The 57671-nt window shown below is 33.7% G+C and carries 61 protein-coding genes, 1 tRNA gene and 1 pseudogene (2 of these 63 running past the window's edge); 23 read left to right on the top strand and 40 right to left on the bottom strand.

From position 1 onward, the window contains the following. From AD998_14205 to AD998_14180, 6 genes are all read left to right on the top strand, one after another. Window positions 1-184 carry the 3' end of a 50S ribosomal protein L11 gene (locus tag AD998_14205; GenBank protein ID KOY87145.1) on the top strand. It extends 263 nt beyond the left edge of the window, so only the last 184 of its 447 coding nucleotides appear in the window; its start codon lies off the left edge, out of view; the stop codon is at window positions 182-184. 15 nt (window positions 185-199) lie between these two features. Then, the gene (locus tag AD998_14200; protein KOY87144.1) at window positions 200-892 is read left to right on the top strand and encodes a 50S ribosomal protein L1; all 693 of its coding nucleotides are present in this window, start codon (window positions 200-202) and stop codon (window positions 890-892) included. Next, window positions 892-1428, top strand: coding sequence for a 50S ribosomal protein L10 (locus AD998_14195; protein ID KOY87143.1), 537 nt, complete (start codon window positions 892-894; stop codon window positions 1426-1428). Before AD998_14200 ends, AD998_14195 begins: the two co-directional genes overlap by 1 nt. 84 nt (window positions 1429-1512) lie before the next feature. Next, entirely contained in the window at window positions 1513-1887 is a 375-nt protein-coding gene (locus tag AD998_14190) for a 50S ribosomal protein L7/L12 (protein ID KOY87142.1), read from the top strand. Between the two features lie 254 nt (window positions 1888-2141). Further along, complete coding sequence (gene rpoB / locus AD998_14185; GenBank protein ID KOY87141.1) at window positions 2142-5996, top strand: DNA-directed RNA polymerase subunit beta; 3855 nt, start codon at window positions 2142-2144, stop codon at window positions 5994-5996. 104 nt (window positions 5997-6100) lie between these two features. Beyond that, window positions 6101-10441 carry a DNA-directed RNA polymerase subunit beta' gene (locus AD998_14180; protein ID KOY87140.1) on the top strand — a complete coding sequence of 1447 codons (4341 nt, stop codon included), beginning with the start codon at window positions 6101-6103 and terminating at the stop codon, window positions 10439-10441. A gap of 64 nt (window positions 10442-10505) precedes the next feature. Here the strand turns inward: AD998_14180 and AD998_14175 are convergent, their stop codons facing one another. Genes AD998_14175 through AD998_14165 form a run of 3 tightly spaced genes read right to left on the bottom strand, consistent with a single transcriptional unit; the run spans window position 10506 to window position 13594 of the window. Next, window positions 10506-11393 (bottom strand): lipoyl synthase, encoded by an 888-nt coding sequence (locus AD998_14175; GenBank protein ID KOY87139.1) that lies wholly within the window; start codon window positions 11391-11393, stop codon window positions 10506-10508. 52 nt (window positions 11394-11445) lie between these two features. Then, the gene (locus AD998_14170; GenBank protein KOY88214.1) at window positions 11446-12372 is read right to left on the bottom strand and encodes a hypothetical protein; all 927 of its coding nucleotides are present in this window, start codon (window positions 12370-12372) and stop codon (window positions 11446-11448) included. Then, window positions 12362-13594, bottom strand: coding sequence for a hypothetical protein (locus tag AD998_14165; protein ID KOY87138.1), 1233 nt, complete (start codon window positions 13592-13594; stop codon window positions 12362-12364). Before AD998_14165 ends, AD998_14170 begins: the two co-directional genes overlap by 11 nt. Before the next feature lie 96 nt (window positions 13595-13690). Between AD998_14165 and AD998_14160 the strand changes: the two genes are divergently transcribed. The 4 genes from AD998_14160 (at window position 13691) to AD998_14145 (ending at window position 16945) form a co-directional block, all read left to right on the top strand. Continuing rightward, a complete protein-coding gene (locus AD998_14160) occupies window positions 13691-14551 on the top strand; it encodes a short-chain dehydrogenase (GenBank protein KOY87137.1) in 861 nt (286 codons plus the stop codon). A gap of 62 nt (window positions 14552-14613) precedes the next feature. Next, window positions 14614-15318: a bacillithiol biosynthesis deacetylase BshB1 gene (locus AD998_14155; protein ID KOY87136.1), complete on the top strand. Its 705-nt coding sequence runs from the start codon at window positions 14614-14616 to the stop codon at window positions 15316-15318. Between the two features lie 110 nt (window positions 15319-15428). After that, a tRNA-Asn gene (locus tag AD998_14150) sits at window positions 15429-15505 on the top strand. A gap of 33 nt (window positions 15506-15538) precedes the next feature. Beyond that, entirely contained in the window at window positions 15539-16945 is a 1407-nt protein-coding gene (locus AD998_14145) for a hypothetical protein (protein ID KOY87135.1), read from the top strand. 39 nt (window positions 16946-16984) lie between these two features. Here the strand turns inward: AD998_14145 and AD998_14140 are convergent, their stop codons facing one another. From AD998_14140 to AD998_14120, 5 genes are all read right to left on the bottom strand, one after another. Continuing rightward, entirely contained in the window at window positions 16985-17323 is a 339-nt protein-coding gene (locus tag AD998_14140; GenBank protein ID KOY87134.1) for a bleomycin resistance protein, read from the bottom strand. Window positions 17324-17416: 93 nt separating this feature from the next. Continuing rightward, entirely contained in the window at window positions 17417-17818 is a 402-nt protein-coding gene (locus AD998_14135; GenBank protein ID KOY87133.1) for a hypothetical protein, read from the bottom strand. Window positions 17819-17848: 30 nt separating this feature from the next. Next, the gene (locus tag AD998_14130; protein KOY87132.1) at window positions 17849-19105 is read right to left on the bottom strand and encodes a hypothetical protein; all 1257 of its coding nucleotides are present in this window, start codon (window positions 19103-19105) and stop codon (window positions 17849-17851) included. A 26-nt stretch (window positions 19106-19131) separates the two neighbouring features. Next, window positions 19132-20820 (bottom strand): hypothetical protein, encoded by a 1689-nt coding sequence (locus AD998_14125; GenBank protein ID KOY87131.1) that lies wholly within the window; start codon window positions 20818-20820, stop codon window positions 19132-19134. A 7-nt stretch (window positions 20821-20827) separates the two neighbouring features. Next, the gene (locus tag AD998_14120) at window positions 20828-21151 is read right to left on the bottom strand and encodes a hypothetical protein (GenBank protein ID KOY87130.1); all 324 of its coding nucleotides are present in this window, start codon (window positions 21149-21151) and stop codon (window positions 20828-20830) included. 97 nt (window positions 21152-21248) lie between these two features. Between AD998_14120 and AD998_14115 the strand changes: the two genes are divergently transcribed. Continuing rightward, window positions 21249-22553 (top strand): hypothetical protein, encoded by a 1305-nt coding sequence (locus AD998_14115; protein KOY87129.1) that lies wholly within the window; start codon window positions 21249-21251, stop codon window positions 22551-22553. Between the two features lie 11 nt (window positions 22554-22564). Here the strand turns inward: AD998_14115 and AD998_14110 are convergent, their stop codons facing one another. Then, entirely contained in the window at window positions 22565-22987 is a 423-nt protein-coding gene (locus AD998_14110) for a hypothetical protein (protein KOY87128.1), read from the bottom strand. Window positions 22988-23052: 65 nt separating this feature from the next. Between AD998_14110 and AD998_14105 the strand changes: the two genes are divergently transcribed. From AD998_14105 to AD998_14095, 3 genes are all read left to right on the top strand, one after another. Then, a complete protein-coding gene (locus tag AD998_14105) occupies window positions 23053-23625 on the top strand; it encodes a cyclic nucleotide-binding protein (GenBank protein KOY87127.1) in 573 nt (190 codons plus the stop codon). A 73-nt stretch (window positions 23626-23698) separates the two neighbouring features. Beyond that, window positions 23699-24136, top strand: coding sequence for a polyketide cyclase (locus tag AD998_14100; GenBank protein KOY87126.1), 438 nt, complete (start codon window positions 23699-23701; stop codon window positions 24134-24136). 46 nt (window positions 24137-24182) lie between these two features. Continuing rightward, window positions 24183-24617 carry a hypothetical protein gene (locus AD998_14095; GenBank protein KOY87125.1) on the top strand — a complete coding sequence of 145 codons (435 nt, stop codon included), beginning with the start codon at window positions 24183-24185 and terminating at the stop codon, window positions 24615-24617. 10 nt (window positions 24618-24627) lie between these two features. On the opposite strand, the gene AD998_14090 is transcribed toward AD998_14095, so the two are convergent. The 14 genes from AD998_14090 to AD998_14025 all read right to left on the bottom strand — a co-directional run bounded on the left by AD998_14090 (window position 24628) and on the right by AD998_14025 (window position 34916). Next, a complete protein-coding gene (locus tag AD998_14090; protein ID KOY87124.1) occupies window positions 24628-25575 on the bottom strand; it encodes a tryptophan 2,3-dioxygenase in 948 nt (315 codons plus the stop codon). 59 nt (window positions 25576-25634) lie between these two features. Next, window positions 25635-26099, bottom strand: coding sequence for a hypothetical protein (locus AD998_14085; protein ID KOY87123.1), 465 nt, complete (start codon window positions 26097-26099; stop codon window positions 25635-25637). Between the two features lie 275 nt (window positions 26100-26374). After that, window positions 26375-27244, bottom strand: coding sequence for a band 7 protein (locus AD998_14080; GenBank protein ID KOY87122.1), 870 nt, complete (start codon window positions 27242-27244; stop codon window positions 26375-26377). Window positions 27245-27383: 139 nt separating this feature from the next. After that, window positions 27384-28217, bottom strand: a complete 834-nt coding sequence (locus AD998_14075) for a hypothetical protein (protein ID KOY87121.1) — start codon at window positions 28215-28217, stop codon at window positions 27384-27386. After that, on the bottom strand, window positions 28183-28767 hold the full coding sequence (locus tag AD998_14070) for a hypothetical protein (GenBank protein KOY87120.1): 585 nt from the start codon (window positions 28765-28767) through the stop codon (window positions 28183-28185). The genes AD998_14075 and AD998_14070 overlap by 35 nt, the downstream gene beginning before the upstream one ends. A gap of 90 nt (window positions 28768-28857) precedes the next feature. Then, a complete protein-coding gene (locus tag AD998_14065; protein KOY87119.1) occupies window positions 28858-29883 on the bottom strand; it encodes a transaldolase in 1026 nt (341 codons plus the stop codon). Between the two features lie 146 nt (window positions 29884-30029). Then, complete coding sequence (locus AD998_14060) at window positions 30030-30461, bottom strand: hypothetical protein (protein ID KOY87118.1); 432 nt, start codon at window positions 30459-30461, stop codon at window positions 30030-30032. 54 nt (window positions 30462-30515) lie between these two features. Further along, a complete protein-coding gene (locus tag AD998_14055; protein ID KOY87117.1) occupies window positions 30516-30995 on the bottom strand; it encodes a hypothetical protein in 480 nt (159 codons plus the stop codon). A 42-nt stretch (window positions 30996-31037) separates the two neighbouring features. Beyond that, complete coding sequence (locus AD998_14050) at window positions 31038-31445, bottom strand: rifampin ADP-ribosyl transferase (GenBank protein KOY87116.1); 408 nt, start codon at window positions 31443-31445, stop codon at window positions 31038-31040. A 40-nt stretch (window positions 31446-31485) separates the two neighbouring features. Further along, window positions 31486-31953 (bottom strand): hypothetical protein, encoded by a 468-nt coding sequence (locus AD998_14045; GenBank protein KOY87115.1) that lies wholly within the window; start codon window positions 31951-31953, stop codon window positions 31486-31488. A gap of 27 nt (window positions 31954-31980) precedes the next feature. Further along, window positions 31981-32520: a dihydrofolate reductase gene (locus tag AD998_14040; GenBank protein ID KOY87114.1), complete on the bottom strand. Its 540-nt coding sequence runs from the start codon at window positions 32518-32520 to the stop codon at window positions 31981-31983. A gap of 5 nt (window positions 32521-32525) precedes the next feature. Continuing rightward, entirely contained in the window at window positions 32526-33500 is a 975-nt protein-coding gene (locus tag AD998_14035) for a hypothetical protein (protein KOY87113.1), read from the bottom strand. Window positions 33501-33520: 20 nt separating this feature from the next. Next, window positions 33521-33928: a hypothetical protein gene (locus AD998_14030; GenBank protein ID KOY87112.1), complete on the bottom strand. Its 408-nt coding sequence runs from the start codon at window positions 33926-33928 to the stop codon at window positions 33521-33523. Between the two features lie 139 nt (window positions 33929-34067). Beyond that, window positions 34068-34916: a hypothetical protein gene (locus AD998_14025; GenBank protein ID KOY87111.1), complete on the bottom strand. Its 849-nt coding sequence runs from the start codon at window positions 34914-34916 to the stop codon at window positions 34068-34070. A gap of 250 nt (window positions 34917-35166) precedes the next feature. Here AD998_14025 and AD998_14020 point away from each other — a divergent pair, with 250 nt between their 5' ends. Then, window positions 35167-35610, top strand: coding sequence for an amino acid aminotransferase (locus AD998_14020; GenBank protein ID KOY87110.1), 444 nt, complete (start codon window positions 35167-35169; stop codon window positions 35608-35610). A 71-nt stretch (window positions 35611-35681) separates the two neighbouring features. Continuing rightward, a complete protein-coding gene (locus tag AD998_14015) occupies window positions 35682-36203 on the top strand; it encodes a hypothetical protein (protein KOY87109.1) in 522 nt (173 codons plus the stop codon). On the opposite strand, the gene AD998_14010 is transcribed toward AD998_14015, so the two are convergent. The 7 genes from AD998_14010 to AD998_13980 form a co-directional block, all read right to left on the bottom strand. Then, window positions 36196-36678, bottom strand: coding sequence for a hypothetical protein (locus AD998_14010; protein ID KOY87108.1), 483 nt, complete (start codon window positions 36676-36678; stop codon window positions 36196-36198). The genes AD998_14015 and AD998_14010 overlap by 8 nt on opposite strands. Before the next feature lie 42 nt (window positions 36679-36720). Then, window positions 36721-37248 (bottom strand): hypothetical protein, encoded by a 528-nt coding sequence (locus tag AD998_14005; protein KOY87107.1) that lies wholly within the window; start codon window positions 37246-37248, stop codon window positions 36721-36723. Window positions 37249-37271: 23 nt separating this feature from the next. After that, a complete protein-coding gene (locus AD998_14000) occupies window positions 37272-37487 on the bottom strand; it encodes a hypothetical protein (GenBank protein ID KOY87106.1) in 216 nt (71 codons plus the stop codon). Window positions 37488-37494: 7 nt separating this feature from the next. Beyond that, complete coding sequence (locus AD998_13995) at window positions 37495-37875, bottom strand: hypothetical protein (GenBank protein ID KOY87105.1); 381 nt, start codon at window positions 37873-37875, stop codon at window positions 37495-37497. Window positions 37876-37929: 54 nt separating this feature from the next. Continuing rightward, window positions 37930-38496: a hypothetical protein gene (locus AD998_13990; protein KOY87104.1), complete on the bottom strand. Its 567-nt coding sequence runs from the start codon at window positions 38494-38496 to the stop codon at window positions 37930-37932. Between the two features lie 15 nt (window positions 38497-38511). Continuing rightward, on the bottom strand, window positions 38512-39360 hold the full coding sequence (locus AD998_13985; protein ID KOY87103.1) for a hypothetical protein: 849 nt from the start codon (window positions 39358-39360) through the stop codon (window positions 38512-38514). A 118-nt stretch (window positions 39361-39478) separates the two neighbouring features. Then, window positions 39479-40315, bottom strand: coding sequence for a phosphoesterase (locus AD998_13980; protein KOY87102.1), 837 nt, complete (start codon window positions 40313-40315; stop codon window positions 39479-39481). A 338-nt stretch (window positions 40316-40653) separates the two neighbouring features. Between AD998_13980 and AD998_13975 the strand changes: the two genes are divergently transcribed. The 3 genes from AD998_13975 to AD998_13965 all read left to right on the top strand — a co-directional run bounded on the left by AD998_13975 (window position 40654) and on the right by AD998_13965 (window position 42990). Beyond that, entirely contained in the window at window positions 40654-41220 is a 567-nt protein-coding gene (locus tag AD998_13975) for an RNA polymerase subunit sigma-70 (protein KOY88213.1), read from the top strand. 50 nt (window positions 41221-41270) lie between these two features. Beyond that, window positions 41271-42374, top strand: a complete 1104-nt coding sequence (locus AD998_13970; GenBank protein KOY87101.1) for a hypothetical protein — start codon at window positions 41271-41273, stop codon at window positions 42372-42374. A 94-nt stretch (window positions 42375-42468) separates the two neighbouring features. Beyond that, window positions 42469-42990, top strand: coding sequence for a hypothetical protein (locus AD998_13965; protein KOY87100.1), 522 nt, complete (start codon window positions 42469-42471; stop codon window positions 42988-42990). Between the two features lies 1 nt (window position 42991). Here the strand turns inward: AD998_13965 and AD998_13960 are convergent, their stop codons facing one another. The 4 genes from AD998_13960 to AD998_13945 form a co-directional block, all read right to left on the bottom strand. Continuing rightward, a complete protein-coding gene (locus tag AD998_13960) occupies window positions 42992-43945 on the bottom strand; it encodes a hypothetical protein (protein ID KOY87099.1) in 954 nt (317 codons plus the stop codon). A gap of 169 nt (window positions 43946-44114) precedes the next feature. Further along, window positions 44115-44945 carry an elongation factor Ts gene (locus AD998_13955; GenBank protein KOY87098.1) on the bottom strand — a complete coding sequence of 277 codons (831 nt, stop codon included), beginning with the start codon at window positions 44943-44945 and terminating at the stop codon, window positions 44115-44117. A gap of 147 nt (window positions 44946-45092) precedes the next feature. Next, window positions 45093-46328 carry a Na+ dependent nucleoside transporter domain-containing protein gene (locus AD998_13950; GenBank protein ID KOY87097.1) on the bottom strand — a complete coding sequence of 412 codons (1236 nt, stop codon included), beginning with the start codon at window positions 46326-46328 and terminating at the stop codon, window positions 45093-45095. A gap of 201 nt (window positions 46329-46529) precedes the next feature. Beyond that, window positions 46530-47243, bottom strand: coding sequence for a hypothetical protein (locus AD998_13945; GenBank protein KOY87096.1), 714 nt, complete (start codon window positions 47241-47243; stop codon window positions 46530-46532). 205 nt (window positions 47244-47448) lie between these two features. On the opposite strand from AD998_13945, the gene AD998_13940 reads away from it, so the two are divergent. The 4 genes and pseudogenes from AD998_13940 (at window position 47449) to AD998_13925 (ending at window position 53750) form a co-directional block, all read left to right on the top strand. Further along, a complete protein-coding gene (locus AD998_13940; protein ID KOY87095.1) occupies window positions 47449-49992 on the top strand; it encodes a hypothetical protein in 2544 nt (847 codons plus the stop codon). Between the two features lie 140 nt (window positions 49993-50132). Beyond that, entirely contained in the window at window positions 50133-50513 is a 381-nt protein-coding gene (locus AD998_13935) for a hypothetical protein (GenBank protein KOY88212.1), read from the top strand. Next, a pseudogene (locus tag AD998_13930) lies at window positions 50510-52309 on the top strand (peptidoglycan glycosyltransferase). Before AD998_13935 ends, AD998_13930 begins: the two are co-directional and overlap by 4 nt. A gap of 133 nt (window positions 52310-52442) precedes the next feature. Further along, window positions 52443-53750 (top strand): hypothetical protein, encoded by a 1308-nt coding sequence (locus AD998_13925; protein KOY87094.1) that lies wholly within the window; start codon window positions 52443-52445, stop codon window positions 53748-53750. On the opposite strand, the gene AD998_13920 is transcribed toward AD998_13925, so the two are convergent. From AD998_13920 to AD998_13895, 6 genes are all read right to left on the bottom strand, one after another. Beyond that, window positions 53747-54277, bottom strand: a complete 531-nt coding sequence (locus AD998_13920; protein ID KOY87093.1) for a dihydrofolate reductase — start codon at window positions 54275-54277, stop codon at window positions 53747-53749. The genes AD998_13925 and AD998_13920 overlap by 4 nt on opposite strands. 2 nt (window positions 54278-54279) lie before the next feature. After that, window positions 54280-54522, bottom strand: a complete 243-nt coding sequence (locus AD998_13915; protein ID KOY87092.1) for a hypothetical protein — start codon at window positions 54520-54522, stop codon at window positions 54280-54282. 124 nt (window positions 54523-54646) lie between these two features. Beyond that, window positions 54647-55483, bottom strand: a complete 837-nt coding sequence (locus tag AD998_13910) for a hypothetical protein (protein ID KOY87091.1) — start codon at window positions 55481-55483, stop codon at window positions 54647-54649. 72 nt (window positions 55484-55555) lie between these two features. Then, complete coding sequence (locus AD998_13905; protein KOY88211.1) at window positions 55556-55993, bottom strand: hypothetical protein; 438 nt, start codon at window positions 55991-55993, stop codon at window positions 55556-55558. A gap of 268 nt (window positions 55994-56261) precedes the next feature. Continuing rightward, window positions 56262-56753: a hypothetical protein gene (locus AD998_13900; protein KOY87090.1), complete on the bottom strand. Its 492-nt coding sequence runs from the start codon at window positions 56751-56753 to the stop codon at window positions 56262-56264. 1 nt (window position 56754) lies between these two features. Next, window positions 56755-57671, bottom strand: the 3' end of a protein-coding gene (locus AD998_13895; GenBank protein ID KOY87089.1) for a cell division protein FtsK. The gene runs 1756 nt beyond the window's last position; 917 of the gene's 2673 nt are visible here — the last part of the coding sequence; the start codon falls outside the window, past its right edge; the stop codon is at window positions 56755-56757.

The following is a 57671-nucleotide window of genomic DNA, read 5'->3' as shown; positions in this document are numbered from 1 at the left end:
TTCTGCTGAGCCTAACCGTAAAAAAGTCGGTGATGTGAACTGGGAGCAAGTAAAACAGATTGCAGAGATAAAGATGCCTGATTTGAACTGTTTCACAATTGAGTCGGCAATGAAAATGATTGCAGGAACTGCCCGCAGTTTAGGTATCACCGTAAGTGGAAAAGCCCCTTGGGATAACAACTAAAATCGCATAAAGCAAATGGGAAAACTCACAAAAAATCAGAAGGCGGCTGTTGCCAAATTCGATAATACCAAAAGCTACTCTTTGTTGGATGCGGCAAAAATCTTGAAAGAGATTACCTTTACTAAATTTGATGCATCTGTAGATATTGACGTTCGTTTGGGCGTTGATCCTCGTAAATCAGACCAAATGGTAAGAGGTGTAGTTGCATTGCCTCATGGAGTAGGTAAAGATGTTCGCGTGCTTGTACTTTGTCCTCCTGATAAGGAAGAAGAGGCAAAAGCAGCAGGAGCTGATTACGTAGGAATGGATGAATTCATCACAAAGATTGAAGGTGGCTGGACAGATATTGATGTAATCATTACAACTCCTACAGCAATGGCAAAAGTAGGACGTTTAGGTAAAGTATTAGGTCCTCGTGGCTTGATGCCAAACCCTAAGTCAGGAACGGTAACCATGGAGGTTGGAAAAGCCGTAACAGAAGTAAAAGCTGGTAAAATTGACTTCAAAGTTGATAAAACTGGTATTATTCATACTTCTATTGGTAAAATTTCTTTCTCTCCAGAAAAAATAATGGAAAATGCAGTAGAACTTATCAACGTAATCAATAAATTGAAGCCTTCTTCAGCTAAAGGAACTTACGTGAAGTCTATCTCACTTTCTACTACAATGAGTCCAGGAGTGTCAATCGATAAAAATACTGTAGCGTAATGACAAGAGAAGAAAAAACAGTCATCATTGAGGAATTAAAGCAAAAATTTGCTGAAACCCCTTATTTTTATATCGTTGATGCAAGTGGATTTTCAGTGGCTCAAGATAACGATTTGCGTAGAACATGTTTCAATGCAGATATCGAATATAGAGTTGTAAAAAATACACTAATCAAGAAAGCTTTGGAAGGCTTGAATGCAGATTATTCTCCATTCGTTTCTGAAAAAGTATTAAAAGGTTATTCTGGTATTATGTTCTCTACAGAAGTAGGTAACAAACCTGCTCGTCTTATCAAAGACTTCAGAAAGAAAAATAATACAGAGAAACCTCTTTTGAAAGGTGCATCAATTGATACAGGTTTATTTATTGGAAATACCCAATTAGATACACTTGCGAATCTTAAATCCAAAATGGAATTACTGGGCGACATCATTGGTGCGTTACAGTCTCCTGCACAGAATGTTATTTCTGGTTTGCAAGGTCAGGGAAGCAAAATCGCTGGTATTCTTCAAACTTTGGAAGAGAAAAAATCATAATTTCAGATACAAAATGTTTTTGTATCAACAAACAAACCCTTTTTATTTTAAATTTAGTTTTTAATTTTCAAAACTTATACAACAATGGCAGATTTAAAAGCATTCGCTGAACAATTAGTGAACTTGACTGTAAAAGAAGTGAGTGAGCTTGCTAAAATTTTGAAAGATGAGTATGGTATCGAGCCTGCAGCAGCAGCTCCTGTGATGATGGCTGCATCAAATGATGGCGGTGCTGCAGTTGCTGAGAAAACATCATTTGATGTAATCTTAAAAGCAGCTGGTCCTAACAAATTGAACGTAGTGAAATTAGTTAAAGATTTAACAGGTCTTCCTCTTACTGAAGCTAAAGCTGTAGTTGATGGTGCTCCTAAGTCTATCAAAGAAGGCGTTAGCAAAGACGAAGCAGAAGCTTTAAGAAAACAACTTACTGAAGCTGGTGCAGAAGTAGAAGTGAAGTAATCTACACTCATTTGCTAGGCAGTGAGACCTGAAATTCGGAGCTAATAGATGCTTTTCGAATTTCAGGTCTATTGCCGTTTGTGGCAATAAATGCCATATAATTAAATTAGACTAAACATTATACATTATATGAAACCTGATAGAAGTCTCCAATTGCTAAAATAAAATTTATTTTAATCAATGACTTTATCAGGTTTTAGTATCATAAAACTTCTGAAATTTTCAGAAAAAAAATAAACCCAAACCTTCCAAAAATGGCTGAGAGAATTAGTTTCGCTTCCGTTAAGAACATTGTGGATTATCCAGATTTTCTTGATATTCAGTTACAATCTTTTCAAGATTTCTTCCAGTTAGAAACCCCTGCTGAAAATCGTGCTAAAGAGGGGCTTTATAAGGTATTTATGGAGAATTTCCCTATTAGCGATTCTCGTGAAAACTTTGTACTGGATTTTATAGATTACACCATAGACCCTCCCAAATATTCTATTGAAGAGTGTATTGATAGGGGGCTTACTTATTCTGTTCCATTGAAGGCAAAATTAAAGCTATCTTGCAATGATGAGGACAACGAAGAATTTCAAACAATTGAGCAAGAAGTCTTTTTAGGAAATATTCCTTACATGACTGAAAAAGGCTCTTTCATTATCAACGGTGCTGAAAGAGTAATCGTTTCTCAGTTACACCGTTCTCCAGGGGTGTTCTTTGCGATGAGCAAACACACTAACGGTACAAAACTTTATTCTGCAAGAATTATCCCTTTCAAAGGTTCTTGGATAGAGTTTGCTACAGACGTAAATAACGTAATGTATGCTTACATTGACCGTAAAAAGAAATTTCCTGTAACTACTTTGCTTAGAGCAATTGGTTTTGGAACAGATAAAGAAATTTTAGACATCTTTGGACTTTCTGAAGAAATAGCAGTAAACCCTAAAAATCTGAAAAAAGCTGTTGGAAGACGTTTAGCTGCTCGTGTGTTACGTACTTGGACAGAAGATTTCGTGGATGAAGATACTGGTGAGGTTGTGTCTATTGACCGTAATGAGGTTCTTTTAGAACGTGATTCATTTATTAGAGAAGAAGATATTGATGTAATCGTAGATGCAAATGTTACTTCTATTATTGTACATAGAGAAGACATCAACATTACAGATTACCAAATCATATACAATACATTACAAAAAGATAACTCAAATTCTGAAAAAGAGGCTGTTGAGCAAATTTATCGTCAGTTGCGTAATACAGAAGCTCCTGATGAGCAAACAGCTCGTGATATTATTCAGAACTTGTTCTTTTCTGACAAACGTTACGATTTAGGAGATGTAGGAAGATACAGAATGAATAAGAAATTGAGTTTAGATATTAGTATGGACACTCGTGTACTTACACGTGAAGACATCATTAGTATTGTAAAATACTTGATAGGATTGATTAACTCGAAAGCTGTAGTGGATGATATTGACCACTTGTCAAATCGTCGTGTTCGTACAGTTGGAGAGCAACTATATGCTCAATTTGGTGTAGGTCTTGCTCGTATGGCTCGTACCATCAAAGAAAGAATGAACGTAAGAGATAACGAAGATTTCAAACCAGTAGATTTGATTAATGCAAGAACATTGTCTTCTGTAATTAACTCATTTTTTGGAACAAATCAGTTGTCTCAGTTCATGGATCAAACCAATCCACTTGCTGAAATCACGCACAAGAGAAGAATGTCAGCACTTGGTCCTGGTGGTCTTTCTCGTGAAAGAGCTGGTTTTGAGGTTCGTGACGTTCATTACACACACTATGGACGTTTGTGTACTATCGAAACGCCTGAAGGTCCAAACATTGGTTTGATTTCATCGCTTTGCGTACACGCAAAAATCAATTCAATGGGTTTCATTGAAACACCTTATTTTAAAGTAAATGAAGGTAAAATAGACATTCAAGACATGGTCTTTTTATCTGCTGAAGAAGAGGATGGTCAGCACATTGCACAAGCAAATGCAAAAATAGATGATAAAGGTCAGCTACTTGTAGATGCTGTAAAAGTACGTTTTGAAGGTGATTTCCCTTTGGTGTCACCAGAAGAAGTGGCTTATATGGATATTGCTCCTAATCAAATTGTATCAGTTGCAGCATCCTTGATTCCTTTCTTAGAACATGATGATGCGAACCGTGCTTTGATGGGTTCAAACATGCAACGTCAAGCAGTACCTTTATTGAAGCCTGAATCGCCTATTGTTGGTACAGGTTTAGAAAAAAGAGTTGCTTTGGACTCAAGAACATTGATTTTAGCAGAAAAAGATGGTATTGTAGATTATGTAGATGCTAATAAAATTGTAATCCGTTATGAATATAATGAAGATGAATTATTAGTATCTTTTGAAGGAAATACCAGAACATATCAATTAACTAAATTCAGAAGAACTAACCAAGATACTTGTATCAACTTAGTACCTCTTGTGAACAAAGGTGAAGTTGTTAAAAAAGGACAGCCACTTTGTGAAGGATATGCAACCAATGATGGAGAGCTTGCTCTTGGAAGAAACTTGATGGTTGCGTTCATGCCTTGGCAAGGATATAACTTTGAAGATGCGATTGTAATTTCTGAAAAAGTTGTTCGTGAAGACTGGTTCACTTCTATTCATATTGAAGAGTACGAATTAGAAGTTCGTGATACAAAACGTGGTGAAGAAGAATTAACTTCTGAAATTCCGAATGTGAGTGAAGAAGCTGTAAGAAATCTTGACGAAAATGGTATTGTTCGTACAGGTACGGAAGTAAAAGAAGGTGATATTTTAATTGGTAAAATTACTCCCAAAGGAGAAACAGACCCTACTCCTGAAGAAAAACTTTTAAGAGCTATCTTTGGAGATAAAGCAGGTGATGTAAAAGATGCGTCTCTACGTGTTCCTCCTTCTATCAAAGGTGTAGTAATTGATACTAAATTGTTCTCAAGACCTAAGAAAGATAAAGATTTACGTAAAAAATCGAAAGATGACGTAAAAACTTTGATGAAAAACTATGGTAAAGAACTTACAGATTTACGTAGTGATGTTATTTCTAAAATGACACAATTACTGGATGGTAAAGCTTCTCAAGGTGTTCGTCATAAATTTGGAGAGGAATTAATCTCTAAAGGGATGAAATTTAATAAGTCTAATATTGATAAAAACTTATTTGCAGATAAAAACCCTTACAGAGATGAAAGTGCTTACAACATCCCTGAAGAAGTGAATTTGATTGCAGATGTAGTATTAGAAAACTGGACAGCTGATGATAAAACCAATGGTTTGATTATCGAACTTGTAAAAAACTATCTTAAAAAGCGTAATGAAATTTCAGGTCGCTTCAAAAGAGAGCGTTTTGCAATGGAAGTAGGAGATGAATTACCAACAGGTATCGTAAAACTTGCTAAAGTTTATATTGCTAAAAAACGTAAACTAAAAGTAGGTGATAAAATGGCTGGTCGTCACGGTAACAAAGGGGTTGTAGCTCGTATTGTTCGTGAAGAAGATATGCCATTCTTAGAAACTGGATTGCCTGTGGATATTGTATTGAATCCTCTAGGTGTACCTTCTCGTATGAACATTGGTCAGATTTATGAAACTATTTTGGGATGGGCAGGTTTGAAATTAGGGAGAAAATATGCAACCCCTATCTTTGATGGTGCAAGTGAAGAAGAAGTTATCAATGAGATTAAGGAGGCAAATATCCCTGCATTTGGTAGAACTGAATTGTATGATGGTTTGACTGGTGAGAAATTCGACCAACCTGTAACAGTAGGGGTTATCTACATGCTGAAATTAGGACACTTGGTAGATGACAAGATGCACGCTCGTTCTATTGGACCTTACTCACTCATTACACAACAACCTTTGGGTGGTAAAGCTCAGTTCGGTGGTCAGCGTTTTGGAGAGATGGAAGTTTGGGCTCTTGAAGCGTTTGGAGCAGCTCATATCTTACAGGAAATCTTGACTGTGAAGTCTGATGATGTAATTGGTAGAGCGAAAACGTATGAAGCAATTGTGAAAGGTGAATTATTACCGAAGCCTAATATCCCTGAATCATTCAATGTACTTGTACATGAGTTGAGAGGTTTGGCTCTAGAAATAACCCTTACTTAAAAATATATCTCATGTTCAGCCTTAGGGCTGAACATGTTGAACTTGCTTAGTCAGCTAAGCCATTTGAATAAAGCATTTTAGGTTAAAAGCTAAAAAATAAATCTATGTCTTTCAAAAAAAGCAAAAAACTTTCCAGTGATTTTAACTCAATCACTATCAGTTTGGCATCGCCAGAGTCTATTTTGGAAAGTTCTTATGGTGAGGTTACACAACCCGAAACCATAAACTACCGTACCTATAAGCCTGAGATGGGTGGTTTGTTCTGTGAAAGAATTTTCGGACCTGTGAAGGATTATGAGTGTCATTGTGGAAAATATAAACGTATTCGTTATAAAGGAATCATCTGCGACCGTTGTGGTGTTGAGGTAACAGAGAAAAAAGTTCGTAGAGAGCGTATGGGGCATATCGAACTTGTTGTTCCTGTGGCTCATATTTGGTATTTCCGTTCTTTACCCAACAAAATTGGTTATTTGTTAGGTTTACCTACCAAAAAATTAGACCAAGTGATTTACTATGAACGTTATGTAGTAATTCAAGCAGGTGTGGTAGCAGAAGAAAATCGTAATGGTAGTGGGTATTTAGACTTCTTAACAGAAGATGAATACTTGGATATTTTGGATAAACTTCCAAGAGAAAACCAATTATTACCTGACGAAGATCCCAATAAGTTTATCGCTAAAATGGGTGCAGAGGCTTTAGAAATGCTCTTGAAACGTCTTTCTGAAAAAGAAAGAGATGCAAACGGCAATGAAATACCTACTAGCCCTACTGGTTTAGATAAATTGGCTTATGATTTACGTCACCAAGCAGCAACAGATAACTCTCAGCAACGTAAAGCAGAAGCTTTGAAGCGTTTGAAAGTAGTTCGTGCATTCCAAGAATCTAAAATTGAGAACAAACCTGCGTGGATGATAATTCGTATGGTGCCTGTAATTCCACCAGAATTACGTCCTCTAGTACCTTTGGATGGTGGTCGTTTTGCTACATCAGACTTGAATGATTTGTATAGAAGAGTAATTATTCGTAACAATCGTTTGAAGAGATTAATTGAAATCAAAGCTCCTGAAGTTATTTTACGTAACGAAAAACGTATGTTACAAGAAGCTGTAGATAGCTTATTTGATAACTCTCGTAAAGTAAATGCTGTTCGTGCAGATGGTAACAGAGCATTGAAGTCACTTTCTGATATGCTGAAAGGTAAACAAGGTCGTTTCCGTCAGAACTTATTGGGTAAACGTGTGGACTATTCTGGTCGTTCGGTTATCGTAGTAGGTCCTGAATTGAAACTACATGAGTGTGGTTTACCTAAAGACATGGCTGCTGAATTATTTAAGCCATTCATTATTAGAAAACTGATTGAAAGAGGTATTGTAAAAACCGTAAAATCAGCGAAGAAAATTGTAGATAGAAAAGACCCTGTGGTTTGGGATATTTTGGAAAACGTATTGAAAGGACATCCAATTCTTTTGAACCGAGCTCCAACATTACACCGTTTGGGTATTCAGGCATTCCAGCCTAAACTAATTGAAGGAAAAGCGATTCAGTTACACCCTCTTGTTTGTACAGCTTTCAACGCTGACTTTGACGGTGACCAGATGGCTGTTCACGTTCCGTTAGGACAGGAAGCTATTTTAGAGGCTTCTATGTTAATGCTTGCATCTCATAACATCTTGAACCCTGCAAATGGTGCTCCTATTACTGTACCTTCTCAGGATATGGTATTGGGCTTGTATTACATTACAAAAGGTAGAAAAGGTGATTTAGGAGAAAATAGAACTTTCTATAGTGCAGAAGAAGTTGTAATTGCACTTGATGAAGGAAGACTCTCTAAACATGCACATATCAAAGTAAAAGCAAAAGTACGTGAAGGAGAAGAGCTTGTTGAAAAAATCATTGATACTGTAGCAGGTAGAGTGATTTTCAATCATAGATGTGTTCCTGATGAAGTAGGATTTATCAATGAGTTATTAACCAAAAAGAAAATTCAGCAAGCAATTGGCTCTGTATTTAAAAATGCAGGTATGGCAAAAGCTGCTAAATTCTTGGATGATATTAAAGACTTAGGATTCCAGTCTGCTTATAAAGGTGGTTTATCTATTGGTTTGAATGATATCTTAATTCCTGATGATAAGGAAAAACTTATTAATGAAGCTAAAGTAGAAATTGAAGATATCCATCAGAACTATATGATGGGACTTATCACTGACAACGAGCGTTATAATCAAGTAATTGATACTTGGACAAAAATTAACAGCAAATTGACAGGTAAGCTTATTTCTGACATGACTAGTGATAAAGAAGGCTTCAACTCTGTATTCATGATGATGGATTCTGGAGCGAGAGGTTCTAAAGAACAAATCCGTCAGTTAGGTGGTATGCGTGGTCTGATGGCAAAACCTCAGAAAAATGTACAAGGTTCTGTTGGTGAAATTATAGAAAACCCAATTCTTTCTAACTTTAAAGAAGGTTTGGACGTATTGGAGTATTTTATCTCTACACACGGTGCTAGAAAAGGTCTTGCAGATACAGCTTTAAAAACTGCGGATGCTGGTTACTTAACTCGTCGTTTGGTAGATGTTGCTCAAGATGTGATTGTTACGGAAGATGATTGTGGTACATTGCGTGGCATAACAGTTTCTGCCCTCAAAGACAACGAAGATATTGTTGAACCTCTTGCAGAACGTATTTTAGGTAGAGTTTCATTACATGATGTTTATGATCCTCTTACAGAAGAATTAATAGTATCTTCAGGTGAGGAAATTACAGAAGCAATTGCAGAGCGTATTGATCAAACAAGTATTGAAGATGTTGAAATTCGTTCAGTGCTTACTTGTGAAACACGTAGAGGTATTTGTAAGAAATGTTATGGTAGAAACTTATCTACAGGTAGAATTGTAGATACAGGAGAGGCATTAGGCGTAATAGCTGCTCAATCCATTGGTGAACCAGGTACACAGCTTACACTTCGTACATTCCACGTGGGTGGTGCAGCATCCAACATTGCTGTTGATCCTTCTGTAAAAGCTAAATTTGCTGGTCAGGTAGATTTTGAAAACTTGAGAACTGTAAAATCAACAGATAATGATGGTAACCCTATCGAAATTGTGATTACTCGTTCTTCTGAAGTAAAAATTGTAGAAGCTAAGACTGGTAAAGTGTTGATTTCTAATCACATGCCTTATGGAGCTTTCTTGAAAGTAAAAACAGGTGAAAGTGTAGAAAAAGGACATGTTCTTTGCGAATGGGACCCTTATAATGCCGTTATGTTATCTGAAATTGATGGTGTTATTGAGTATGATGCAATTGAGGAAGGAATTACTTATAAGGAGGAATCTGACCAACAAACAGGTTTCCGTGAAAAAGTAATTATTGATACCAAAGATAAAACGAAAAACCCTGCAATTGTTGTAAGAATGAACAATGGTGAGGATAAAGTTTATAATATTCCTGTAGGAGCTCGTTTAGCAGTAGAAGCTGGTAAAACGATCAAAGCTGGTCAGGTACTTGCTAAACTACCAAGAGCTATCGGAAAAACAAGAGATATTACAGGTGGTTTGCCTCGTGTAACAGAATTGTTTGAAGCTCGTAATCCATCAAATCCTGCAATTGTAAGTGCTATTGATGGTATAGTATCATATGGAACTGTAAAACGTGGTAATAGAGAGATTATTATCGAATCGAAAGATGGTGTAATAAAGAAATACATGGTACCTCTTTCTAAGCATATCTTGGTACAAGATGGAGACTTTGTAAGAGCTGGTATGCCTCTTTCTGATGGAGCGATTACTCCTAATGATATTTTATCTATCAAAGGACCAACAGCCGTACAAGAATATCTTGTAAATGAAATTCAAGAAGTTTACCGTCTGCAAGGTGTAAAAATCAATGACAAACACATTGAGGTAATTGTACGCCAAATGATGCAGAAAGTAGAAGTAATTGATGCTGGTGACACAGACTTCTTACCTGGACAGGTAGTAGACAAATGGACGTTCCGTAAGGAAAACGACCGTGTCATGGAACTTAAAATTGTAGAAGAAATAGGTGATTCTACTCGCTTCAAATTAGGACAACCTGTTACTGCTCGTGAGCTAAGAGATGAAAACTCATCTTTGCGTAGACAAGACAAAAAACTTGTAAAAGTACGTGATGCTCAGCCTGCAGTTTCTCAACCTACACTACAAGGTATTACACAAGCTTCATTGGATACTGATAGCTTTATCTCTGCTGCATCGTTCCAAGAAACGACTAAAGTATTGAGTGAAGCAGCTATTCGTGGAAAAATGGATGACTTGTTAGGTTTGAAAGAGAACGTAATTGTAGGACACTTGGTACCTGCTGGTACAGGCTTTAGACACTATCAGAAATTGATGACTCAGTCTAAAGAAGAACAAGATGATATGATCCCTGCAAAACGTAGAACGAAGAAAGAAAAAGTAAAATAAAAATTAAAGCCCCTAGAAATAGGGGCTTTTTTTATTTTAAATTACAAAATATTTGATTTTAGTATTAAATAGGCACATTTACGTGTTTTTCTGCGTGATATGATGATCTTACAAGAGGACCTGATTCTACGTATTTTAAGCCTCTTTTTAAGCCTTCTTCTTTGTAATGCTCAAATAAATCGGGGTGGATATATTCAGCGACTTCTAGGTGCATTTTGGTAGGTTGTAGATACTGCCCAAGAGTTAGAATGTCCAGACCATTTTGTACCAAATCATCCATAGACTCATAAACTTCTTCTTTGGTTTCACCAACCCCTAACATAATGCCAGATTTGGTACGTTTACCATATTCTTTGGTGAGTTTGATTTGTTCCAAACTTCTCTCATAACGAGCTTGTGGACGTACACGTTTGTAAAGGCTTTTGACTGTTTCCATGTTGTGAGAAACTACTTCTTGCCCTGCTGAAATCATGGTATAAAGAGCTTCCCAATTTCCTTTTACATCTGGAATGAGCGTTTCGATGGTAGTTTCAGGGCTTAACTCTTTGGTCAGTCTTACAGTTTCATGCCAAATAAAGGCACCTCTGTCTTTGAGTTCGTCTCTATTTACAGAAGTAATGACAGCATGCTTTACCTGCATGAGCTTAATGGCTTCAGCTACTCTGCGAGGTTCATCAGTATCATATTCGTTGGGTTTTCCTGTGGCTACTGCACAAAAAGTACAGCTACGAGTACAAACATTACCTAAAATCATGAAGGTAGCTGTACCAGCTCCCCAACATTCTCCCATATTGGGGCAATTTCCACTTTCGCAAATGGTATGAAGTTTATAAGTATCTACTAATTTACGAACTTTGGCATATTCAGCACCTACGGGCAATTTTACACGTAGCCAATTGGGTTTTTTTACTTTATGTTCTTTCTCGGATGTAACAACGGGGAGTTCTATCATATATCTAAGTGTTGTACGTATATATTTAACTTAAAAAATAGTTTTTTGGTTTTTAATTTGCGATAATTCGGCTATAAAGACTTGTTCTGGCAGGGTCTAAACGTCCTAAAAGTGCATAGGCTTCTTGCTTTTCAGTTTGAGAGCCATCTTTAAAAATATTAATAAATTCTTGAAATTTAGCATCAAAAAACACATTTAAAAGCAGTGCATTTGGTTTGATACGAGCTATTTTGTCAATTTCTTTGAGTAAATCTAAGGTAACTATTCTTGCTTCTGGGCGTTTGTCTTGGTAAATATCTAAACCTTTTCTGTAATATTTATACATAGCTTCACGAACAGCAAGCATTTGTTGACTCTGAAGGTTTTCAACAAGCCAAAACCTATCTCTAATATCACCTTGAGACCAGCCATCAGCACCAGCACTTTGGGCAGTGTTCGCTACAATAAAGGCTTTTTCAATCATAGGAGTACCACCAGCCTTAGCAAAAGAATCATAATCAAGGGCTAAAATAATATAGGCATAATAGCCCAATAAAGAACTCAAATTACTGAAATAGACATTTTCATTGAAATTAAGGTCTAGGGGTTGAGTTGGTAAAAAGTTAAAATTAAACCTTCTATCTACATAACTGAATAAAACAGACTCATATTTGGTATTATAAGTAGGTCTTAAAGCTTGAATTTGAGCATTGGTTTCATACACACCTGAGGCAAAATCAGCTCTTACAAGTGTAATTTGAATGCGACAAGTGATTTTCTCACTGCTTTCATAATTATCATTTGTCCATTTTCTATTATTTAAAAAATCTGAAATATTTTTTTGAAGAGCAGCCACAGCTTCTTTGTTGCTCGTTCCCACTTGTGCTGAGGCTACCTGCTTATCATTAATAGTTACTTCAAACAGCAATTCCTGACTAAAAACAGGTTGAATACAATAAAAAAAACTGATAATGAGATATATAAAAAGGTTATTCTTCATACAATAAATATTTTTTTCGGAGTTTTTTGTAGGCATCTAAATCAGTTTGCCATGTTTTCTTGATTTCTTCTTCGCTTATGCCTTTCTTAATTTGCTCTTTGAGTAGCGAATTTCCTGCCAATTTATCAAAAAACTGGCTGAAATACTTATCTTTTTCAGGATATTTCTTATAAAAATCTATTAGATATGAAAGTGTAAAGGTTGGAGCTTTAATTTCTCTTAAATCTATACCATAACACACTTGGTTTTCAAACAATGGATTTTTAGCCATTCCTATTTTGCTTACAGGCGTAAAAGTGAATTCTCCCATATTTTTTGAAGGATAACCAATTACCTGAAACGGAAAATCTGTACCCCTGCCTACGCTTAATGGCGTTCCTTCAAAAAAACATAATGAAGGGTATAATCGTATAGATTGTGGATTTGGAAGGTTGGGAGAAGGTTTTACAGGTAAAATATAAGGTGTTTGGTGGGTATAATTTCTCAGAGGTATGACTTTTAAATTACACTGAACACCATTTTTGAGCCAACGTTCGCCATTGATCATTTGAGCCAGTTCGCCTACTGTAAGCCCATGTACTACAGGAATTGGATGCATGCCTATAAAACTTTCAAAACCTTTTTGGAGAACAGTACCAGCCACATAATCGCCATTGGGATTGGGTCTATCAAGTATAATACACATTTTATTGTTCTCAGCACAAGCTTCCATCACATAATGCATGGTTGAAATATACGTGAAAAATCGAACACCTACATCTTGAATATCAAATATAACTACATCTATATCAGCGATTTGTTCAGCAGTAGGTTTCTTATTTTTTCCATACAAAGACACTACAGGCAAGCCAGTTTTTGTATCTACTTCATTTTTTACAGTTTCACCAGCATCTGCATCACCTCTGAAACCATGTTCAGGGGCAAAAACTCTTTTTATCTGAACTTTATGGCTCAAAAGGGTATCAACCAGATGGGTTTTTATATTTTTTTGAACAATAATAGACGAATGATTAACCACCAAAGCCACTTTTTTATCTTTTAGCAAAGACTGATACTCTCCAATCTGTTCTATCCCAAGTGTAAGAGTCTTTGTTTTCTCTATTTTGGGATTTTCTTTGGTGATTTTTTCTGGAATGTTGGAAATATCGGGTGTAGTTTTGGGTTGCTTTTTACAGGCAAAAAATGCAAATAAAAGCAGTATGCGTGCATAATAAAGTTTCATACAAAATATATTTTAATGCAAATAAAACAAAAAAACGAGTAGCTTGTACTACTTCTAAAAAATTGTTAAATTAGCAGAAAAAACTTAGGTAAAGCTATGACAAAAATACGCGATAAAAAGGTTCTCATCACTGGTGGTGCTAATGGTATTGGCAAGCTACTTGGTGAAAAATGTTTGAAAGAAGGTGCTTCGGAGCTTGTGATATGGGATATTAATGAGAAAAATCTACAAGCAACCACTGAAGAGTTTGTAAAACAAGGTTTTATAGTGCATCCGTATAGTGTAGATGTATCTGACTTAGAAGATATTAAGAGAGCTGCCACGCTTACACTTTCGGAAGTGGGTAGAATAGATATTTTGTTTAATAATGCAGGTATTGTTGTTGGTAAACTTTTCCATGAGCATTCTCATGAAGAAATTGAAAAAACCATTCGTATCAATGTGTTGGGGGTAATGCATGTGGCTCGTTGTTTTGCAGGCGAAATGATTAAGCAAAAAAGTGGACATATCGTCAATATCGCTTCAGCTTCGGGCTTGCTGGCAAATCCTAAAATGAGCGTGTATGCAAGTAGCAAATGGGCTGTTTTGGGTTGGTCGGAGTCTTTACGTCTTGAATTTGAGGAGATGGAAGGTGATTTGCATGTAACAACAGTTTGCCCAAGCTATATCAACACAGGAATGTTTGAAGGTGTAGAAGCTCCTATTTTAGCTCCTTTGCTTGACCCTGATGATATTACAGACCAAATTATGAAGGCAGTAAAGAGTAATGATATTGAGGTGAAAGCTCCTTGGTCAGTACATCTGATACCTATTTTAAGAGGAATTATGCCTACCAGAATGTTTGATTTGTTAGTAGGAAAAGGGCTGAATATCTACAATTCTATGGCGAATTTTGTAGGAAGACCTTCTAAAGAAGCAGTTCCCGAAAAAGAAAAGAAAGAAGAAACCGAAAAATAAAACTAAATTTACAAACAAAAGCCCTCAAGGCTTTTGTTTTTGTTTGAATAACATCATAAATTATGAAATTAGATATTTTGGTATTTGCTGCACACCCTGATGATGCAGAACTTTCATGTTCGGGTACAATTGCTTCTCATTTGGCTCAAGGTAAAAAAGTAGGTGTAATAGACCTCACACAAGGCGAATTGGGTACTCGTGGTACACCTGAAACCCGTAAAAAAGAAGCAGAACTTGCTTCACAAATTATGGGATTGACTATTAGAGAAAATTTGGGTTTTGCAGATGGGTTTTTTAAAAATGATAAAGAGCATCAAATAGAAATTATCAAGAAAATAAGAGAATATCAACCTAAAATTGTAATAGCCAATGCCATTACAGATAGACACCCTGATCATGGAAAAGGGGCGGAGCTTGTAAGAGATGCATTTTTTTTGGCAGGATTGCGTAAAATAGAAACAGACCAAGAAGCTTATCGCCCACAGTTTTTGTATCATTTTATTCAAGACCGTTATATTGTTCCTGATGTGGTGGTAGATATTTCGGATTATTGGGAAATCAAGAAACAAGCTATTTTGGCTTATGGAACACAGTTTAATGCCAACCCCAACGACTCAGAGCCACAAACCTATATTTCTACACCCGAATTTTTTGATGCTATTGAAGCTAGATCTAAAGAACTTGGACACCAAATTGGGGTTCGTTATGGAGAGGGTTTTACCAAAACAAGGATGTTGGGTGTGAAAAATTTATTCGATTTAGTATAAATATAAATATCTGAAAATTAATTTTTTGTAAAATTTTTAAGAAAAAAATAAAAAATATTTGCAGAAATATTTGCACAGTATCTAAAAACCCACTATCATTGCACCACGATTCCCGAATAGCTCAGTCGGTTAGAGCATCTGACTGTTAATCAGAGGGTCGCTGGTTCGAGCCCAGCTTCGGGAGCAAAACACCTACAAGACTTGTAGGTGTTTTTTTGTTTTGATACTTACAAGAATGAAAAAAGCCTATAAAATTTTATTTTTAGTGTGTTTTAGCTTGATATTTATCTACCAAGCCAAGGCTCAAAGTGATAGTTTGATAGCAGTACCACAATATCATGTTGTCAAACAAAATGAAACTTTATTGACTATCAGCACCAAATATCAAATTTCTCTTCAACAACTGATAGATTGGAATAAACTCAAAACAGACCAACCTATACCCAGCCAGCTTATTATTGGTTATGTGTATTATAAAAATAAACAATTTATTAATACTCAACCCAATTTTTTAGATAGTGCGAGTATTAAGCAAAAAATTAATAAAATGCTTGATATTAGCTTTGAAGAACGTTTTTTATTATTCAATGCAGGGCTCAAAAAAGATAGTACCAATCGCTCTTTGATTATTGGTGGATATGTGGATGCTTATTATGGGTTTTATACAGATTCAGTTGGTAATAATAATTTTCAGAAATTTCCTACAATTGCTCCTAGGAGTGGAACTTTTGGGATAAATATTGTCCAGTTATCAGCTCGATATAGTTCTGAAAAAGTAAGAGGGATCTTTACACTTCATTATGGAGATATACCTGCCAGTGCATGGTCACCCACATACAATTTTCTACAAGAAGCAAACGTAGGTATTCGAATTGTAAAAGATTTATGGATAGATGCAGGCTTTTTTAGAACACATTTGGGTTGCGAATCTATACAACCTCGTGAAAATATCAATGCTGGTGTGGCTCTTACTACTTATTACGACCCTTATTTTTTGAGTGGAGTGAAACTGAGCTATAAACCTACTGAAAATTTGATGCTACAATTGAATGCTTTTAATGGCTACAACACTTTTGTGCAAATTAACAATCGTAAAACCTATGGAGCAACCATGGTTTATGAAGCCAATGAAAACTTTATGTGTAGTTATAATGCACTTTTATCACATGAAAGCCCTGATAATCAGGAAATAAAACAAACGAGATTTTATCAAGATTTCTTTTTTATTTACAAAAAGCCTAAAGTTGATATTGCTTTTGAATTAAATTTTGGTGTACAAACCAATTCACGTTTGAAAGATAGCACCCAAACGGCGTTTATGTTCAGTACAAGCTTGATTGGAAAGTATAAATTTAAAAAGAATATAGGTGTTTTTGGGCGTTCAGAAATTTTCCAAGATAACGATGATATGCTTACTGGACCTATCTTTAATACTACACATCAAATTGTAGGTTTGAATGCCACAGGTACGAGTATTGGAGGTGAAATAAAACCCACAGAAAAGTCATATATTCGTGCAGAATGTCGATACATCCAAACTTTGAATGGAGCAACTATTTTCCGTTATCAGGGTATGGATAGAACTTATAGAACAGAGTGGCTTATATCAACTGGTTTTTGGTTTTAAAAACTTAAATTCTTGATATACAATTTCAATAACTCACTTCTAATAAATTTCCACTTTACGACCATCAGGGTCAATTGCAATAGCAATTATTCCAAATTCTGTTTGTTGAGGTTGTGAAACATCAAAATTGGCTTCTTTGAGTTTCTTAATTGTTTTCTGTAAATCTTCTACTTCAAAGCCAAGCCTTGTATATTTATCAGCGTTTTCTTGACCTTTTGCCAATGGATATATCTCAAAAATAGTTCCATTGATAGTAGTAGAATAATGAAATGGAGAATTTTGATGTTGATGATATTGAAAAACTAAACCAAGTAAAGAATAAAAATTTACAGCATCTTCTAAATACTGAGTCCTAATCATAACAAGTTTTAATTTCATAAAAGCCAATTATATAAACAAATATAATAAAAACGGTTATAGGCAAGAAAAAATCTTGCTATAACCGTTTGGAGCATAGTGGCGTTTTTTGCTCTATAAGTGAATCATTTTTGTTTGTATAATATTTACATTGAGTGGTTTTGGAAAAAAGCCAAATACATTGGGATAAGTTTGTGATTTCAGGATTTCTTTGAAACTAATAGAACTCGAAACCATAAAAACATCAATAGGCTTTTCCTGATTAATCTTGTTAAACTCATCCAAAAAATTCCAACCATTCCAGATAGGCATATTGACATCCAGCAAAATGACATCAGGAAGTTCTCGATTTTCTTCAAATCGGCTTTTTAAATCATCAAAAGCCTCTTTTCCATCATTATAAACTAAAATAGAATCTTTTGTGGAAACACCTGAGGCTTCCAACATTTTTTGAGTAATAAATATCTGAATATCATCATCATCAATAATACAGAATCTTTTAGTTTGCGATTTCATGGAAATAAATTTAAAAGTGAATAATTTAAGCTATTTGGCAATAACCAATTTGATGGGAGCATAAATAGTTTTTTGGCTATAAACTTTTACCAAATAAGTAGCTGAAGGATAAACAGATGTATTAAATGTAAACTGATTTGAACCTTGTTTGAGTGTAACCAAACGAAAATCTATCCTTTTACCTAATAAATCAGTAATTTCAATAGAAGCATTGTCGAACTCAAATTCAGAAAGAATATTGATGCTGAAATCATGCTGAGCAGGGTTAGGATATATCAGGATATCAGTTTTTTCCTGTTTTCTTGATAAACTAATGATTTTTGAGTATTTATAATTTCCTTGATAATCAACTTGTCTGAGACGATAATAGGTGGTAAGAGCCAAAGGGTTCTGGTTCAAAAACTGATATTTTTTGATCTGCGAAGAGTTGCCACTTCCTTTTACTCTGCCAATTCTGCTAAAATTTAACCCATTTGTAGAAGCTTCTATATCAAAATAATCATTATTAACTTCAGATTGAGTACTCCACTCCAATAAATCAGAAGAGCCTTGTTTTTGCCCATTAAAATATACTAGCTCTACAGGCAGGGGGGTACAAGCATTCACAGAAATAATTCTAGGTCCTAAGAGTGATGCACAATTGGATGTACAAGCACTTCTGATATTGTTGAAAGAGTTTCCTACTAAAAATGTATTAGTCACATTTGTATTGTTGGTATTGACAGCATAAATACTAAAGATACCTGAACTTACATACTGAGTAGGAGTAAAAGAACCTGTTGTATTGGCTGCCAGCACAGTATTTGTATTATTTACTAAAATAAAAGTTTGTGAAAATCCAGCACTTGTGGTATGTCCTGAAGTATTTACTTGAATATTATTGGTTAAACAGACATTTTGGTCTATGTTACAAATCGTAATAGCTCTGTTAAGATAAGCAGCCGATACAGCAAAACAATTGCTTGATGCATAAGTAGTTACTCCATCCCATAAATTTCCTACGTTTAAAGCAGCAGGTTGAGCCCCTTGATAATTTACACAATAAACAAAATAGCTACCTGCTGTTACTGCTATAAACTCTCCTGTGGTATTGATACTTTGTATTCTTCCAATAGAACCAGTATTATTGGACACTAAAACATATTGTTGGTTAAAACCTGCATTGAACCCTGATGCACTGACGGTTATGTTTGCATAAAAGTCACATTGAGCAAATGATAAACTGGCAGATAACCAAAAGAGATTTATCAAAACAAATCTTATATATCGGATAAATAACATAAGCATAAATATTCAGCTAAATAATGTTTAAATTAATCCCAAGCACCAGCATTAGCAGGGCATGGAGGGCAGGTAAGACTTATTTCGAATGTTCCTTGAGAAGCACCATCACCATCTACATAGATATAATAAATCGTTCCATTGGTGGTTGGAATGGTAAGACTTGTACTACCACCACTTGGTGAGGCACCTGCTACACATGTGAGGCTTCCGCAAGTACCTGTATAGACATTTAGGTTTGTTGCAAAATTGGTTTGTGGATTAGCTGTACTAACTGTTATGTTGTTGCCACTACCCACAAATCTATACCAAACTCCTTTAGAGGTAGTTCCACCTCCTGTACAAGCGACTGGGGCATCTGTTGCTGTAGCTAAAATATTGCTTGCAACATTGGTTTGTCCACAAGAAAGTGTAATGGCATTGGCACATAAATCATTACTGGGTACAATTACGATTCCAGAGATAGGTGTAAACCAATAGTTACATAAGTCTCCAGCATAACCATCAATACGGATGTAATAACGAGCCCCAATGCTCAATCCTGAGAAATTCCAAGTTCCTGTTGTATTTTCGCCTGTTGGATTTACACAAGAGCCTGTAATCAAAGATAAAGACCCACAAGAGCCTCCAAAGACTGAAAGCTGAATACCAAAATTACTGCTACAATCCCCTACTTCAAATTCGAGTTCTACAGTGGTACTGCCTGCAATGAAACTCATCCAAGAGTCATTTTCAATCGTCATACCACAAACACTTGGGCTACCTGCACTGGCTGTGTACGAACAATTTGTACTACCAGCAAATGGCTGAGATAAATCGATTGTAGGAGCTCCCACACACTCATTGGCAGGCAGGGTGGGAGATGTACAGATATCGCAGGCTGTAAAAGATTGCTGATAACCACATGTTCCCCCTCCATGCTGAATAATACTAATGTTTTTTGAGCCAGTTAGGCCTGTGATTGTATAAGTTCCTAAGCCTACATTGCTTTGGTAAGTAGTAACTCCATCTGTAATATCTACACTTGTAAAACTTCCTAAGTTTGTGATTTGTACAGAAAGACTATAACTCTGATAATCAGGGTCACAAGTCTTTGTAATGGTAGCAGTAGGAATTGTAATCGGAGAGATAGTGAATTGAACTCTTGGCTTATGGTTTCGAGCTGTAGTAGTATTGTTACCACACTGGCTTGTGCCAGAGGAATTTACAGCTCTTGTCTGGTTGGCAACGTTATTATACATCCAAACCTGACCGTTTGAAGCAAAACCTCCATTCACTCCCCAACAAACATCTACGAGTATATTATCAGAACCATTCCAACAAAAATTATTATCAAAGGTAATAGTTCTAAAACCTGTTGCACCAGGGGTAAGTGTATGAGCATTTTTAACGGTAGTCAGAGAGGCTGCATTATGGCTTGATGCATCTGCGGCAGATGTGTGAGCCATTTTAATGGCATAATTGGATAAGTTACCTCCATTCACCTGAGATACATCCCAAGCAATGGCTGTAATCAGACCTGCTGAACCTCCTGCTGCCACAATTTCAGTACGAGTATATACAAACTGAACTCTTCTACTCTCATAAAAATAATTGTATGGCGAACTACCAGATGTTCCACTTTGAGTAACCTGAGTACCTAAAGTGATGACTTGAGCAACAATTTTATTTTTATGTAGAAGATTGATAGACAGAATAATAATAAGCAATAATTTTTTCATGATAGCATTATTTTTGAATTTTTTGAATAATTTCTAATACTTCTGTTTTGCGAACATAAGCCCTTCTCTGAGAATCAGTTAAAGCTTGAAACTGCTCATCAGAAATGACTTCTTTGATTTGCTGATAACCACGAATATTCAATTCTCTGACAACCTCTTCGATGGTGGTATCATCAAGAGACATTTCTTTAAGGTGTTTTATGATAGGCGAAATTTTCTGAGAAGTTTTGAAAGTAACCTTCACCGAAGGCTGAGGTATTTGTGACTCTTGTGCCATGAGTTTTACAGAGCAAGCCGTAAAAAATATGGTAACCAAAATGATTTGCTTCATAAAATTTTGCTTTAAAAATGATGATGCAAATATAATTTCGAGATAACCAAGAATTAAAATATATGCTGTTCTGATACAAGGAAAAACAATCTTTTAGATGTTTGGATTTAGGGAAAAATCCCTTATTTTTGAAATAAAACAACAAAAATTGCTCACCTTGAACTATAATCTTACCATAGAACAAATTTTCAATTTGCTCCCCATGGGAGTTGGTTTGTTCTATGCCATCCGACTTCTGACTTTTCAGAAGGCTTCCTCACAAGGCAAAAACTACATAGCTTTGCTTCTGTTTTTGTTCATGGGTATTGTGTCTTTTAGTCTTATTGCTCAAAATATCAAAGGTAAATATGTATATTATTCTTTAGCATTGCTTTTGGGTGTAACGCTTTCATTAGCACCTACTATTAAATTGGCTGTATATAATTATGTTGGTAAGAAGATTGATAAACCTTTGAGACTTTTTTATCTGGCTTTTGTAGTAGCAGGTTTGGATGTTGTATTACTTTCTATCATGCCCTTTTTGCCAAAGAAACAAGTAGCTTTCAATGTAGTATATTATGCATTGTGGGTTGTGAATATGGGAGGAGTGACAGTCGTTTTTATTGGTCAGAATATCTATTTTTTATATAAATTATTCAAAATCATTAATATACACGAAAAAAAGTTGGGAAGTTTTTATAGTTTTGAAGAGGGAGTAAGCTTAAAGTGGCTCAAAAACTTAATTTACGGATACTTAGCATTTATCATAGGGATTATTATTGTAAGTCTGCCAGGGTTCGATAAAATATTTATGTATTCTTTTGAATTGGTTTTGCTGGCTTTTATCGTTTACATAGGTATGAAAGCCGTTCATTATCAGGTAGTTTCTAGTACAATTACAGATTTTCATAAAATTAAAAAAGAAGAGCAAAATCTAAACCTTCCTACAATACAAGAAAAACCTGTAGAGGTTTTTGAGCAAATAATTGAAAATGAACAAGATAATGTATTAGAAGATGAAGAGATAGAAATTGAAGAGTTTGATATTCAGGAAGATAAATTTAATGAATTAAAAAGTACATTGATTCAAATCATGGAAATGGATAAGCCTTATTTAAACTCAAGGCTAACCATTTACGATTTGGCAGAACAGGCTTCTACCAATTATAAATATCTTTCAAAGCTTATCAATCAGGAGTTTAACATGAATTTTGCAAGCTTTATCAATACCTATCGTATCGAAGAAGCCAAACAGAAATTGATTGATACTTCTATCAAAAATTACAAAATAGAAGCCATCGCTGATCTTGTTGGATTTCACTCAAAATCAGCGTTTAATATTGCTTTCAAAAAGATTACAGGCTTCACACCTACAGAATACAAAAACAAGCACCTGCCTTTAGAGCAAGGTCAAAGTGCTTGATAATGATTGTATTAAGCTGCTTCAATATTTTGAAATAATTTTTTGTGTTGTGTTTTAAAAATAGATTTGACAAAAGAAGCTATTGGAAAAAGGCTCTTAAACTTAATTGTTTCCTCTATTTTTGTCATAGACTCATCTTGAGGAGATTGTCCAAGTGTTTCAAATAACCTAAACATCATTTCAATTTCTACCATCCCAAAAACTTTGGCTTTCATAGTTACACATCTTGTAGATTCATCTGCCTGAATATGAACAGGATATGTAAAAGAAAAAGGGATAAAACCTACTCGAAGTGTTTCATACACCAAATAAGTATTTTCATTTGTTTTTTCTATCTTAGAGATAATAGGATGTACAGACGCAAACTTCTGCATATCTGTAAGATAAGTGTAAATAAGTGCAATAGATTTGTTCAATTTGTAATATAGTATCATAAAGCAATAAATTTTCACCAAAATAGTTTTTTATTGTGAAATGAAATAATTTTTTTATTTGTCTTATGAAAGAATTAGAACAATATATAGAATCTTATTTTGGAATTGCCCATTTGGATGTACTTCAAACGATGAGTCAGTTGTTTAAACCAGCAAAATTAGCCAAAGGAGATTTTTACCTGAAAACAGGAGAATATTGTAATAAAATGAGTTTCATTCGGTCAGGTTTGTTACGAATTTTTGTAAACACTGATGGAAAGGAAGTTACCCAATGGATTTCTTCAAAGGGCTATTTTGTAACAGATTTGGCAAGTTTTATTTTTGAAACGCCTGCTCGTTGGAATATCCAAGCTCTTACAGAGGTAGAAGTTTTTACAATTAGTAAAGAAAACTATCAAAAATTGGGTGAAATAGTACCTCAATGGCATATTTTAGAGAAACTATTCATAGCCAAATGCTTTATTTTCTTAGAAGATAGAATTTTTAGTCACCTTTCTATGTCAGCAGAAGAACGCTACGAACATTTTTTTGAACATAACAAAGAACTTTTTCATCAAGTACCCCTCCAATACATTGCTTCAATGTTGGGCATGACACCCGAAACGTTCAGCCGAATCAGAAAAAAACAACTCTCCTAAATTCTTGATTTTTATCAAGAGAGATATGCTTTCAAACATAGACCTTTGAAACAGATTCTAAACATAAAGTTTTATGAAAAAGACCATTGAAACACAAATACTCATTCATGCAACACCTGAAAAAGTGTGGAGCATTCTTACCAATTTCAAGGCATATCCCGAATGGAATCCATTCATTAAATCTATTGAAGGAGAGGTAAAGACAGGTAATACTTTCAAGGCTAAAATACACCCTCCAGATAGCAATGCCATGACATTCAAACCAAAAGTGCTTGTTTTTGAGAAAAATAAAGAATTTCGTTGGTTGGGGCATCTATTATTTGCTGGTCTTTTTGATGGAGAACATATTTTCCAGATTATTGATAATCAAGATGGTACAACGATGTTCAAACACAGTGAGCAGTTTGGAGGGATTTTAGTTCCTTTGTTTTCTAAAATGTTAGATAAAAATACTCGAAATGGGTTCAACCTGATGAATCAGAAGATTAAAGAATTGGCTGAAAAAGCATAATAAGTTATATTTTTTGAACGTTTGCTTAATAAAGAAAAATATAATTATGCAAAAACTATTTTATATCGGAATACTATTTCTGTTTCTATGGGGATGCAGCCCCCGTTTTAAGTCTGGAAAGAATGAAGAAAGAATCTGGACGTTTACTTATGTTAAATCTGTTGATAATCAGAAAGATAGATTGAAAAAGTATTTAGAAAAAAACTGGTTTGTAATGGATAGTATAGCCGTAAAACAAAAACTGATAGCTCAATACGAACTTTATGAAAACCAAAGTACAGATAGCTTGGCAAAATGGGATTATATTGTAGCTGTAGAATACTTTAATACAAAGGGTTATGAGGGAATTGCTGATAAATTTGAAGAAATCAGAAAAAAGCATAAAACTGTGAAAATAGAAGAATTAGGCTTCAAAGAATTGGGAAAAGTAGTAGGTTCTGAAACCATTACTAAAAAAACATATTCAAGAAAAAAATCCTAACTCATTAGAGTTAGGATTGCAACAAAGCTTCTACTTTTTTTCGTCCCCATTCTTGGCGTTCTTCTTCTGTCCACAATGAGGGGAAAAATATAATTCTTTGGAAATTGGGAGGGAGGTATTTTGTCCAGTTGGTGCCTCCTGTGGCATCAATTGGCTTGCCACTCTCTCTCAAATATCTCACAGCCGATTTTAAGTGAGATAAAGCCCATTCTACATTGAATAGGTAATCAAAATTCCTAAGAGCTTGTTGTATTGCTGATACATCTACACCTTTTCTCTCCAATTCTTTATATTTCTCCCAAATGTTTTTATCTCTGTACTCATAAGCACATTGCATAAAACTTTCAGAATATTTTTCTTCAAAATGCTGAAGTGTAATCGTTTTTTTGCCTGTGGCTGTTTCTGTTGCCCCACGTTTCCAATAAATATGTTCATAAATCTCAGGAATAGTGGTATTTGCATTGGACTTATCTCTAAAATCTTGATGGGTAAGATTTATAAAATTTGTAGATGAAATTTCAATCAATCTAAACTGAGCAGACTGAAATCCACTGGCTGGTAACAATGCCATTCTGAATTTCTTAAATTGTTCTGCCTCCATGCCTACACTCATCACATCAAACGAATTTACAAGAGTTTCTACATATCTGTTTATGCGTTGAATTTTATCTAAAAACCAAGCTGCTTCTATATCTCTTTGATTACCAATTTGTTCTATTTCCCACAAGATAAGTCTGAAATACAATTCTGTAATTTGATGATACATGATAAAAATCATTTCATCAGGAATGCTGGTTTTAGGTTTTTGAAGCGTTAAGAGTGTTTCTACTTGAATGTAATCCCAATATTTTAAATAATCGTTGTATAAAAGTCCTTCCAGATTGGCAGCAAGGCTTTGACCTGTTTGACTGTATTTTTCTTCTAATTTTTTTAAGAGAGTTTCGATGTTGTTCTCCATAAATAATTTCTTGATAGTTAGTTGTTTATGATATTATGGTAAATAAGGTATAAAACTATCTAATCTAATAAATTCAATTGAAAAAAGCCTTTCGGATTCCATTTCAGCTCCCTGAATGGATAAGCTTCCAATTGTTGTAATTCTTCGGGCTTCAAATCACCATCTAACGAAGTGGCAAGAGCCGAATTGTTGGCATACGAAATATGAAAAGGGATAGAAGGATGTACCATATAGAACAAACTTCCACCCCAGTTATCATTTCTATTGATGATGTTATGAGCATGATAAAAAATACCTTTTTCCTTTATAGCTTTTGTCCAAATAGTCTTAGAACTACTTCGTTTTACCTCAAACCAGCCATATGTACACAAAGCCACATCACTTTCGGGAAGTCGGGTATAATATGCCAAGGAAACGTAAATATTTTTGGCAGAACGGTTATAGATAATGGTTTTTACACTATCTTGTGCAATAGACTGAATAGATAATACAATCAGGAAAGCTAAGAGAAGAACTTTTTTCATAAATTATTTTCTTAAAAACGTGGTTTTTCAAAGTTAAATCATTTTTCTTTTTTTGCCAATTTACTTATCTTCTTTTAATCTGCCACTTTGTTTAAGAGCCTGATGTAAAAGGTATTCTATTTGCCCATTGATGCTCCTGAATTCGTCATTAGCCCATTGTTCCAACTTCTCCATCATCTTAGCATCCATACGCAATACAAAACTTTTCTTTTTCTCTTTTTCTTTATCACTCATTATTGTTCAAGGTTATTTTGGGGAGTATGCTCCCCAAAAGATTAATACAGGCTACCTGTATTCACAACAGGTGAGGCAGCTCTTTCAGAACATAATACTACAAGCAAATTGCTTACCATTGTTGCTTTGCGTTCCTCATCTAATTCTACTATTTTGTGTTTGTTGAGTTTATCCAAAGCCATTTCTACCATTCCTACAGCACCTTCTACAATTTTGGTACGAGCAGCTACTATTGCCATTGCCTGTTGGCGTTGGAGCATAGCATTTGCAATTTCAGGGGCATACGCCAAATGTGTAATACGAGCCTCTACAACATTAATACCAGCCATTTTAAGCCTTTCTGTAAGTTCTTCTTCAAGCAGATGATTAATGGTTTCTCCACCATCTCTCAATGTTATACTGTTGGTGGTATCATCTTCAAAGTGGTCGTAAGCATACAAACCAGCCAGATGCCTCAAAGCTGCTTCACTTTGTACTTCAACATACTTGATGTAATCATCTACGGCAAAAGCTGCTTGAGCAGTTTCTTCTACCTTCCAAACCAATACCATCCCAATTTCAATAGGGTTACCTACTTTGTCATTGACTTTGATGGTTTTACTTTCTAAGTTTCTTGCTCTCAAAGAAACATTCTTTTTGGATATAAATGGATTCACCCAATAAAAACCACTATCTTTTACAGTACCTTTGTATGTTCCAAATAAGGTCATTACCCTTGATTCATTAGGGTTTACGACAATAAAGCCAAATAAGCCTAAAAATGTAGCAATGGCGAGCAATAAGCCTAATAAATGCAATATTGGAAACTCATTTGCCAAGACAAAACTTGTTACGGTAGCAACAATCCCAAACAACAATAAAAACAACATACCATAACCTGCTTTCGGTTTAATCAAGATTTCTTGTGTCATAATAGTATATATTTGATATTAAAATGATATTGTAATATTATCAAAAAACAAAATGAAATCCAAATTTTTGACATAAAAAAACACCTTGAACAAGATAAACAGTTCAAGGTGAGAATAATATATTTATAAGATAAATTCTTTATTCAAATGCGATTTTATTCAAAATGATGTTTTTTCCTTCCAAACTAAGCCATGAGGCGTATTCTTTTCCTTCCTGAGCATACAAAGAAACCTCATTGATAAAATTAGTATCGTATTCCTTTCCATCTATCACAATTTTAGATTCCTGCTTATCATTGAGATACGAAAAACCCCAATTTTTTTCGCTTGGAGCAAAATGGACATCAGGAAGCGTTTTGATAGCATTAGAAAATTTGTAAGAGCCTAATTGCGAAACTTTTTGTTCGATATAAGCATAAAGAGCATAAGTATTTTCAGACTCTTTTGCCCAAAAATAAAAATCTTCTTTATTAGCAGGAAAATCAATTTTTTCGATATTCTTGAATGTTCCTAAATTCGTTTTATTATTAATTTGAAGCTTGTCATCATTAAAAACTACTGCTATTGTATTACGACTATCACTAACCGTAAACTTCCTGACATTGTCAGAAATAGGCTTATCTTTGAAATGAAGAGTGTTTTTCTTACCTACCACATAATTAAAACGTTCAGGCTTGATACCCAAATCGGTTTGTTTTACAAACTCTTCATAAGGTCCAAACAAATCGCCATTGACCATAAAATAAATTTTTTGGTCTTTTACAAGATTCATGGCATAATTTTGATTGGTATGCACCAATTTGATTTCTACATCCTGAGTTTGTAATTTTTTATCAAAAAAACCTATATCTCCTTTATGATGAGCTACATAGATTTTATCTTCTTGGTCTTTCTTTTCTGCTACCAAAACCCATTGATTACCATTTAAGAGCGTAAAATCATGGATTTGGGTATCCCAATAATTTTTTGTCATTGAAACGGACATAATAATTGTAATGTGTACCGACATTTTCGTAATAACTTACAGCCCAATTTGTTCCATCAGGACTTAAATAATAATTGAGTAGATTTACATACGGACCATACGTAAAACCATTCACAATTACATTGTACTCTGCTGAAGGCTCATCGTAAACAATGTAGCCATATAAACGCTTTGTAATACGAAGGTCAAAAGTTCTTTTGGTATTGGGATATTTGGCAACTCGATAGCCATCAAAAATAACCAAATTGCTATCTGCTCGTGTATCTACAATGCCCCAATGTTCGTTGGTAATGATAGGATGCTCAATAGATTTACGATTGAAAGTTTCATAAATCGTTTTATTGACGCAATATTTTCGAGTATTTTTTTTAGTGTTTTCTATAACAACAGCAAAGCCCAAACGAGATTGGTAAACGCCTAAAGCACTTTCATAAACAGCAATCTGTTCGTCATTTTGGAGGGTATAAACAGTTTCTTTGTTTTGAGCCAATAAACTATGACCACAGAAAAAGAGTAGGAGGGCTAAAACATTTTTCATAGTGTATAAGGTTGCTTAGTGGCAAAGAAAATATATAAAAAGGGACTTTCCGAAAGGGGTGAGCCTTTCGGAAAGCAGTAGTTAATCGTTTTAACCCATTAAACCTAAATCAATAAAATCTTGTACATCAACCATTCCCTTCAATTTTCCCTTCTCTGTTACGATGATGTTATCTACTGATTTCTGCTTAAATATTTGTAAGGCATCGTTTAAAAGAGCCTCAGAATCAATAGTCAGAGGAGTTTTATATTCAAAATCACTCATTTTTTTCTTGAGTAAATCTTTTCCACTTTCTTTCAACTGTCTGCGTAAATCGCCATCTGTGAAAACACCTACCAAGTTTTTCTTAGCATCTACTACCGAAACAGCTCCAAAACCAGACTCTGTCATTTGTACCACAGCATCTAATACAGTTTCAGAAAGTTTTACGATAGGGTTATCTTTACGGATAATCTCTTTCACTTTCTTAGTCATCAATTTGGTATGTTCTTCAAATTGTTGTGTGCCTAATGTAGTGAAGTGGTTTTCAGTAAGTTGCTTCATGATTTTCCAAGGCACAGTAACAGTATGTACACCCACATTGATAGCGTTGCGTACATGCTCCACGTTACGAACAGAAGAAAACATGATTTTTGAGTTATAACCATAATAATTGACAGCTTCTACACATTGTTGTACCAAGCTCAAAGCGTCATGTCCTTGATCTTGCAAACGACCCACCAAAGGGCAAACATAAGTAGCCCCAGCAGCCATCGCCATATAAGCCTGCTGTAAAGTATAAACCAAGTGAATGTTTACCATGAAACCATCATCTGTAAGACGTTTACAAGCTCTTACACCCTCTAAAGATACAGGTATCTTGAAAACCGTTTTGTCTTTAGGTAAACCAATTTTAACCAATCTTTTTGCTTCTTTTACAATTTCATCAGCATTATCGCCAAGAGCTTCTACTTGCAATACAGGAACTATTTTGGAAAGTTTAAGCATGATAGCATCCACATCCGTAACGCCCTCTCTGTGCATAAATGTAGGAGTAGTAGTAAGCCCAGTCAAGAAGCCCAATTTGAATGCTTCTTCAATTTCTTTGATGTCTGCAGAATCTAAGTATAATTCCATTTGAAATATTTTTTTAGTCTAAAATTATCAGCCGTAAATTAAAGGTTTTTATTTTAAAGTTCAAAATATTAGAAGATTTGAGATGTAAGAAATGAGATTTAGAGATAAAAGAGGAAGAGTAAATTGTAAATATGAGATAATTTATACTACTCTATAAACAATTCTACACTTTCAGCTACAATTTTAATAGCTTTTCCTGTTTCCAATACAAAAAGTAATGCTGGCAAATCTTCTTTGGGAACATTATCAGTTACACCGTTCATGATATTACTATCACCAAACGAAAAACCTAACATATTAATAGTAAATTGGTCTTGAGGGATACATTCTAATGGATAATTTATATCATGATCTTTGTAATACACTTGAGTAACATTTTTAAATAATAACATCAAGCAATTTGGACTATTTTCACGAATCCAGTTTCCATTTCCTTTTGTAAAGATAAAACAAATAGTTTTTTGTTCTTGATTGGATATTATGTTAGTAAGTTCAAAATTATTGTGTAAGTCAAAATGCTTTCCTTGATAATTGAGGCTGATGAAATCATCATTAATTGAGAAATTCTTTATCTGCATAATAATTACTTTCGCTAACCTTTGGAAAGTTTTAAACTTTCCAAAGGTTTTGGTTTAAATCTTATTAATAGTTTGAGTTATTAGAATTTCCGTAATTCTTTTTGATTTATCTCTTTTAGTTTCTAAAATTTGAAACAGTCTGCATTCAAATTTGTTTTTGAACTCAATAGTCAGTTCTTTATTCTCTTTTATGATTTTATAATTATATATATTTTTTTCAGTTGTAGAGTAACATGTTGAAGGCTCTTTACAAGCTTGACAATCTTTAAAGTAGGCATTTTTTTTGTTTAAAAAACAAAATTCTATCCATTTGCAAAAATCATACTGTCTATCAGTATATACTGTTAGATTAATAGTATTAAAAAAAGAGCTATCAGTATTATTAGCAACCAAAATTAAATCTTTATCAGAAATAAAACGAGCCTTATTAATCCTAATACATTCTTTAATAATCTTTCTTAATTCTCTTTTTGTTATATTTTGAGAAAAACAAAATAAAGGCAGTAAAGTAAATAATAATAATACCTTTTTCATTAAAAATTTAGATAATGATATATGCAAGATAATCACTTTTATCTAATCTTCAATCGCTTCAATACCAAGTTCTTTGAGTCGTTTGAGGTTTTCTTGCATGGTTTGGAGTTGTTCTGGGCTATGTCCTTGCCAATCTGTCACTTCTCCGACAATTTTAGGAGGACTTTTCGTTCGATATGATTTGGTAGGATTTCCAGGGAATCTTTTATCCGTTAAATTGGGGTCATCTTCTATAACGCCAGCGGGTTCTACAACATACACTCTGCCTTTTCCTTCACCTAAAGCTAGTTCAGCTCCCCAAATAGCAGCATCCAAAGTGGCTGTAAGATACACATATTTAGCTTGTTTGCGTTCTCCATAATTAGATTGGAAACCTATTTCTATTGTATCACCAGCCTGCAAATGAGCTTTTGTACCATGATAAAACGTTTGTGAATAATCAATTTCCATAGATGTTTATTTTATAAATGAATAGCTTGTGATGAATGTTTTAATGAGGTGTTTCAAGAATTGTTTTTAATTTATTCAGGTACTTTTTCATATCCTGTTTGGCTACATATCGGATTATAAAGGCAGGTAACATGAAGCCCAACCCATGTTTTACAATGTTTTTGTCAAACTCAATATGGTACAAAAACTTAGTTTCTTGCTCTGAAATAGCTTCTACAATTCTAATACTTTTTAGAAAGAATGGGGAGTCTGGTACAGTTTGATAAATGATTTTATTCTCTTCAATATACTCAGTACAAATAAGATTTAATATATGATGAGGTACTTTTTTTGATAAAAAAGAGTCCTCAACTGCCAAGGTATTGATTTGAGGTTTGGCATTCATGGATGTAGAGTTTATCTCTTTTCTCCAAAATTGATCATTTTCAAGATTGGCAACATACTGAAATACAGTTGATAAGTTTCTTGAAATAATTTTGAATCCATCAATTTTTATATTCGTGTTCATAATTGGATAGGTTGAAATAAATTAGTTTTAGCGTTCATATCGAATTTGATAGGTCATAATCTGTAAGTTATTTTCATAAGATTCTGTATCTAAAAGATTTAGGCTATATTTTTTAGAGGATTCTCCAAACAATTTGATACCTCTTCCCAAAATCAGAGGATTGAGTTTAAGTTTGAGAATATCAATTTTTTGATTATCCAAAAGCCAGCCAGCAAACAATCCACCACCACACAAATAAATATCTGTTCCATTTTGGTTTTTTAGAGTCTCAATTTCACCAATATCCATTCTTCTCACTTGAACTTTAGGGTCTTGATTTTCAAACTTTAAACTTTCCGAAAAAATATAGTGCTTCATATGAGGATAAGCAGGTTGCCCAGCTTGTAGTCCATACTGATAACCAAATTCATAGGTTTTTCTACCCATAACAACAGTATCAAAATTTGCCAAATCTGCTAAATACTTGTCAACACCATTACCTGCTCCTACAAAACCGCTTATATCATCATTAAAACCAGCAATAAACCCATCTAATGAACTGGCAACATAATAAACTATCTTTCTCATAATTCTTATTTACAATATTTTTTGATTAATACTTCTACTTCATCCCCATATTTTTGTGTATATCCCAATTCAAGAGCCTTTTGCAAGTCTGCACATCCTTTGTTTTTTTCTCTTTTACTCAAATACACCAAAGCACGATTTTTATAGGCATAAGAATTTGTTGAGAGTAATTCTAAAGAAGTATTCATATCAATCAAGGCTTTTTCAGCATTACCTAATTTAAAATAAGCAAAGCCTCTGTTATTTAGATCATAAGCCTTCAGTATTAAAAAATCAGGGTCATTATTCTTCTTAGATATTAGTTCAAGAGATTTATCAAAATCTTTAACAGCCTCATCATATTTTTCTTGTTCTGTAAAGAAAAGTCCTCTTTCTGCATAAGCAAAGTTTTCTTTGGGATTTATATCAATAGCTTGATTGTAGTCTTTGAGAGCTAATTCATTCTTACCAAGTTTTTTATATGCTGGTGCTCTTAGCATAAAACCATAGTAATTGTTAGGCTCAAACTTAAAAATCTTATTGCATTCTTCAATACATTGAATAAATAATCCTGACTTATAAAGGTAATAGGCTTTTCTCTCAATGAGTTTCGTATCGTTGGGTTTGCCAATAAGAGCCATATCAAAGTCATTGATAATTTGATTTTGACTACATTTTCCAATAGAGCTACATAAAACGGCTCTGTGTCCATAAGCTTCATAATACTTTGGATTGAGTTCTATAGCCTTATCGAGAGCTTTCAGAGCTTCAGCATCTTTTCTAAGATTAAATAAAATACGCCCTTTCAATGTCCAAGAAAAATAGTCAGTAGGATATTTTTCTATCACTTTATCAACGTAAATTAAAGCACTTTCATATTCTTTATTATTGAAAAGTTTTGTAGCTTTTTCAAAATGAATATTTGTTTCTTTATCTAATTGCCCACAAGCACATAAAGAGATTAAGAGAAATATGAAGAATAAATGAAACTTATGTGGCATCATTGTATATACATTTTCGTTTATATATTTTGACTTTCTGCAATTTTCAACTCTAGAACGGCAAGTAAAATGACAATAAAACTTTCTGCAAAAATATATACCCAACCCAAAGCTGTTACACTGTTTTTATGATAAAAGGTTAATCCTATAGATAAAAAACAATATGACAGATTTACAAAAGCAATGCCTTTCAGAAAGTATTTTAATTTCTTATCAACTCTAAAATAACAGTAAAAATCATAACAAGCAAAAAAACAAGGCAATAGAGCAAGAAAATATAGAGTAGATTTGGGTATACCAAATAATTCTTCAAAATGCACCAATACAAATCCTAATAATACTGCTGAGATAATAGCTCCTATACCATCTATTTTAAATAATTCTTTTGGATGTTGATGTCCCCATTTTATAATTTGTTTCATGAGCATTTTTGAAAGGTTTAAGCACATCAATAATATTATGTAAATATAAGCCTATTTATCAATGAATATTTCCACTCAAAACAAAAAAACATTTCCCAAGAGGAAATGCTTTTCTATCACTACAAAACTATATTTAAAACTTTCTCTATTTACTTTTTTTAGTATAAATACCTTCAAAACTGCAAGCTATTTTGTGTGCAGTGCAACCAGGCACTTCTTTAAGTGTAATTTGTTCTTTTTCGAGTATAAAAGACATTTTACAGTCCTCCGATTCTGTTGTAGAAGCCTCTGTATCAGATAAAATAATAGCTGTGCCTTCAAATTTTGTTCCTTTGCAATCACCATTTTCAGCAAGGCGAATACTAAACTCCAATTTTTTGGCACTTATGGCAGTAATTTCTAAAAAAGCTTCTTCTTGTCTGCCACCTTCAATTACATATTTACCTGCCCAATTTTTTACTTTATCGCCTTCTTTGGCTTTGATATAAGGCTTTTCTGTAAATGAAACCATGTTAAAAGCTTTATCAAAGATGATTTCTGCTTGAGTATCAGCTTTATATTTTTCCCAAGAAATAAAAATAGGAATATTAAGTGTATAATCTTTAATCTTCATTTCGCCATAGTCTGCCACCAAACGAATATCTTTTTTACCTGCATAAAAACGCTTCATTTCCAAAGCAATTTGCTCTTTGGTTGTATTTTTTAAAAAAGCGTATTGATTTACAGAATCAGCAAATAACGATTCAAGTTTTTTATAATCTTTTTCAGCGATACTTTGGCAATATTGCCTAACAATATTGAGCATGATGCCTTTCTTTTGAGCATCATTTACCTTAAATTCCTCCAATTCAGGGTCTTCCGTTTTAGAAGAGGAACTGTCAGTGGATAAGTTAGAGGCAATAGTATCTTCTTTTCCTTGAGCATCTTGCTCTTTCGTCTCAGAACAGCTACTTATCAAAAGAATAAATAAAAAACATGAAAAAAATCTAAGCATCAGTATAAAAATTAAAAAAATTAGAGAATTACAAAACTAACCTATTCAATCAAATATAAAGCCACTTTTTCATTAATAGTAGGTTTAAGTTTATGAAAAGGCATATATTAGCTATAAACAAAATTGGTACATAAGTTGTGTAGATTTAGAATAGTTCCAAATTTCAGAAGTTTTTATTTTTTTAAGAATTTTTTAGAAACGAATCACGTTAAAGTTACAGATGTCCAAACTAAAAAAATTATTTATTACCATGAAAAAATTAGTAGTTGCCTTCGCTTTATTTTTAGTGTCTTCTTGGGTAATGGCTCAGAAGCAATATGGAGAAAAAATTACAGAAGCTAATGCAGTAGCTGTATCAGAACTCCCTAAACTGATGCAAGGTAAAAAAACTTTAGATACCAAACTTACAGGAAAAATCGAATCTGTTTGTCAGAAAAAAGGTTGTTGGATGCAATTAGACCTAGGAAATGGACAAAAAATGAGAGTAAAATTTAAAGATTATGCTTTCTTTGTTCCTAAAGATGCAGCAGGCAAGCAAGTAATCATTGAAGGAGTTGCTTCTAAAGAAACTATTGATGTTGCTACACAAAAGCATTATGCTGAAGATGCTAAAAAATCAAAAGAAGAAATTGCAAAAATTACTCAATCCAAAGAAGAACTTTCTTTTGAAGCAAAAGGTGTAATTATCAAATAATTTTAAGGAACGTTTAATCTCATCAAAACCTTTATAGAACAAATCTGTAAAGGTTTTTTAAATATTTTTTTATGAAATTTCTATACATTTTAGCATTCGGGATTTTTAGTTTGGCAGTATTTCATAACTGTCAACAACAAACCGAAACAAAGGAAACAGTCAAAAAAGATTCTATCCAAACTGAGAAAAAACAGGAAATCTCAAAACCTACACTTAATTACGCAAAATACACCGATTCTACTATTTATCCCAATGGAGGCAGTGAGCTTTCTGTTTTGATGCGTGAAATGTATGATGATTCTGAAATGATTAAAAAAGCTGTGTTAGAAGGCAAATTACCCCCTGATTTCAGAGAAAAATTCAGGTATTTGCATGCGGCAACCCCCACAGATAAAGATACCAAAACAGAAGCATATCCTGATATGGCAAAAGCCTTCGAGGATAATCTCAATAGGCTTTATGAAGAAAAAGATGAAAAAAAACGTATCAAACAGTTTGATATTGTGATTCAAAACTGTGTTGCATGCCATCAGAGCCATTGCCCTGGGCCTATCAAAAAAATTAAAAAACTCAATATCAAAGAAACTAACTAATCAGTTTGCTGAGAGTATTTTCGTATTGAACATGAGCCTGACGAATTTTATAAAAATCTTTTCTGGCTACATAAACTGTTTTTTCAATTTGGGCATAGATTTTATCTTGCTTGTCTTTAAGGGTAATCCAGAAGCTAAATTCATGTTCTTGCCAATGTTCTACCTTCTCAATAATATCAAATACCAAAAAAGGATTGATAATAAAATGAGCATATAGAGATTGTTTGGCTGGTCTAATATTTTTGATATGGGTTTCTTTACTAAAAACAACATATTCTTTGCCCAAATTTTTGAGTAATAGCCATTCATAAATCACATCTGTTGCTTCTAACATAGCTACAGGAGCCATAGAACCATAATATTGAGGTGTAAACCGATTCATGAGAATCTTAAGGGAAAGCTCACAATAATTGCTTGAAAGAGAGCTAATCCAAGCATTTTTCCGATGTAACAGAAGCCACCAATTGAACTTCATGCGATACCAATGTTTCTTCATAGCTGGTTATTATTTAAAGGTTTAAGCAAATTTGGCTGTTTGTATAAATCCTTTTTTTTGCTGATAAAACTGTTTGTTGGCAATGTAACAGGCTCTTTCAATTTCTGAATGAACTACGCCATTCTGATCAACCCATTGTATCTTAAAAATTTTATCAATTTCTTGTTTTTCAGCAACTTCTTGCTTGATGGAGTCAAGTAGGGGAGTATCTAAAGTATATTTAGCATATAAAGTTTGTTTAGCAGGTTTTTTAAAACGTATTTGAGCAGATTTATCCCAAACTACATAATCTTTTCCGAGATTATTCATCAGCATAATCATGTAAAAAGGGTCTGAGGCTGCAAACATACTGCCCCCAAAAATAGTCCCTACATAATTGTATGTCCAAAGGCTTAATTTGAGTCTTAAATGAACTTCTTGGCTATCATCAGACCAAAATAAAATCTTTCCGCCAGTACCAAAGTACATCGGATACCAATTCATGAGTGTTCTAAAACGCCACATCTTGAATGATTCTTTTTTATCTGTTTTTAAAAAATCTATTTTCATAAAAAAACTGGTTGAAGCAAATTTTAATTATCTGTAAAATGCTTATTGACAAATGCTTGTACTCTTGGTGCAATAAATAAAATAGCTGGAATAACAACCAAATAAGCTATTATCCACGATTTGAGCCATATTTGTAGAAATTTCTCTGTAAAACCAACATTAATACTGATAAGGGTAAAAGAGATAATACCTGTGGTAATAATGCCCATCAAAAGGGCGAAAATAAGTCGTTGTTTCATGTCTTATTCATTTATTTTTTGAATGAACAAAGTAAATAATTGCTACCAATAGTAATATAATAGATGCTATTACATCAATCATCATAACTTTTTTTAATTCTTGGTTTATCCCTCCAATATGAAAGTATAAAACAACAAAAGAAATCATACTCATGAGTCCAATAGCTGTTGATAGATAATAATGGGTTTTCATCAACGCTGCATACAGCATTAATCCTCCTACAATACCAAAAAGTACAGCTCTATGCCTTAATAAAAGTTCTAAATTTGGGTTAGAAATATCTATACCATAACTTTTTGACATTTTTTCAGGTAAGAACACCAATGTGAATGGAAGTAAGTTTATGATTCCTGTAATAAAAAGAGTTATTCTGAAGATTAATTCCATCTTTTTAATTTTTAAATGTAAGAGTTATGATGACAACAAAATTTAAGTCATCAATCAGTTTAAAACTTCTGAGGCTCTTTGCAAAGCATTCAAAAAGTACTTATCATTTTTATATAAACGCATCAATAAAATACCTCCTTCTATATCTTGAATGGCCTGCTCTGCTTTTTCTTGAGCTTTTTGAGGCTGATACATTTCTTGGTAAATATGTTTTAAGGAATCTGTCCATTTATTAAAAAAATTCTGAATCACAGGGATAAAACGGCTATCGTATTGAGCTGTTTCAAGAGTGATATTAGCCATAATACAGCCTCCTTGTTTGTATAAAAATATTTTTTTAGTGGTTTCAAGCATTAAGGTCACTTTTTCTTTTGGAGATAAACCCTCTTGAAAAGCAATTTGAAAAACTTTCTTATTGAAATAATTGGTAATGTAGTCTAAACTTTCTTCCAAAAGATTTTCTTTATCTTTGAAATAGTAATAAAAATGAGCATTGTGTAAACCACAAGCTTTTGCCAAATCCGAAATACTGGTATTATGGTAGCCATTTTGCCTGAAAATATCGGATGCTATCCACATGATTTCCTCTTTCTTGCTATATTTTTTTGCAGGTTCAGTCATAGGTTAAAAATTTTACTAGTCATTCAAAAAATCACTTACTAAATGCCATAATTGTTCTTTATTTTTCTTCTTGAAAAAGCCAAAATGTCCAATTTCTTTCATGCCAAAATCTTTTGGATATAAGTGTAAACGTTTGGCTTGAGCGTTTTTATAACCATCTTCAAAAAGTTTTTCTACAGCTTTTTTTGGGGCATACCAATCATCTTCTATACTAATAGCAAGCAAGGGTTGCTTTATTTTTCCGTAATAATTTTTATTTTCAGGCAAGTATGCAAAGAGCCATTGTGGGTTTCGGCATATTTTAGCCCATTCCAAAGCTACTCCTTTGGGAAGTTGTTCACCCATTCCAAAATACTGAGATGGGAAGTATCCATATAAATGGCTAAAAGTAGGGATAAAGATGTTCCATAACGCAAATAAAAGAGGTTTTTTACTTGCCCAATAATGGCCATAATATCCATGTTGTGAGCCTACCATTACTATCTTATCAAATACATTTTCTGATTTTTCGTTGAGTCCCAAACAGTTTCCACCAAAACTATGCCCTACCACAGAAAGAGAGGTGTTTGGATGCTTTTCTTGAATAAACGATAAAACTCCTGTCAAATCTTTGGTTGCCCAATCCTGCATATCAGCTTTAAAACCTTTTAATTTTGAGTATTTGGAAGCACCAATACCTCTATAATCGTAGGTGTAAACCGTATAGCCTTTCTGAACCATGAATTGAGCAAATTCGGAGTAATAACGCTGAGGTACAGCAACTGCAGGATTGATAAGTAATATCTTATCTGGTTTTAAATCAGAATGATAGATACTTCCTGAAAGTGTATAACCGTCAGAAGTGGGTATGTTGATCGTTTGCATAATTGGAAATATTATTTGCTAATTTATTGAATGATCATTAAAATAACAACAAAAAATAAAAAAAATTGTAACAAAGTGCTACAATTTTTCTGATTCAATTGATATAAGAGTAAAATCTTTACGATTGGCTAATTAAATCTTGAATATCAAAGTCAGTTAATTCGTCTAATTCATCATCTTTATCTTCCTCTTTGGCATACTCAGCATGCATGTCTATGTCTTTGATATAATGAACAAGTTCCCAATTGCCTTTAAAATCCTCAGTAAGTGCAGTCAGCGATTCTACCCAATCGCCTGAGTTCATGTATATAATGCCATCTATTTCTTTGATGGCGGGCTGATGAATATGCCCACAAATAATCCCATCACACTCTTTAACACGAGCGAAATTAGCTAGTTCTTTTTCAAAATCATCAATATACGAAACAGCCGACTTTACTTTTGCTTTTATTTTTTGTGAAAGTGAGTAGTAAGGCAAGCCTCGTTTGGCTCGGTATTGGTTGTAACATTTATTCAACCACAACAAGAAAGTATAACCAATATCGCCCAATTTGGCAATGAATTTTAGTTTTGTTGTGATACTATCAAAAATATCTCCATGTGTAATGTAAAAACGTTTTCCTGCACTTTCATAGATATAATCTCGCATGATAGAGATTTTACCAATGCGTATAGGCAGAATTTGGTCTAAAAAATCATCATGGTTACCTCTCAGATAAATAACTTTCGTTTTATATTTATCAACCATTTTTAAAATCAGCTTAAAAAAACGAGTGTGCTTTCTTTTCCACTTGCCCGATGAACGCTGTAACTGCCAACCATCTATAATATCTCCATTCAAAATCAAGTTTTCACAAGTATTTTGCTTTAAAAAACGAACTAACTGTTTCGCTTTTGAGCCTGATGTCCCTAAATGTACATCCGAAATGATGATTGTTTTATGGTGCTTTTTCAAGGTAGTTTTTTACAAACTACGTTTTTTAATTTTGCTTTATGATGAAAGAAAAATTATGAAATAGTTAAAAATGATACACTTTGGCTAAACATAGACTTAACAATGTATAGTAAAAACAATGAACAATTACTATTTAAAATTTAGATTGAACAGTATGAAAATCAGAATCTTAAAAAATAAATAAAAATTTGACAAAGAGAACTTGGGTTACTTTTTTTTGAAAATGGTATCAAAGGAAAATTACATGAATAGAAGCATTCTTGCTTTTATGTAATATGGATTTTGAATATTAAAAAGCAATGGCTAAATTCCTGCTTCAAAATACACCTAAATCATTCATGAGTCATCAGGCTTTGCAGTATTCAGAAACAGATATTATCGCAGGTTTGCGTCAGGGAGATAGTAAAGTATTGGAAATAGTTTATAAACAACATTATCCAACTATTTTACATTTTATAATTCAAAACAATGGTACAGACCAAGATGCCAAAGATTTGTATCAGGAGGCTATTTTGGTACTATATGAGAAACTCAAGCAAGAGAATTTCTTGCTGACATGCCAAATCAAAACATTTGTGTATTCGGTGTGTAGAAGGCTTTGGCTAAAGAGATTGAGAGAGAAAGGGCGTTATTATGGCAAAATAGAAGATTTTGAAAGTTTTATTCCTTTTGAAGAAGAGGAAATTAATGCAGAGGATGGAGAACATAAATATGGAGCAATGGCTCAAGCTTTGGATATTATAGGAGAGCCTTGTAGAACACTTCTCAAGGATTTCTATATCGAAAATCTTTCGATGCAAGATATATCTGAAAAAATGGGTTATACCAATGCTGATAATGCCAAGAATCAGAAATACAAATGCTTAATGCGACTTAAAAAGTTGTTTTTTGAGAAATATAAATAAAATTCATTATTCAACGTAATAATATTAAACATTTAAAACTTTAACTTATCATGAATTTGCAACAACGATACGAATGGATAGAAAGCTACCTAAAAGGTAATTTGGAAGGAGATTCGTTGCAACAGTTTCAAGAAAAATTGCAAACAGAACCTCTTTTTGCAGAAGAAGTAGAACAACATCGTTTTTTCTTAGAAACACTCAATCAACATGCTGAACGTGAGCGTTTGAAAGCTCAAATGAACGTATTTCATAAAGATTTGGAAAAACACAAAGCTTGGGTATTTTATAAACATCCGATTGTTCAGACCTTTTGGAAAAAGCATTTCCCTACAATGGCTGTGGCGGCTTCTGTGGCTATCCTTACGGCAATTGGAGTACTTTGGAATGCCAGAAACCTAAATAACTTAGAAAGTCAACAGATAACTTACTTTCAGTCGCTTAAAAAGGACTTGGATGCTGTAAAAAGACGACAAAGCTCTTTAGAAGAACAAAATGAAAAACAAGATGAGCCTGTCGTTGACCATACAGCAACAGCTTTTGTAATTTCTCAGAATGGTTATTTATTGACGAACTATCATGCTGTGAAAGATGCAACAGCTATTTATGCAGAAGCAAAACAAGATTCCGTTCAAAGATATAAAGCAGTTGTATTTTATAAAGATGAGCAACGAGATTTGGCGATTTTACAGATTACAGACGACAAGTTTACAAATTTCAACCCTCTACCTTATATGTTTCGTTATGAACCAGTAGATTTGGGCGAGGAAGTTTTTACATTGGCGTACCCTCGTGAAGATTTGGTGTATGGTAAAGGAGAAGTAGCCTCTCGAACAGGTTTTGAGGGTGATAGTTTGGAGTATCAGGTGTCTATTCCTGTAAACCCAGGGAATAGTGGTGGACCTCTTTTGGATGATAAAGGATTTTTGGTGGGTATCATCAATAGAAAGCATACCAAACAAGAAGGAGCAGCTTTTGCCATCAAAGCAAAATACATCAAAGCTCTTGTAGATTCTTTGGAAGCTCATCAGAAACCCGAAAAACCAATTATTTTACCAAAACAGAGTAGATTGTTTACCATGAAGCGTCCTCAACAAATCAAGGCTATCCAAAACTACATCTTTGAACTGAAGGTGTATGGTAAAGAGAAAAAATAGTCAATAAAACATAAAAAATAGAGAAGGAGAAACTTGGTTTCTCCTTTTTGTTTTGATAAAAAAATGATAAATTACTTATCAATTCTTTAAGACTATGAAAGTTTTACTTTTTATCGTGTTTATTTCATGTTTTGTTTCTTGTAATGATAATGCTGAGCCAGTATATTCTCAAAGAGTAGAGATACTTCCATATCAAAATTTTAAAGAAATAATAAAGTTAGCTCAACAGCAAAGACAAGCAGATTCTCTCAAAGAATTAACCTTAAAGTATGGTATTTACCATGACAAGAAATATATCCCAGCCTCAGTAATTCAATATCTTTCTGAGAAATATCCTGACCCATTTTCTAAAAAAGGCTGGAAAATAGCAAATCCTGATGAGGAAGCAGATTTAACTTGTTCAATAAGTGGCGATTTGCCTAATAGACAGCTAATAGCCTTAGCTAAAGGAGATAGACATTATATTTTATATTATTTACAAGGAAGAGGTATTGTGGCTAATGAAGAAATTATAATCTTACAACTCCAAAAAAATAAAATAATTAGAGATACAATAATAAGTAGTACAAACTTAGATTTTATGAAAATAGTAAAAAAACTATCTCAAAAGAGATAGTTTACTTCTTCTCTATCTGAACACTATCTTTCGCAACAGGTTTTGCATTGAGGGGCAATTCTATTTCATACGATTTTCCCTGTTTTACAGTTAAAGATTTAGCTTTTAGCCAAGGGTTTAAATCTATGAGTGTTTTATAAGTAATACCATTTTGGATAGCAAATTCAGCTAAATCAAGAATTGTTTCTTTTACTTTGATGGTTTTGGTAGGTTCTGCTGTGTAAATATTATCTTTTGTAATAGGATAGCCAAAACGAACAGGGTTTTCATAAAGATTTTTAAAAGCAATCATACGAATTACATAGCGAGCTGTTTCAGGGTATAAATGCAAATGATAATATGATTTACTTTGTTGAAACTGGATGGTCCCTTCCAAATAACCAGGTCCTGCGTTGTAAGCAGCAGCAGCCAATGCCCAATTTCCAAATTTATCATAGTTTTCTTTTAATATCTTAGCCGCAGCATAAGCCGATTTGATAGGATGGTAGCGTTCATCTACTTCATCACTGATTTCCAAACCATAATGTCCAGCTACTTCGGGCATGATTTGCCAGAAACCTGTAGCTCCAGCAGGAGAGATGGCATTGCTCAAATTACTTTCAATAATTGGGAGGTATTTAAAATCGGGATGAACACCCATTTCTAATAATATTTTCTCAAAACGAGGAAGCCACTGATCAGCTTTTTTGATGGTCATGGCTGTACCAGCATGCCCAAACATAAAAGCGTAAAACTCTCTATCAAGACGTTGTCTTACATTTATGTTGTCTAAAGGAACTGTTTCACCTGCAAAATTTAAGTTTTCAGGCAGTTTGAAATTAATTAGTTGGGTCTGATGCCAAGAGCCATCTTGATAATTAGCAGCATCCTGTTTATTAAATCTTTTGTCATAAATGGTGTAACCAATCAACCCTACAACCAACACCCACAATGTTATCATTTGTACATTTTTCATAGTTTTTTTGTTTGTAATCAAGTATTTAACAAGAATATAATTTGAAAATTGAACTATTCTAATTTAAAAACGTGATTATTTTGATTTTTAAGTAACTTCTTTTCAAGCACAAACCTTCATAACACGAGGCTATGAAGGTTTGTAAAATTTACAATATGTGTTCGGATTCTTAGATAACAGAAATTCTTTTGAAAGTTTTTACTTTCAAATCTTTGCTGATACTTTCTAAATGTTGTTTTACATTTTTAGAACCATCTTTTACAAATTCTTGGTTCAATAAAGTGCTATCTTTTACAAATTTAGTTACTTTACCTTGACCAATTTTTTCTAACATATTTTCAGGTTTTCCTTCGTTACGAGCTTGCTCCATACCGATTTCCAACTCTTTATCTAAAAGGTTTTGAGGAATATCTTCTCTATCTACTGCGATAGGGCTCATAGCTGCGATTTGCATAGCAAGGTCTTTTCCAACACTTACAGCATCTACACCATTTGTACCATCTAAAGCAATCAAAACACCTAATTTGTTATTGCTATGTAAGTAAGAAATTACTTTCTCTCCTTGTAAGTGTGCATAAGCTGTTACTAATATTTTTTCACCTACTTTACCTACAAAATCGGTAACATATTCTTGAAGAGCTTTTCCATCAGAGCTTAATTGCATCAATGTTTCAGTAGTAGCTGGTTTGTTTGCAATAGCTTCTTTCATAATTCTTTCTGCTAAACTGTTGAATTCAGCGTTTTTAGCAACTGATTCAGTTTCGCAATTGAAAGAAAACATAATACCTTCGTTTTGAGCATCAGAAGTGTAAATCATTACTACACCCTCTTTTGTCTCGTTATCAGCACGTTTAGCAGAGATTTTCTCTCCTTTTTTACGTAAAACTTCAATAGCTTTGTCAAAATCACCATCAGCCTCTGTAAGAGCTTGTTTGCAATCCATCATACCCATGCCAGTCATTTGGCGGAGTTTGTTCACATCTTGTGCAGTAATTGCCATAAAAATAAAAGGTTTATTTATCTTTTTTAATTTGGGTGCAAAGATACGAATTTTATTTTAAAAAGCAAATTGTAGTATGAGGAATCATATAAAAAAAGAGGCTTTTATGCAAAAAACCTCTTTTTTTATAGAAAAATTATGAATTCTTTACATAACAATACCTGCAAGAGTAGCAGAAAGATAAGAGGCAAGTGTTCCTGCAATCAAAGCTTTGAAGCCCAACTTAGCTAAATCAGAACGTCTTTCAGGGGCAAGCTCACTAATACCACCCACCTGAATGGCAATAGAGCTAAAATTTGCAAATCCACACAAAGCAAAACTTGTAATAACTAGCGTTTTGGGATCTAAAGTTCCTTTAATAGCTTTCAGGTCTAAATAAGCTACAAACTCATTGATAACCATTTTTGTACCCATGAGAGAACCTGCTGTTTGAATATCTTGAGCGGGTACGCCCATTGTCCATGCAAAACCAGAAAAAACCCATCCTAAAACAATTTTTAAACTCAACTCTTGATTAAAAAGACCACCAGCAGCACCTAAAGCAAAATCTACCAATGCAATGAGAGCGATAAAGCCAATGAGCATAGCAATTACATTCAAACCAACTTTCAAACCATCACTAGCCCCTCCAGAAATAGCATCAACTAAATTAGCATGACTTTTATGAACTTCTAATTTTACAACACCTTTGGTTTGAGATTCTTCTGTTTCAGGATATATGATTTTGGAAATAACCAAAGCCCCTGGTGCAGCCATCAAACTTGCTGCAAGCAAATATTCAGCAGGAATACCAAATGAAATATAAACAGCCATCACGCCACCAGCAATGCAAGCCATGCTACCAGCCATAGAAGCAAGTAGTTCTGAGTTGGTCATACCTTTGAGATAGGGTTTAATCATGATTTGGGCTTCGACCTGTCCCACAAATGTACTGGCTACATTTGATACAGCTTCAGCACCACTTACACGCATAAGAGCATGTACACCTTTTGCCATCACAGACACAATTCTTTGCATCAAACCAATATGATAAGCAATATTGACAAGTACAGCTACAAAAATGATGGTAGGAATTACTTTTAAGAAAAATACAAAATCATTACCTTTTCCGAAGGCTTTTTCCATGAGGTCTTTGTTTACCAAAGAACCAAACACAAAATCAGCACCTTTGTCTGCAAAAGTAAGTAGCTTGGTAATACCAGCCCCCAGCTCTCCAAAAATAACTTTTCCAAAAGGGACTTTTAAAATAAACAAAGCCAGAATTACTTGTAAACCCAATCCAACACCAACCAATCTATAATTAATAGCTTTTCTGTTGTTTGATAATAAAAATGCTAATCCCAAAATAAGGACAATCCCAATGATTCCTGTAAAACGTTCCATTCAAAAGAAGTTGTAACTGAAAATGATGTATGTATAAACTTGCCAAATCTAAAGGATGAAAACAAGACAAACAAAAAAATATACAAGATTGATAAGATAGTTTAAAAGATATTTATTTAATAATTTGATTATAAGCGTATTAAAAAAGCCCTACATAAGAAATTTTCTTTTGTAGGGCAAATTATAAATAAAAAGAAATGATTAAAAATAAAACTGAAAGCCTAAACTGATGTTGTTGAAGAAAAATGAGGAAGACATATTTATATCTTGATTCTCAAACTTGATAGTTTCTCTGATAAATGTTCCTGCTCCTGTATAAACCCTTTGCTCATAAGAGCCTTTACTTTTGTTATAATCTAAATTTAGACCACCAATGTTCATTTCAGTAGCAAATTTTGATGTAAAGAAATAAATCAAAGCAAGTTTTCCAGATAATCTAGTTTGTGTGATATTTGTTTTTATATTAGATATATCTAAATTATCAGGAAGTTCTTGTTTCTTTTTACCTCCTTTTATATAAAAATTACTTTCAGCTGCTATGTAAAATTTAGATGATAAAGGAAAAAACTTTCTATAAAACAATTGGACACCATACAAATTAGATTTACTTTGGTTTACTAAACTGGTACCACCATTATTATTGAAAGTATCGTCATAATTGATAGAATTATTAGAATTAGAATAGATAAACCCTATTCCTAATAGTTGGTTTTCTTTGATAAAATAACCAAAAACGGGAGAAAAGCTAAAGGATTGATACATTGTCTTGTAATTGCCGAAACCTCCTAATGTATCATCACTCTTGGAAAAATAATTAATACTTCCACTCAGCCATTTTGTACCTTGAGCAATTTGAGCAAAAGAACTTGTATAGTTTATTAAACATAGAACGATTATTATTAAGGCTTTTTTCATAATTGTAGATAGATAAAGTTTTATAATTCAATTATACCAATAAAAAATTATCATAAAAAATATAAAAGCTCTAAAAAATAAATAATTTTGCGGAGTAGTTTAAAACCTATCAGGCTTCTTGCTATATTGCAAGGCATTTTTCCGTTTTTATACCATGAATTGGAACGCAATCCTAAAAAAAGCTTTGCCACACATACTTATCGTAGTGGCTTTCATAGTTATTTCTTTGGCTTATATGTCGCCTGTAATGAAAGGGCAGACACTCAAACAACATGATGTGGTGCAACATTTGGGTGCATCTCATCAAGGAAAGCAATACCTCAAAGAAACAGGTGAATATCCTTACTGGAATCCGTGGATGTTTGCAGGGATGCCTAATTATATGATTATGATTGATTATCCTTCCAGCATATCCGTTCATTTGGGTAGAGCATTGGTTTATACTTTACCAGAACCAGCCAATTTGGTTTTCTTATATATGCTTGGAGCTTATATTGGATTAAGTTTAATGGGTTTTAATCCTTGGATTTCTGCTTTGGGGGCTATTGCCTATGCATTTACATCCTACAATATCATCAATATTGGGGCAGGGCATGTTTCTAAATGTATTTCAGTAGCGACCATTCCTATGGTGATTGGAGCTGTGGTTTATACTTATCGGGGTAAGTTTATTATTGGAGGTATTTTAGTAATGTTTTTTTCAGCTATTCACCAATATGCCAATTTTGTCCAAATGACCTATTATTTGGGGCTTACTTTCTTGGTATTTGCAGGAGTACAGTTCTTCATAGCATTCAAAGAGAAAGCCATGAAACAATTTTGGATTGCTTCTGCTATTTGTGTGGTGGCAGGTGCTTTGAGTTTGAGTAATCATATTAATCGTTATTTAGTAATAAACGAATATACCAAAGAAACTATCAGAGGTAAAAATGAGCTTTCAGATAGTCCTGAAAATGTTGCATTTCCTGAAAATAAAAGTAAAAATAAGAAAGCCCAAAAATCAGATGGATTGGATAAGTCTTATGCATTTAATTGGAGTTATGGTATAGGAGAAACACTCAATATACTAATTGCCAATGGTTATGGTGGTAGCTCTTTTGAAGGTCCCAAAGAAGATTCAAATATTATGAAGGCTTTGGAAAAGGAAGGTGAGGCAATGGGAATGCCTATGGAGCAACTTGTCAATATTTTAGAATCACAAGGACTCATACCTTCTTTATATTGGGGCGATCAGCCAGGTACAGGCGGACCTGCATATATGGGAGCTGTGCTTTTGTTTTTATTTGTTTTAGGAATGTTTTTAAGTAAAAATACACTCAAATGGTGGCTTTTAGGAAGTGTACTGCTTTGTTTGAGCATTGCTTGGGGTAAGAACTTCTTTTTAAATGATATTTTATTTGACTATTTGCCTCTGTTCAATAAGTTTAGAGCTGTAACCATGATACTTTCCTTTATGCCTATATTTTTAGTCATTGGAGCTGCTTTAGGTTTGGAAGAAATACAAAAATTATATGCATCAGAGGTAAATATAGAAAATAAACAAAACCTTGAAAAACGTATTAAATGGGTTGCCATTGGATTGGGAGGGTTTTTATTGTTGCTTGCATTGTTGGGTGGTAGCATCATAGATTTTACTGCACCACAAGATAAAGCTATTCAACAGGCTATCAAGACACAAAGCCCCAGTTTGGCAAAAGCCTTGATTCAAGGCATTCAGGCAGATAGAGCAAGTATGTTTACGGCAGATGCATGGAGAAGTGTAATTTTTATACTATTGGCAATAGGAGGTCTTTTTGCTTACACAAGAAAATATATCAATTTCAATATTTTAGTATCTGTACTAGCTCTTTTAGCTCTTATTGACTTATGGGGAGTTGATAAACGTTATTTGAATAACGATAAGTTTGTTGCTAAAGAAGAAGCTATCAATATAGAGCCTACACAAGCTAATGAGCAAATTTTAAAAGATAAGAGTTATTTTAGAGTACTTAATTTAGGTAATCCTTATAATGATGCAACAAGCTCATATTTTCACTTTTCAGCAGGAGGGTATCATGCAGCCAAAATGCGTCGTTATCAGGATGTTATTACTGTATATATGGATACAGAAGTAGACTCTTTATACAAGGATATGCAAAGCAGTGGAGGTAATTTAGAAAAAGGTTCGCAATATAAACCTCTCTTAGATATGCTCAATATCAAATATTTTATTGTACCTTTAAAAGATAATAAGAATATAGGCATTGTAAATCCTGATGCCAAAGGAGCTGTTTGGTTTGTAGAAAACTATAAAATTGTCAATAATGCAGATGAAGAGTTTAAAAGTTTGCGTACAATTTTACCTTCTAAAACAGCTTTTTTACAACAGCAAAAAGGAGCAGAGCAACTAAAAGATGTTCGTTTTGATGCATCAGCACAAATTAAATTGACAAGCAATTCACCAGATAAAATGGTGTATGAAAGTAATGCAAATGGTATTCAGTTAGCTGTATTTTCAGAAATTTATTATAAAACAGCAACATCTGGCTGGAAAGCATACATAGATGGAAAACCAGTAGAACACTTGAAAGTAAACTATTTACTCAGAGGATTGGTTGTTCCTTCAGGGAAACATACAATAGAGTTTAAATTCGAACCTGATGTATATTATAAAGGAGAAAGATTGGCATTGATCAGCTCTATTGTCATGCTTGTCTTACTTTTAGGTGGTATTTTTATAGTTTGGAGACAAAGTAAGCAGAATAAGTAATGAACAGTAGAGTAATTTCCCAAATATTAGCATTTTTAGGGTATTTGTTATTTCATATTTTTGTAGCCCGTAAATTGGTGTTTGGGCAACTGATTTTTAGTTATTTGTATGTGGGTTTTCTGATTTCGTTATCGCCCACTATTAGTAAAAGTAGGTTGTTATTGATAGGGTTTTTTATAGGTATAACTATAGATTTATTTGAGTATTCGCCAGGTATTCACGCTTCTGCGTGTGTTTTGCTTGCATTCATACGTCCATATTTGGTGAGTTTACTGGCTGCAAGAAGCAATATGGATGAAGATGAAATCAGAGAAATTTCCATCCGGGAAATTAGTTTGCCTTGGTTTATAACTTATGCAAGTGTCTTGATATTTATTCATCATTTAGCTGTATTCTTATTGGAAGCTTGGACAGGGAAATTGGTATGGCTGAGTTTACAAAAAGCCTTTTTTAGTACCATATTTACACTTGTTTTATTAATTATTGTTCAATATCTATTTTTTACCAGTCGTAAGAAATGAATGAAATCAATTCAGAAAAACGATTTATTTTATATGGGATATTCTCTTTGGTGGGTTTAGTGTTGCTTATCAAACTTTTTGGCATGCAGGTATTAGACGAAAAGTACAGAGAGTCTGCCAATGCCAATGCTATTCAAAAAATGACAATTTATCCTGACAGAGGTCTTATTTTCGATCGCAATGGTAAACTCATTGTTTACAATGAGCCTGTATATGACTTGATGGTTGTACCCAAGGAAGCAAAAAGACTTGATACATTAGCCTTTTGTAAATTATTTGATATTACTAAACAAGAATTTATAGATAAGGTAAAAGCTATCAGAGCAATAGCCAATGAGGGGGTTTTTGCTGCACAATTATCAAAAATAGATTTTGCTAAAATTCAGGATAAACTCATTGATTTCCCAGGGTTTTATATCTCTAAGCGTACTGTAAGGGTTTATACAAGTCCTGCTATGGCAAATGCTTTGGGCTACATAGGCGAAATCAGCCCAGAACAACTCAAAAAAGATAGTAGTGAATATTATAAACCAGGGGATTATATTGGAAAAAGTGGGATAGAATCAAGCTATGAACAGTACCTGAGAGGCAAAAAAGGAGTGAAGCATCAAATTAAAAATAAATTTAATCAAGTTATTGGTAGCTATCAGGATGGGAAATTAGATGAGGCTGCTATCGCAGGAGAAAATTTACAAGCGAGTATAGACATTGAATTACAGCGTTATGGAGAAGCCCTCATGCAAAATAAAACAGGAGCTATAGTAGCCATAGAGCCTGCAACTGGTGAAATATTAGCATTGATAAGCTCTCCTTCTTATAATCCCAATTTGCTTACAGGTGGGGATTTTAAGAAAAATTATACTAAAATAAGTAGAGATCCTGATTTACTACTATTTAATAGGGCTACACAATCAGCATATCCACCCGGTTCTACCTTCAAAACAGTTCAAGCTTTGATAGGCTTGCAAGATGGAGTACTCACAGATTCTACATATCTTCCTTGTAATCAGAGTCTTGTAAAATGTCATGGACACCCATACATGACAAACCCACAATCATCTATTCAATATTCTTGTAATCCTTACTATTATCAGGCATTTAGAAGAGTTGTACACCAAAAAGGAGAAAGTTTTGCCAGTTTGCAAGAAGGTTATAAGGCATGGAGAGAAAAAGTAATGAAATTTGGCTTTGGAAGACGTTTAGGAGTAGATATTGCCGATGAAGGTGCAGGAAGTATTCCATTAGTAGATAGATTTAACAGAGTTTATAAAAATAATTGGAATTATTCTAATATTTATTCCTTGAGTATTGGGCAGGGAGAAATGGGTGTTACGTTGCTCCAAATGGCAAATCAAACTTGTATCATTGCTAATAGAGGATACTATTATACACCTCACCTCATTAAATCTGTAGGCAAAGAAGGAAAACCGCTCGAAAAGTATAGAATTAGGCATGAAACTGGTATTAATGTTCAATACTTTGAACCTATTATTGCAGGAATGGCAGGTGCATTTAAAGCAGGTACAGTAGGACCTATGGCTCAACAAGTAAATTTGTATGCTGGCGAAATTTGTGCAAAAACAGGAACAGTGCAAAACCCTCATGGCGAAGACCACTCTACATTTATAGCTTTTGCACCACGCCAAAAACCTCGTATTGCTATTGCCGTATATGTTGAAAATGCAGGTTTTGGAGGTATCTGGGCAGGTACAATTGCTAGTTTGATGATGCAAAAGTATCTTAAAGATACTACTGCCATAAAATTAAAACCATGGGAAGTGGGTAAAATTGAATCTACCGAAAAAATGGTTTTTGATAAAGTGTTTAATAAACGTGAACTTGTACGCCAAGATAGCATTTGGCGTGTAGAAAAACGTAAACAAGATAGTATAAAAGCTCTACAACGTAAAGAAGAAGACGAATTGGAAGATGATAACCAACTCAATCCCAAAGAATAGCAGAAGCCCTCTAGCTAATTTAGATGTATTAACCGTATTTATTTATGTAGCTTTGATTTTTATCGGTGTGACGAGTGTTTATTCAGCCTCTTTCAACGAAGAAAATCCAAAGGCAATTTATGATATTAGTTCTTTTGCGGGAAGACAATTAATGTTTGCAGGAACAGCTGTTGTCTTAATAGTCTTAATTTTTTTATTAGATTATCGTTTTATAGAAGGAATATCATATGTAGTTTATGGTGTTACAATTCTATTATTAATGGCTGTGCTTGTCATAGGAAAAGAAGTAAAAGGAAATCAGAACTGGATAGCCATAGGTAGTTTTAGCTTACAACCTACAGAATTTGCTAAAATAGGACTTTCATTAGCTCTTGCTCGTTATTTGGGTAGCCCAGGTTCCAAACTTACAGATAAAAAAATATGGATGGTAATTGGTGGACTATTTGCTTTGCCTGCTTTACTCATTTTAAAGCAAGGTGATTTTGGATCTTTGATGGTGTTTACATTTTTGCAATTGGCCTTATACAGAGAGGGTATGCCTTTATGGATTATTTTGGTAGAGATTTTATTTGCTGTATTATTCATTCTTTCACTGATTATTAAACCTGTATTTTTAGCTTTTGCAATATTTTTGATTATACTCTTAATTATAGGTTTTATGCTTTTTACGAGACGTAAAATGACATCAAATCATTGGTTTTTGGCTGTGGGCTCTGCTGTAGTATTGATAAGCTTTATCATTTTTACACCTAAAATTTTTAGCAAACTCAAAAAATATCATCAAGAGCGTATTATGGTACTTATTGATGAAAACGCTGTGGATAAAAAAAGTGGTCCTTATTATAATTTGGCTCAATCCAAAATAACCATAGGTTCTGGTGGTTTTGCTGGAAAGGGATACTTAGAAGGTACACAAACCAAGTATGGTTTTGTACCAGAACAACAAACTGATTTTATTTTTTGTACAATAGGAGAGGAGTTTGGCTTTTTAGGAAGTATTGTGGTGATAGGACTTTTTGTAACACTTTTTATTCGTATCATTTTTATATCTGAACGACAGAAAAATAGATTTGCTCGAATTTATGGTTACTGTGTGGCATCTATTTTATTTGCACATTTTGCCTTTAATATTTCTATGACAGTGGGGCTTTTTCCAACCATTGGTGTACCACTGCCTTTCATGAGTTATGGAGGCTCTTCGTTGTGGGGCTTTACAGTTTTACTTTTCTTATTATTAAAATTGGATAGCCATAGAAATCAGTTATTTAGTAGGGATTAAGGTAAACAGCTATAATGTAGTTGTACAAGACCTGTATCAAAGGTTTTGGTTGAAATAAGATGCATTTTTTGTTCAGGTCTGCCACTTTGAAATAATTTGATGCCATCACCTACTAAAATAGGAATGATAGATAGAATTATTTCATCTATCAAGTTATCTTTGAGTAGTATATTGACAATTTCTGCTCCACCATCACAAAAGATATGCTTTCCCTCTTGAGATTTGAGTTGAAGAACTAAATCTTTTAGACTTTCTGTATAAAATACAGTTTTCCCGATAGGTTCTTTGTGTGTTCTGGTGATAATATATGCATTTTTGTCAGCATGTGGAAATTCAGGTACCTGTTCCATCACCCAATCATACGTTTTTCTACCTAGAATAACAGTATCTATAGTATTTGTAAAACCCTCATAACCATAGTCTTCTCCTTCTTTGGAAACTATATCTAAAAAACTCAAATCATCATTGGGTTTAGCTATGTAGCCATCAAGACTTGTGGCAATATAAAGAATTAGTTTTCTACTCATACTTATTTTCTGGAGGCAATTTCTTTTCTTACTTTCTTTAAATTAATAATATTAACAATCAATAGAGGTAAAAAAGCCACAGGCATTGTAGAAAAAGCACTAAAACCTTGTCGGATAAAAAGTAAAATACTTAATACAAACATTACCACAAGAAGACCACCTAAAACGGGAGTAGCTATTCTTAATGCTTTTTCTTGTTTTTCAAGCTCTTGCAGCTTCATTTTAGAAAGTTTTTCAGGTGTCATAAAGTTGTATTTTTATAATAGAGTGCAATAAAACCACATTTTTTATAAAAATCAAAAGGTACAATGACAAATTCTTACTCTTAACAAATAAAAAGCTTCTTTATAATCAAAGAAGCTTTTTACATTATTTAGCGAAATATTTTTCCAGAAATACAAATACTTTGTCAAAATGTTTGAGAGGCTCTGTATGCCCTCCTTCAATGGCAATATGTTCATAATGGTACTTAAATTTTTTCTCTTTGAGCCTTGCCATCATTTTATCTGCCATTTCTTTGGTGGGAGCAATCTCATCTTGAGTAGCAGAAAGGAATAGAATATTCCCCTGAATTTTCTCTACAGAAATCAAAGATTTCTGCTCTGCTATGGTATCTTTGAGCATAGTAGAAAAAGCACCTCTTAAATCTCTTTTTTGTAAAAAAGGAATGGATTCTTCGTTGACAGGTATAAAAGGAAGCTCTTTGCCCTGATAAGTCCAACAAGAAGACTCAAATGTTTGTGTATGTCCAGGGAAGACAGCATGACTGGGTACAATTCCCACCACACAATCAATATCTGCTGGGTAATAACTTGCCACCAAAAGAGCCAAATCAGCACCTCTTGAGCCACCTATGATGGCAATTTTCTTCTTATTGATTTGAGGATTCTTAGTAGCTTCCTGAATAGCGTTGTAAATATCTTCAATGGCTATTTTATCCAATATTTTAGGTGTTCCTTCTGCTCCAAAATATCCAATTGCCAAAAAGGCGTAACCTTTTTCCAAAAATTGTTCTCTTGTTGCTTTCCAACGGTTACTTGTCCATGCATTACCACCTTCTGAGCCACCAAGTCCTACTACTAAGGGCTGTTTTTTACTTTTAGAAAGATACAAAATACTTTCTGTGTGTGGGGTATTGAGTTTAATTTGTGCAAAAACAGAATTTGAAAAAGCCAATAAAAGCCATAGAATTAGAATATTTCTCATCTTTGATAAAGTTTTAAGTTTTTACAAAGGTGAGAAGTCTAAAAATCATAAATTTTGACCTATATCAAAAAATTACTTTTCTGCTCTGATTCTTGAAAGAGTTTCTTGTGAAATACCCAAATAAGAGGCTATCATCCCCAACGGGATACGGTGGTGGATATGCTGATAAGTTTCTAAAAAATGCTCATATTTCTCTTTGGCAGTAGTAAATCTCAAGGAAAAAATACGTTCTATCATATATCCAGAAACTGTCCCCATAGAAAGCCTTGCATAACGTTCCATTTCAGGGAAATTATCAAACAGATAAACCAAATCTTGAACGTGAAGAGAAAAAGCTTCTGTTTTTTCAAGAGCATCAATATAGTAAATATCGAGTTTTTGTTTAATAAAACTTCGAGGAGAGTTTACCCATTCATTTTCACTACTAAAATATTCACTGATTTCTTTATCATCTTTGAGAAAATAAGTACGCAAAAGCCCTTTTCTGATAAAATAACTCTTAACACAAATGGTATCGGCATTGTGTACCAGTTCGCCTTTCTGGAAAGTACGCAAATGGATTCTGTTTGCAAGCTCGTATTTCAGTTCTGAACTAAGCTTTATATACTGCTCAAAATGAGGAAACACAATACTTTCTATATCCATTATTTGAGAGATTTTGATAGGTTAATTTTTCAGGATATTCAGCATTCCAGATATTAAACAAAGTTTGTTTTTGAGTAGTGTTTAGTATCGATATATGTTGAATAAGCATAAAATTTGAAACTTTAAAGTAATTTTAACTACCATTTTGCCATAATTTACAAACCAATATCCATCTGCTATTCAAATTTTGGCGATGGTACAAATAAACTCTACTTAAACCACAAGATTGATATTTAATAATAGCAGTTTTTAAATCTTGAGTAAATAAGGGAATAGACAGAAGAGTTATGCAGGGAGACAAAATTGAGCCTTTTTTTACTTTTATCTTTTTTAAATATTTTTGTTTAAAAATACTTGAATAAGGATTTATAGCTTGTTTTTTTAGATAGATATAATCACTTTCATACAGAAAATATTTGAGCGTATCAGGTTTTCTTATTTCCAAAAAATCAAGAATATCATTTTTACAAGATGTTTCATTAATCTTTTTAATTGATAAATCTTGGCAGAATATTTCTATAAAATTGTGTATTAAAGTATCTTTAATATTTATTTGAGCAGATATTTTATAGGGTGATACCACTAGTAATAAAAGCCAAAATATAAAATACTTGAAAATACTCATTTTACTTATCCAAACTCTTTAGCAACTTATCCAGCTCAATTTCATCAGCTACCAATACTTCACGGGCTTTACTACCTTCAAAGGCTCCTACAATACCTGCTCTTTCGAGTTGGTCAATGAGTCTGCCTGCTCGGTTGTAGCCCAATTTGAGTCTTCTTTGTAGCAATGAGGTACTACCTTGCTGGTGCATCACAATGATACGAGCAGCTTCTTCAAATAAAGCATCTCTATCTGAAAAATCAAAATCTTCACTGTTGCTTTCTGCAGACTCACCCACATACTCAGGAAGCATGTATGCAGAGGCATAGCCTTGCTGGTCAGAAATAAAATCACAAAGATTTTCTACTTCAGGAGTATCTATGAAAGCACATTGCAAACGAGTAAGGTCAGAACCAGCCGAATACAGCATATCACCCATACCAATGAGTTGTTCTGCTCCACCTGTATCTAAAATAGTTCTAGAGTCTATTTTGGAAGTAACTCTAAATGAAAGCCTTGAAGGGAAGTTCGCCTTGATAATACCTGTAATGACATTTACAGATGGGCGTTGTGTAGCAACCACCAAATGAATACCAATGGCTCTGGCAAGCTGAGCCAAACGGGCAATAGGCTGTTCCACTTCTTTGCCTGCTGTCATCATCAAATCGGCAAGCTCATCAATAACAAGTACAATATAAGGTAAAAATTTATGCCCGTTTTTGGGATTGAGCTTTCTATCTGTAAATTTCTGATTGTACTCTTTAATATTCCTACAAGCAGCATCTTTGAGTAAACTATAACGACTGTCCATTTCGATACACAAAGAATTTAAAGTATTGATTACCTTAGATGTATCTGTGATAATGGCTTCTTCTTCGTTGGGTAATTTTGCCAAAAAGTGTTTCTCAATCTTATTGAAAAGCGTCAATTCTACTTTCT

It is taken from the genome of bacterium 336/3 (genome assembly GCA_001281695.1).
Taxonomy (GTDB): domain Bacteria; phylum Bacteroidota; class Bacteroidia; order Cytophagales; family Thermonemataceae; genus Raineya.
This window is presented reverse-complemented; position numbering and strand designations above follow the sequence as displayed.

What these genes read in the sequence shown, in the direction of transcription:
- AD998_14200 (KOY87144.1), top strand. Translation starts at nt 200, where the DNA reads ATGGGAAAACTCACAAAAAATCAGAAGGCGGCTGTTGCCAAATTCGAT.
- AD998_14195 (KOY87143.1), top strand. Translation starts at nt 892, where the DNA reads ATGACAAGAGAAGAAAAAACAGTCATCATTGAGGAATTAAAGCAAAAA.
- AD998_14190 (KOY87142.1), top strand. Translation starts at nt 1,513, where the DNA reads ATGGCAGATTTAAAAGCATTCGCTGAACAATTAGTGAACTTGACTGTA.
- rpoB (KOY87141.1), top strand. Translation starts at nt 2,142, where the DNA reads ATGGCTGAGAGAATTAGTTTCGCTTCCGTTAAGAACATTGTGGATTAT.
- AD998_14180 (KOY87140.1), top strand. Translation starts at nt 6,101, where the DNA reads ATGTCTTTCAAAAAAAGCAAAAAACTTTCCAGTGATTTTAACTCAATC.
- AD998_14175 (KOY87139.1), bottom strand. Translation starts at nt 11,393, where the DNA reads ATGATAGAACTCCCCGTTGTTACATCCGAGAAAGAACATAAAGTAAAA.
- AD998_14170 (KOY88214.1), bottom strand. Translation starts at nt 12,372, where the DNA reads ATGAAGAATAACCTTTTTATATATCTCATTATCAGTTTTTTTTATTGT.
- AD998_14165 (KOY87138.1), bottom strand. Translation starts at nt 13,594, where the DNA reads ATGAAACTTTATTATGCACGCATACTGCTTTTATTTGCATTTTTTGCC.
- AD998_14160 (KOY87137.1), top strand. Translation starts at nt 13,691, where the DNA reads ATGACAAAAATACGCGATAAAAAGGTTCTCATCACTGGTGGTGCTAAT.
- AD998_14155 (KOY87136.1), top strand. Translation starts at nt 14,614, where the DNA reads ATGAAATTAGATATTTTGGTATTTGCTGCACACCCTGATGATGCAGAA.
- AD998_14140 (KOY87134.1), bottom strand. Translation starts at nt 17,323, where the DNA reads ATGAAATTAAAACTTGTTATGATTAGGACTCAGTATTTAGAAGATGCT.
- AD998_14135 (KOY87133.1), bottom strand. Translation starts at nt 17,818, where the DNA reads ATGAAATCGCAAACTAAAAGATTCTGTATTATTGATGATGATGATATT.
- AD998_14130 (KOY87132.1), bottom strand. Translation starts at nt 19,105, where the DNA reads ATGCTTATGTTATTTATCCGATATATAAGATTTGTTTTGATAAATCTC.
- AD998_14125 (KOY87131.1), bottom strand. Translation starts at nt 20,820, where the DNA reads ATGAAAAAATTATTGCTTATTATTATTCTGTCTATCAATCTTCTACAT.
- AD998_14120 (KOY87130.1), bottom strand. Translation starts at nt 21,151, where the DNA reads ATGAAGCAAATCATTTTGGTTACCATATTTTTTACGGCTTGCTCTGTA.
- AD998_14115 (KOY87129.1), top strand. Translation starts at nt 21,249, where the DNA reads ATGTTTGGATTTAGGGAAAAATCCCTTATTTTTGAAATAAAACAACAA.
- AD998_14110 (KOY87128.1), bottom strand. Translation starts at nt 22,987, where the DNA reads ATGATACTATATTACAAATTGAACAAATCTATTGCACTTATTTACACT.
- AD998_14105 (KOY87127.1), top strand. Translation starts at nt 23,053, where the DNA reads ATGAAAGAATTAGAACAATATATAGAATCTTATTTTGGAATTGCCCAT.
- AD998_14100 (KOY87126.1), top strand. Translation starts at nt 23,699, where the DNA reads ATGAAAAAGACCATTGAAACACAAATACTCATTCATGCAACACCTGAA.
- AD998_14095 (KOY87125.1), top strand. Translation starts at nt 24,183, where the DNA reads ATGCAAAAACTATTTTATATCGGAATACTATTTCTGTTTCTATGGGGA.
- AD998_14090 (KOY87124.1), bottom strand. Translation starts at nt 25,575, where the DNA reads ATGGAGAACAACATCGAAACTCTCTTAAAAAAATTAGAAGAAAAATAC.
- AD998_14085 (KOY87123.1), bottom strand. Translation starts at nt 26,099, where the DNA reads ATGAAAAAAGTTCTTCTCTTAGCTTTCCTGATTGTATTATCTATTCAG.
- AD998_14080 (KOY87122.1), bottom strand. Translation starts at nt 27,244, where the DNA reads ATGACACAAGAAATCTTGATTAAACCGAAAGCAGGTTATGGTATGTTG.
- AD998_14075 (KOY87121.1), bottom strand. Translation starts at nt 28,217, where the DNA reads ATGACAAAAAATTATTGGGATACCCAAATCCATGATTTTACGCTCTTA.
- AD998_14070 (KOY87120.1), bottom strand. Translation starts at nt 28,767, where the DNA reads ATGAAAAATGTTTTAGCCCTCCTACTCTTTTTCTGTGGTCATAGTTTA.
- AD998_14065 (KOY87119.1), bottom strand. Translation starts at nt 29,883, where the DNA reads ATGGAATTATACTTAGATTCTGCAGACATCAAAGAAATTGAAGAAGCA.
- AD998_14060 (KOY87118.1), bottom strand. Translation starts at nt 30,461, where the DNA reads ATGCAGATAAAGAATTTCTCAATTAATGATGATTTCATCAGCCTCAAT.
- AD998_14055 (KOY87117.1), bottom strand. Translation starts at nt 30,995, where the DNA reads ATGAAAAAGGTATTATTATTATTTACTTTACTGCCTTTATTTTGTTTT.
- AD998_14050 (KOY87116.1), bottom strand. Translation starts at nt 31,445, where the DNA reads ATGGAAATTGATTATTCACAAACGTTTTATCATGGTACAAAAGCTCAT.
- AD998_14045 (KOY87115.1), bottom strand. Translation starts at nt 31,953, where the DNA reads ATGAACACGAATATAAAAATTGATGGATTCAAAATTATTTCAAGAAAC.
- AD998_14040 (KOY87114.1), bottom strand. Translation starts at nt 32,520, where the DNA reads ATGAGAAAGATAGTTTATTATGTTGCCAGTTCATTAGATGGGTTTATT.
- AD998_14035 (KOY87113.1), bottom strand. Translation starts at nt 33,500, where the DNA reads ATGCCACATAAGTTTCATTTATTCTTCATATTTCTCTTAATCTCTTTA.
- AD998_14030 (KOY87112.1), bottom strand. Translation starts at nt 33,928, where the DNA reads ATGCTCATGAAACAAATTATAAAATGGGGACATCAACATCCAAAAGAA.
- AD998_14025 (KOY87111.1), bottom strand. Translation starts at nt 34,916, where the DNA reads ATGCTTAGATTTTTTTCATGTTTTTTATTTATTCTTTTGATAAGTAGC.
- AD998_14020 (KOY87110.1), top strand. Translation starts at nt 35,167, where the DNA reads ATGAAAAAATTAGTAGTTGCCTTCGCTTTATTTTTAGTGTCTTCTTGG.
- AD998_14015 (KOY87109.1), top strand. Translation starts at nt 35,682, where the DNA reads ATGAAATTTCTATACATTTTAGCATTCGGGATTTTTAGTTTGGCAGTA.
- AD998_14010 (KOY87108.1), bottom strand. Translation starts at nt 36,678, where the DNA reads ATGAAGTTCAATTGGTGGCTTCTGTTACATCGGAAAAATGCTTGGATT.
- AD998_14005 (KOY87107.1), bottom strand. Translation starts at nt 37,248, where the DNA reads ATGAAAATAGATTTTTTAAAAACAGATAAAAAAGAATCATTCAAGATG.
- AD998_14000 (KOY87106.1), bottom strand. Translation starts at nt 37,487, where the DNA reads ATGAAACAACGACTTATTTTCGCCCTTTTGATGGGCATTATTACCACA.
- AD998_13995 (KOY87105.1), bottom strand. Translation starts at nt 37,875, where the DNA reads ATGGAATTAATCTTCAGAATAACTCTTTTTATTACAGGAATCATAAAC.
- AD998_13990 (KOY87104.1), bottom strand. Translation starts at nt 38,496, where the DNA reads ATGACTGAACCTGCAAAAAAATATAGCAAGAAAGAGGAAATCATGTGG.
- AD998_13985 (KOY87103.1), bottom strand. Translation starts at nt 39,360, where the DNA reads ATGCAAACGATCAACATACCCACTTCTGACGGTTATACACTTTCAGGA.
- AD998_13975 (KOY88213.1), top strand. Translation starts at nt 40,654, where the DNA reads ATGAGTCATCAGGCTTTGCAGTATTCAGAAACAGATATTATCGCAGGT.
- AD998_13970 (KOY87101.1), top strand. Translation starts at nt 41,271, where the DNA reads ATGAATTTGCAACAACGATACGAATGGATAGAAAGCTACCTAAAAGGT.
- AD998_13965 (KOY87100.1), top strand. Translation starts at nt 42,469, where the DNA reads ATGAAAGTTTTACTTTTTATCGTGTTTATTTCATGTTTTGTTTCTTGT.
- AD998_13960 (KOY87099.1), bottom strand. Translation starts at nt 43,945, where the DNA reads ATGAAAAATGTACAAATGATAACATTGTGGGTGTTGGTTGTAGGGTTG.
- AD998_13955 (KOY87098.1), bottom strand. Translation starts at nt 44,945, where the DNA reads ATGGCAATTACTGCACAAGATGTGAACAAACTCCGCCAAATGACTGGC.
- AD998_13950 (KOY87097.1), bottom strand. Translation starts at nt 46,328, where the DNA reads ATGGAACGTTTTACAGGAATCATTGGGATTGTCCTTATTTTGGGATTA.
- AD998_13945 (KOY87096.1), bottom strand. Translation starts at nt 47,243, where the DNA reads ATGAAAAAAGCCTTAATAATAATCGTTCTATGTTTAATAAACTATACA.
- AD998_13925 (KOY87094.1), top strand. Translation starts at nt 52,443, where the DNA reads ATGATAACCAACTCAATCCCAAAGAATAGCAGAAGCCCTCTAGCTAAT.
- AD998_13920 (KOY87093.1), bottom strand. Translation starts at nt 54,277, where the DNA reads ATGAGTAGAAAACTAATTCTTTATATTGCCACAAGTCTTGATGGCTAC.
- AD998_13915 (KOY87092.1), bottom strand. Translation starts at nt 54,522, where the DNA reads ATGACACCTGAAAAACTTTCTAAAATGAAGCTGCAAGAGCTTGAAAAA.
- AD998_13910 (KOY87091.1), bottom strand. Translation starts at nt 55,483, where the DNA reads ATGAGAAATATTCTAATTCTATGGCTTTTATTGGCTTTTTCAAATTCT.
- AD998_13900 (KOY87090.1), bottom strand. Translation starts at nt 56,753, where the DNA reads ATGAGTATTTTCAAGTATTTTATATTTTGGCTTTTATTACTAGTGGTA.